Annotated in this window: 44 protein-coding genes and 2 pseudogenes; 28 read left to right on the top strand and 18 right to left on the bottom strand. The window is 64.5% G+C overall.

All coding sequences use genetic code 11. From position 1 onward, the window contains the following. Window positions 1–75: 75 nt before the first annotated feature. The 3 genes from RFM52_RS30630 to RFM52_RS30620 all read right to left on the bottom strand — a co-directional run bounded on the left by RFM52_RS30630 (window position 76) and on the right by RFM52_RS30620 (window position 4,435). Window positions 76–1,245 (bottom strand): trans-sulfuration enzyme family protein, encoded by a 1,170-nt coding sequence (locus tag RFM52_RS30630; protein ID WP_320298253.1) that lies wholly within the window; start codon window positions 1,243–1,245, stop codon window positions 76–78. Then, window positions 1,242–2,678, bottom strand: coding sequence for a pyridoxal-phosphate dependent enzyme (locus RFM52_RS30625; RefSeq protein ID WP_320298252.1), 1,437 nt, complete (start codon window positions 2,676–2,678; stop codon window positions 1,242–1,244). The genes RFM52_RS30630 and RFM52_RS30625 overlap by 4 nt, the downstream gene beginning before the upstream one ends. Window positions 2,679–3,094: 416 nt before the next feature. Then, window positions 3,095–4,435 (bottom strand): FAD/NAD(P)-binding protein, encoded by a 1,341-nt coding sequence (locus tag RFM52_RS30620; RefSeq protein ID WP_320298251.1) that lies wholly within the window; start codon window positions 4,433–4,435, stop codon window positions 3,095–3,097. An 888-nt stretch (window positions 4,436–5,323) separates the two neighbouring features. On the opposite strand from RFM52_RS30620, the gene tauA reads away from it, so the two are divergent. The 8 genes from tauA to RFM52_RS30580 all read left to right on the top strand — a co-directional run bounded on the left by tauA (window position 5,324) and on the right by RFM52_RS30580 (window position 12,613). Next, a complete protein-coding gene (gene tauA, locus RFM52_RS30615) occupies window positions 5,324–6,337 on the top strand; it encodes a taurine ABC transporter substrate-binding protein (protein WP_320298250.1) in 1,014 nt (337 codons plus the stop codon). 153 nt (window positions 6,338–6,490) lie between these two features. Beyond that, window positions 6,491–7,264, top strand: coding sequence for a taurine ABC transporter ATP-binding protein (locus RFM52_RS30610; RefSeq protein ID WP_320298249.1), 774 nt, complete (start codon window positions 6,491–6,493; stop codon window positions 7,262–7,264). Next, complete coding sequence (locus RFM52_RS30605) at window positions 7,261–8,124, top strand: ABC transporter permease subunit (protein WP_320298248.1); 864 nt, start codon at window positions 7,261–7,263, stop codon at window positions 8,122–8,124. Before RFM52_RS30610 ends, RFM52_RS30605 begins: the two co-directional genes overlap by 4 nt. Window positions 8,125–8,146: 22 nt before the next feature. Then, the gene (locus tag RFM52_RS30600; RefSeq protein ID WP_320298247.1) at window positions 8,147–8,332 is read left to right on the top strand and encodes a hypothetical protein; all 186 of its coding nucleotides are present in this window, start codon (window positions 8,147–8,149) and stop codon (window positions 8,330–8,332) included. A gap of 500 nt (window positions 8,333–8,832) precedes the next feature. Then, window positions 8,833–9,798 (top strand): sulfonate ABC transporter substrate-binding protein, encoded by a 966-nt coding sequence (locus RFM52_RS30595; protein WP_320298246.1) that lies wholly within the window; start codon window positions 8,833–8,835, stop codon window positions 9,796–9,798. 73 nt (window positions 9,799–9,871) lie between these two features. Continuing rightward, window positions 9,872–11,029 carry an FMNH2-dependent alkanesulfonate monooxygenase gene (ssuD, locus tag RFM52_RS30590; protein ID WP_320298245.1) on the top strand — a complete coding sequence of 386 codons (1,158 nt, stop codon included), beginning with the start codon at window positions 9,872–9,874 and terminating at the stop codon, window positions 11,027–11,029. Continuing rightward, complete coding sequence (locus RFM52_RS30585) at window positions 11,026–11,805, top strand: ABC transporter permease subunit (RefSeq protein WP_320298244.1); 780 nt, start codon at window positions 11,026–11,028, stop codon at window positions 11,803–11,805. The genes ssuD and RFM52_RS30585 overlap by 4 nt, the downstream gene beginning before the upstream one ends. 7 nt (window positions 11,806–11,812) lie before the next feature. After that, entirely contained in the window at window positions 11,813–12,613 is an 801-nt protein-coding gene (locus RFM52_RS30580) for an ABC transporter ATP-binding protein (RefSeq protein WP_320298243.1), read from the top strand. Window positions 12,614–12,652: 39 nt separating this feature from the next. On the opposite strand, the gene RFM52_RS30575 is transcribed toward RFM52_RS30580, so the two are convergent. After that, entirely contained in the window at window positions 12,653–12,838 is a 186-nt protein-coding gene (locus RFM52_RS30575) for a hypothetical protein (protein WP_320298242.1), read from the bottom strand. A 310-nt stretch (window positions 12,839–13,148) separates the two neighbouring features. Between RFM52_RS30575 and RFM52_RS30570 the strand changes: the two genes are divergently transcribed. From RFM52_RS30570 to RFM52_RS30555, 4 genes are all read left to right on the top strand, one after another. Beyond that, a complete protein-coding gene (locus tag RFM52_RS30570) occupies window positions 13,149–13,511 on the top strand; it encodes a septal ring lytic transglycosylase RlpA family protein (protein ID WP_320298241.1) in 363 nt (120 codons plus the stop codon). 555 nt (window positions 13,512–14,066) lie between these two features. After that, the gene (locus tag RFM52_RS30565; RefSeq protein ID WP_320298240.1) at window positions 14,067–15,344 is read left to right on the top strand and encodes a polyhydroxyalkanoate depolymerase; all 1,278 of its coding nucleotides are present in this window, start codon (window positions 14,067–14,069) and stop codon (window positions 15,342–15,344) included. Between the two features lie 194 nt (window positions 15,345–15,538). After that, on the top strand, window positions 15,539–16,156 hold the full coding sequence (locus tag RFM52_RS30560) for a transglutaminase-like cysteine peptidase (protein ID WP_320298239.1): 618 nt from the start codon (window positions 15,539–15,541) through the stop codon (window positions 16,154–16,156). Between the two features lie 484 nt (window positions 16,157–16,640). Beyond that, entirely contained in the window at window positions 16,641–16,871 is a 231-nt protein-coding gene (locus RFM52_RS30555; RefSeq protein WP_320298238.1) for a hypothetical protein, read from the top strand. A gap of 299 nt (window positions 16,872–17,170) precedes the next feature. Here RFM52_RS30555 and RFM52_RS30550 read toward each other — a convergent pair whose 3' ends face one another. The 4 genes from RFM52_RS30550 to RFM52_RS30535 all read right to left on the bottom strand — a co-directional run bounded on the left by RFM52_RS30550 (window position 17,171) and on the right by RFM52_RS30535 (window position 20,014). Beyond that, window positions 17,171–17,533, bottom strand: a complete 363-nt coding sequence (locus RFM52_RS30550; protein ID WP_320298237.1) for a helix-turn-helix domain-containing protein — start codon at window positions 17,531–17,533, stop codon at window positions 17,171–17,173. Window positions 17,534–17,543: 10 nt separating this feature from the next. Continuing rightward, a complete protein-coding gene (locus RFM52_RS30545) occupies window positions 17,544–18,068 on the bottom strand; it encodes a Smr/MutS family protein (protein WP_320298236.1) in 525 nt (174 codons plus the stop codon). After that, on the bottom strand, window positions 18,065–19,171 hold the full coding sequence (gene mltA / locus RFM52_RS30540; protein WP_320298235.1) for a murein transglycosylase A: 1,107 nt from the start codon (window positions 19,169–19,171) through the stop codon (window positions 18,065–18,067). The genes RFM52_RS30545 and mltA overlap by 4 nt, the downstream gene beginning before the upstream one ends. Window positions 19,172–19,306: 135 nt before the next feature. Beyond that, on the bottom strand, window positions 19,307–20,014 hold the full coding sequence (locus tag RFM52_RS30535) for a Tim44/TimA family putative adaptor protein (protein ID WP_320298234.1): 708 nt from the start codon (window positions 20,012–20,014) through the stop codon (window positions 19,307–19,309). A 202-nt stretch (window positions 20,015–20,216) separates the two neighbouring features. On the opposite strand from RFM52_RS30535, the gene RFM52_RS30530 reads away from it, so the two are divergent. After that, window positions 20,217–20,711 (top strand): FxsA family protein, encoded by a 495-nt coding sequence (locus RFM52_RS30530; RefSeq protein ID WP_320298233.1) that lies wholly within the window; start codon window positions 20,217–20,219, stop codon window positions 20,709–20,711. A gap of 118 nt (window positions 20,712–20,829) precedes the next feature. Continuing rightward, window positions 20,830–21,333: a protein-export chaperone SecB gene (gene secB / locus RFM52_RS30525; protein WP_320298232.1), complete on the top strand. Its 504-nt coding sequence runs from the start codon at window positions 20,830–20,832 to the stop codon at window positions 21,331–21,333. A gap of 296 nt (window positions 21,334–21,629) precedes the next feature. Here the strand turns inward: secB and dnaQ are convergent, their stop codons facing one another. The 5 genes from dnaQ to RFM52_RS30500 form a co-directional block, all read right to left on the bottom strand. Beyond that, entirely contained in the window at window positions 21,630–22,337 is a 708-nt protein-coding gene (dnaQ, locus tag RFM52_RS30520; RefSeq protein ID WP_320298231.1) for a DNA polymerase III subunit epsilon, read from the bottom strand. A gap of 542 nt (window positions 22,338–22,879) precedes the next feature. Beyond that, a complete protein-coding gene (coaE, locus tag RFM52_RS30515) occupies window positions 22,880–23,464 on the bottom strand; it encodes a dephospho-CoA kinase (protein ID WP_320298230.1) in 585 nt (194 codons plus the stop codon). After that, window positions 23,464–24,291, bottom strand: coding sequence for a shikimate dehydrogenase (locus RFM52_RS30510; RefSeq protein ID WP_320298229.1), 828 nt, complete (start codon window positions 24,289–24,291; stop codon window positions 23,464–23,466). The genes coaE and RFM52_RS30510 overlap by 1 nt, the downstream gene beginning before the upstream one ends. Further along, on the bottom strand, window positions 24,284–24,883 hold the full coding sequence (locus tag RFM52_RS30505; RefSeq protein WP_320298228.1) for a Maf-like protein: 600 nt from the start codon (window positions 24,881–24,883) through the stop codon (window positions 24,284–24,286). The genes RFM52_RS30510 and RFM52_RS30505 overlap by 8 nt, the downstream gene beginning before the upstream one ends. Before the next feature lie 248 nt (window positions 24,884–25,131). Further along, on the bottom strand, window positions 25,132–25,953 hold the full coding sequence (locus RFM52_RS30500; protein WP_320298227.1) for a pyruvate, water dikinase regulatory protein: 822 nt from the start codon (window positions 25,951–25,953) through the stop codon (window positions 25,132–25,134). 401 nt (window positions 25,954–26,354) lie between these two features. Between RFM52_RS30500 and hemE the strand changes: the two genes are divergently transcribed. From hemE to rho, 3 genes are all read left to right on the top strand, one after another. Beyond that, window positions 26,355–27,383 (top strand): uroporphyrinogen decarboxylase, encoded by a 1,029-nt coding sequence (gene hemE / locus RFM52_RS30495; RefSeq protein WP_320298226.1) that lies wholly within the window; start codon window positions 26,355–26,357, stop codon window positions 27,381–27,383. Then, the gene (hemJ, locus tag RFM52_RS30490; RefSeq protein ID WP_320298225.1) at window positions 27,380–27,916 is read left to right on the top strand and encodes a protoporphyrinogen oxidase HemJ; all 537 of its coding nucleotides are present in this window, start codon (window positions 27,380–27,382) and stop codon (window positions 27,914–27,916) included. Before hemE ends, hemJ begins: the two co-directional genes overlap by 4 nt. 231 nt (window positions 27,917–28,147) lie before the next feature. After that, window positions 28,148–29,413 carry a transcription termination factor Rho gene (rho, locus tag RFM52_RS30485; protein WP_320298224.1) on the top strand — a complete coding sequence of 422 codons (1,266 nt, stop codon included), beginning with the start codon at window positions 28,148–28,150 and terminating at the stop codon, window positions 29,411–29,413. 203 nt (window positions 29,414–29,616) lie between these two features. Here the strand turns inward: rho and RFM52_RS30480 are convergent, their stop codons facing one another. Continuing rightward, entirely contained in the window at window positions 29,617–31,632 is a 2,016-nt protein-coding gene (locus tag RFM52_RS30480) for a thioredoxin domain-containing protein (RefSeq protein WP_320298223.1), read from the bottom strand. A 65-nt stretch (window positions 31,633–31,697) separates the two neighbouring features. On the opposite strand from RFM52_RS30480, the gene mnmE reads away from it, so the two are divergent. The 5 genes from mnmE (at window position 31,698) to RFM52_RS30455 (ending at window position 37,444) form a co-directional block, all read left to right on the top strand. Then, window positions 31,698–33,005: a tRNA uridine-5-carboxymethylaminomethyl(34) synthesis GTPase MnmE gene (gene mnmE / locus RFM52_RS30475; RefSeq protein ID WP_320298222.1), complete on the top strand. Its 1,308-nt coding sequence runs from the start codon at window positions 31,698–31,700 to the stop codon at window positions 33,003–33,005. A 158-nt stretch (window positions 33,006–33,163) separates the two neighbouring features. Continuing rightward, complete coding sequence (gene mnmG / locus RFM52_RS30470) at window positions 33,164–35,038, top strand: tRNA uridine-5-carboxymethylaminomethyl(34) synthesis enzyme MnmG (RefSeq protein WP_320298221.1); 1,875 nt, start codon at window positions 33,164–33,166, stop codon at window positions 35,036–35,038. After that, window positions 35,035–35,670, top strand: coding sequence for a 16S rRNA (guanine(527)-N(7))-methyltransferase RsmG (gene rsmG / locus RFM52_RS30465; RefSeq protein WP_320298220.1), 636 nt, complete (start codon window positions 35,035–35,037; stop codon window positions 35,668–35,670). The genes mnmG and rsmG overlap by 4 nt, the downstream gene beginning before the upstream one ends. Window positions 35,671–35,687: 17 nt before the next feature. After that, entirely contained in the window at window positions 35,688–36,485 is a 798-nt protein-coding gene (locus RFM52_RS30460) for a ParA family protein (RefSeq protein WP_320298219.1), read from the top strand. Window positions 36,486–36,550: 65 nt separating this feature from the next. Beyond that, window positions 36,551–37,444 carry a ParB/RepB/Spo0J family partition protein gene (locus RFM52_RS30455; RefSeq protein WP_320298218.1) on the top strand — a complete coding sequence of 298 codons (894 nt, stop codon included), beginning with the start codon at window positions 36,551–36,553 and terminating at the stop codon, window positions 37,442–37,444. A gap of 288 nt (window positions 37,445–37,732) precedes the next feature. Here the strand turns inward: RFM52_RS30455 and RFM52_RS30450 are convergent. Beyond that, window positions 37,733–38,013: pseudogene (locus RFM52_RS30450) on the bottom strand (GIY-YIG nuclease family protein). 299 nt (window positions 38,014–38,312) lie between these two features. Here RFM52_RS30450 and RFM52_RS30445 point away from each other — a divergent pair. Further along, window positions 38,313–38,972, top strand: a complete 660-nt coding sequence (locus RFM52_RS30445) for a DUF1326 domain-containing protein (RefSeq protein ID WP_430699296.1) — start codon at window positions 38,313–38,315, stop codon at window positions 38,970–38,972. A gap of 31 nt (window positions 38,973–39,003) precedes the next feature. Then, the gene (locus tag RFM52_RS30440) at window positions 39,004–39,786 is read left to right on the top strand and encodes a DUF2182 domain-containing protein (protein ID WP_320298217.1); all 783 of its coding nucleotides are present in this window, start codon (window positions 39,004–39,006) and stop codon (window positions 39,784–39,786) included. Window positions 39,787–39,911: 125 nt separating this feature from the next. On the opposite strand, the pseudogene RFM52_RS30435 reads toward RFM52_RS30440, so the two are convergent. From RFM52_RS30435 to RFM52_RS30425, 3 genes and pseudogenes are all read right to left on the bottom strand, one after another. Next, a pseudogene (locus tag RFM52_RS30435) lies at window positions 39,912–40,191 on the bottom strand (GIY-YIG nuclease family protein). 183 nt (window positions 40,192–40,374) lie between these two features. Next, complete coding sequence (gene holA / locus RFM52_RS30430) at window positions 40,375–41,421, bottom strand: DNA polymerase III subunit delta (protein ID WP_320298216.1); 1,047 nt, start codon at window positions 41,419–41,421, stop codon at window positions 40,375–40,377. 96 nt (window positions 41,422–41,517) lie between these two features. Continuing rightward, complete coding sequence (locus tag RFM52_RS30425; protein ID WP_320298215.1) at window positions 41,518–41,781, bottom strand: hypothetical protein; 264 nt, start codon at window positions 41,779–41,781, stop codon at window positions 41,518–41,520. Here RFM52_RS30425 and RFM52_RS30420 point away from each other — a divergent pair. The 4 genes from RFM52_RS30420 (at window position 41,752) to lpdA (ending at window position 47,021) form a co-directional block, all read left to right on the top strand. Next, on the top strand, window positions 41,752–42,984 hold the full coding sequence (locus RFM52_RS30420; RefSeq protein ID WP_320298214.1) for a 3-methyl-2-oxobutanoate dehydrogenase (2-methylpropanoyl-transferring) subunit alpha: 1,233 nt from the start codon (window positions 41,752–41,754) through the stop codon (window positions 42,982–42,984). The genes RFM52_RS30425 and RFM52_RS30420 overlap by 30 nt on opposite strands. A 2-nt stretch (window positions 42,985–42,986) precedes the next feature. Beyond that, complete coding sequence (locus tag RFM52_RS30415) at window positions 42,987–44,000, top strand: alpha-ketoacid dehydrogenase subunit beta (protein WP_320298213.1); 1,014 nt, start codon at window positions 42,987–42,989, stop codon at window positions 43,998–44,000. Between the two features lie 15 nt (window positions 44,001–44,015). Further along, window positions 44,016–45,317, top strand: a complete 1,302-nt coding sequence (locus RFM52_RS30410; RefSeq protein ID WP_320298212.1) for a dihydrolipoamide acetyltransferase family protein — start codon at window positions 44,016–44,018, stop codon at window positions 45,315–45,317. 306 nt (window positions 45,318–45,623) lie between these two features. After that, on the top strand, window positions 45,624–47,021 hold the full coding sequence (lpdA, locus tag RFM52_RS30405) for a dihydrolipoyl dehydrogenase (RefSeq protein WP_320298211.1): 1,398 nt from the start codon (window positions 45,624–45,626) through the stop codon (window positions 47,019–47,021). Window positions 47,022–47,101 lie beyond the last annotated feature (80 nt).

Below are 47,101 nucleotides of genomic sequence, written 5' to 3'. Positions count from 1 at the left end.
CCGCTCCAGACTTAAGCCGTCGCCGCTATTTTGCCTCTTGCCCAAGAGGGGCCGTCCATACATGACGAAGCCCTTTCACCCGCCCAGCGCCTGCTCCAGATCCGCGATCAGATCATCGCCGTCCTCGATCCCGCAGGACAGCCGCACCAGCGAATCCGTAATGCCGATCGCCCCGCGCTTTTCCGCCGGGATCGAGCCATGCGTCATCAGCGCCGGGTGCTCGATCAGGCTTTCGACGCCGCCGAGGCTTTCGGCCAAGGTGAAGAGCTGCGTGCGTTCGAGGAAGCGTTTCGTCCCCGCCAGGTCGCGGTCGAGGTCGACGGAAATCATGCCGCCGAAGGCGTGCATCTGCTGGACGGCGATGGCGTGCTGCGGGTGGCTGGCGAGGCCGGGATAGATGACGCGGCGGACATCTTTTCGCGTTTCCAGCCATTGCGCGATTTTCAGCCCGTTGGCCGAGTGGCGCTCCATCCTGAGCGCCAGGGTCTTGATGCCGCGCAGCGCGAGAAAGCTGTCGAACGGGCCGGAGATGCCGCCGATGGCGTTCTGCAGGAATTTCAGTTGCGCGGCGAGGTCCTTGTTGTCGCCGACGACCGCCACGCCGCCGACCATGTCGGAATGGCCGTTCAAATATTTCGTCGTCGAATGAACGACGATGTCGATGCCGAGCTCCAGCGGCCGCTGGATGTAAGGGCTGGCAAAGGTGTTGTCGGCGACGGTGAGCAGGCCCTTGCGCTTCGCCAGCGCGGCAAGGCCTTCGAGATCGACGACGCGCAGCAGCGGGTTGGTCGGCGTCTCGACCCAGAGCAGCTTTGTTTCGGGACGGATCGCCGCCTCGACCGCGGCAAGGTCGGTGAAATCGGCAAAGCTGACCTGCAGGCCGGCGGAGCGCTTGCGCACCCGTTCCATCAGCCGGAACGAACCGCCATAGATGTCGTCGGTGGCGACGATGTGGGCGCCGGCGTCGAGCAGCTCCAGCACCGTGCCGATCGCCGCCAGGCCGGAGGCGAAGGCGAAGGCGGCCGAGCCGCTTTCGAGATCGGCCACGGCACGCTCGAAGGCGAAGCGCGTCGGGTTCTGGCTGCGGGCATATTCAAAGCCCTTGTGCACGCCGGGCGACTGCTGGCCGTAGGTAGAGGTGGCGTAGATCGGCACCATCACCGCGCCGGTCAGCGGGTCGTGGCTCTGGCCGCCATGGATGGCGCGGGTGGAAAAGGCCAGGCGGTTCTTGCCGTTCGAAGTCATTTTGCGCGGCGCCTCAGATGGTTGATCAGGTCGATACGGGTTATCAGGCCGACGAACTCGTCGCCATCGAAGACGATGGCGACCTCGTTGCGGTCGAAGACAGGCAAAAGCGCGTCGAGCGTCTGGCTGGCCTGCAGCGTATGCAGGTTCGAGGTCATGGCCGAGCGCACCGGGCCGTTGAAGCGGTCCCAGCGGCCGTCATAGGGGCCGTCGACCTTGGCCAGTATATCGCTTTCGTCGACGATGCCGATCAGCTTGCCATCGTCCAGCACCGGCAGTTGCGAGACGTCGGAGCGGCGCATGCGGCCATAGGCGTTGAGCAGGCTTTCGTCCGGGCCGACGGTGACGATGTCGCCGGTACGCGGCGAGCGCATGACGAGGTCGCGCAGATCGCCATGCTGCTCCTGGTCGGCAAGGCCCTGCTCGGCCAGCCAGATATCGTCGAAGACCTTCGACAGATATTTGTTGCCGCTGTCGCAGACGAAGGTGACGACCCGCTTGGGCGCCGTCTGCTCGCGGCAATAGCGCAGCGCTGCCGACAACAGCGTGCCCGAGGACGAGCCGGCGAGAATGCCTTCGCGCGACAAGAGATCGCGCACCGCCAGCATGCTCTGCTTGTCGGTGATGGAATAGGCCTTTTTCACCTGCGAGAGGTCGGCATTGGGCGGCACGAAATCCTCGCCGATGCCTTCGACGGTCCATGAGCCGGCCTCTTCCATCTTGCCGGTCTTGATCAGCGGCGCCAGCACCGAGCCGACCGGGTCGGCCAGCACCATCTCGGTCTTGGGCGAGTGCTTCGCGAAGTAGCGGCCGAGACCGGTGAGCGTGCCGCCGGAGCCGACGCCGACCACCACCGCGTCGACCTCGCCCCCGAGCTGCGAGAAGATTTCCGGGCCGGTGGTGGTCTCATGCGCCAGCGGATTGGCCGGGTTGGCGAACTGGTTGGCATAGAAGGCGCCGGGCAGCTCGGCGGCGATCTTCTCGGCCATGTCCTGGTAATATTCGGGATGGCCCTTGCCGACATCGGAGCGGGTCATGCGCACCTCGGCGCCCAAAGCGCGCAGGTGCTGGATCTTTTCGCGCGACATCTTGTCGGGCACGACGAGGATGATGCGGTAGCCTTTCGGGATGCCGACCTGGGCAAGGCCGAGGCCGGTGTTGCCGGCGGTGGCCTCGACGATCGTGCCGCCGCGCTTCAGCGCGCCGGATTTCTCCGCCGCCGCGATCATCGACAGCGCGATGCGGTCCTTGATCGAGCCGCCGGGATTCTGGCTTTCGAGCTTGATGAACAGCCGGCACTTGCCGGTGTCGAACTTGGTCAGCTCGACGACCGGCGTCTGGCCGATCAGGTCGAGCACCGAGGCGTAAGGCGGACGCAGCCGGGAGAGGGCGCCTTCCGCGCCGTCGGGCGCTGCTTTCTTCTGCTCGCTCATCTCAAATGCTCCGTGGAAGCAGTTCGATGCGGGTAGCCGCAATCTCGCGCACCGAACCGCCGGAATCCATTCCGGTTTCGCGGATGGCGCGAGGTGTCTTTTCCAGCCCTTTTCATCTGGAAAGAAGATAGATCGTGCCAATCCGGCGGGGAGAGGGGGAATGGAATTTCGCGGAGGGCTGCGCACCCGGTTCTCAATGTTGAAGCCGGCGCGAGGCGCCCCCCCTCTGTCCTGCCGGACATCTCCCCCTCTTGGGGGGAGATTGGATAGACACCTCGGCTTTCGCCTATCACCAACGCCGCAGAAATAGCGCCGTCAGCGGAACTGCTGATCTCCCCCCAAGAGGGGGAGATGGCCGGCAGGCCAGAGGGGGGCGCCGTAGAGTGCCAGGTTCGGCAACTACAAGAACGAACGCCTCACCCCAGCAGCAGCTTGCCGAGCTTGGCGCATTGCACGCGGATATCCGGAATAGCGTCGATCTCGAAGAAGGTGCCGCGCGTCAGCGGGCCGACGGCGAGCAGCTTCGACGACACCGCGCCGTCGGCCGCGATCAGCTCGCATTTGCCGGTGACGTCGAGGCCGAGGCGCAGCGGATCGGGACGCGCCACGCCGCGCTCGAGCAGCGAGCGCACGACGCCGTTCGACGTCCGCGAAATGTCGCGGGCGATGCCCATGCAATCATAGAGGCGGGCGACGTCCAGGGTCTCGACAGCCTGCGTGCCGCGCGGCTGGATTTTCACGACGAAGCCGCCGTTCGCCTCGACGTTCACGACCCTACCTGCGACGAGGCGGATGCGGCCAGACCTGACCGCCTCGGTGACACGCGCGTAGACTTCCGGCGCCATGCGGTGGCGGTGGATGTCCCACCAGGCCTTGGTGTGCTCGACGAAGCGGCGCTTGGCCGAGGACGGCCAGTTCTGCCAGATCGTCTGGTTGAAGGGCCTGAGCCCATCAACCACGTCGCGCCAGTCGCCGCCGGCCTTCTGGGTCTCGCGGATCAGGTTGCGGAACCAGCCGACGAAATAGGAAAGCTGGGTGCCGAGCGGAATGTCGGCGATATCGAGCTTGATCGGGTTGCCCTTGCGGTGCGGCGACGGCAGCAGCCCGCGCCGCGACACCGCGACGATGGCGCCGCGATGGCCGCGCTGTTCCAGCGAGAGAAACGCGTCGACCATGCTCAGCCCCGTGCCGAGCAGCAGCACTTGGGCCTGCGGATCGAGCGTGGTGTCGGCCTCCGCTCCCATGCGGACGGCGTGGCCCTGGAAGGAGCCGGGTTGCTCGTCGTGACCGGTGGCCAGGACGGCAAGATGCGCGACGACGCTGGTGCCGTTGGCGAGTACCACCTCGACGCCCGCCGGCGTCGGCGCGATCGACAGGCTCTCCTCGCGGATCAGCCGCAGACGACCGGTCTCGCGCTCGCGCTCCATCAGGCCGTCGAGCAGTTCCTGCAGGTAGCGGGCATAGAGGCTGCGCGGCGCATAGAACGGTCCCTGGTCCGGCTTGGCCAGGCCGCGCTCCAGCACCCAGCGCGCGAAATGCGTCGGGTCGTCGGCATAGGCGCTCATGCCGGAGGCGTTGACGTTGAGCACATGCGCCGAAAGCAGCGTCGAATAGGCCATGCCCTGGCCGAAATGCGGCCGCTTCTCGATCAGCGTGACGCGCAGGTCCGGATTGGGCGATTTGAGCAGATGCGCGGCGAGCACGACGCCGCTGGCGCCGCCGCCGACAATGATGATGGAGTTGCCGCGTCCAACCATGGTTGCGAGCCGGGAACTTGACGCGGCGATCAGCGCGCGGCCGCCGCCGCGGACGGCTTCGGCCGCAAGCCACGAACGATCGCCGGAACGGTTTTCAGAAGGTCGCGCATCGTTCTCTCACTCCCAATGTTGATAAGATTACTATACTAACCACGCCGGGCACGAAACCCCGGTTCCAATTCGACCGCCTTTTGAAGCATGGATTTGCCGAGATAGGACGACAGGAGGATTTTCGTTCGGCCGGAGGTGCTGGAGAGAGGGCCGCACCCGCGCGGTCGTCATTCCAGGGCGGAGCGACGCGAAGCGTTGCGTAGACCCTGGAATCCATGCCGTGACCTTCGCGAGAGATGCAGCGGTAAAGAATGGAACCTTGTCCAACCTCACTGGAAGATAGGTCTGCACCGCAGCATCGCTTCTATGTCACAGCATGGAAACTCCTTCAGCTGAGAGCGGCTGCCTACCTACCTTCGTCATTCCAGGGCGGAGCGACGCGAAGCGGCGCATAGACCCTGGAATCCATGCCGTGACCTTCGCGAGAGATGCGACGGACGAGAATCGAACCTTGTCCAACCCCACTGAAAGATAGGTCTGCACCGCAGCATCGCTTCTATGTCACGGCATGGATTCCAGGGTCTGCGCGCGTCGCTTCGCTCCTTGCTCCGCCCTGGAATGACGAACGGACGGACGGCTCCGCTAGTGGCCGAGGGCAACCCGAAGGCTCACCCACCAACCCCAACGCGACTGTCCTTTTGCGCCCTTTCCGCCGGTACCCGGCGACACTTTTCCAACAAAGCGGCCTTCGTTGGAAGGATTTAACTCTACAAACCCGATAGAATTAACGGACGATAGAAAGGCAATCCAGTTTGTCGGGGTTTATGGAGCCTTTCAATGTCAATCCTTTCACGACGCATCCTGCTTTTCTCATCGGCGGCGCTTACGGCCGCCGCCTTGCTCGGCCCGGCCAGCGCCGAGGACCTCAAGATCACCATCGGCTACCAGACGGTGGTCGAGCCATCGAAGGTGCCGCAGGCCGACGGCGCCTATGAAAAGGCGACCAAGGCAACGATCGACTGGCGCAAGTTCGATTCCGGTGCCGACGTCATCGCCGCGATCGCCTCCGGCTCGGTCGATATCGGCTATGTCGGCTCGAGCCCGCTGGCCGCGGCCGCCAGCCGCGAATTGCCGATTGAGACCATCTTCGTCGTCGGCCTGATCGGTCCGTCGGAAGCGCTGGTCGCCCGCAACGGCGCCGGCATCGAGAAGGTCGCCGACCTCGCCGGCAAGAAGGTCGCCGTGCCGTTCGTCTCGACCACGCATTACAGCCTGCTTGCGGCGCTGAAGCATGAAGGCGTCGACCCGAAGTCGGTCGAGGTCCTCAATCTCAGGCCCCCGGAGATCGCCGCCGCCTTCGCGCGCGGCGACATCGACGCGGCCTATGTCTGGGATCCGGCGCTCGGCCAGGTCAAGACCACCGGCAAGGTGGTGCTGGACTCCTCGCAGGTGGCCGCTTGGGGCGCGCCGACCTTCGACGCCTGGATCGTGCGCACCGATTTTGCCGACAAGCACCCCGAGGCGGTGCGCGACTTCGTCAAGGTGACCGGCGAGGCCTATGCGCGGTTCCTCGCCAAGCCCGACGCCTGGTCGGTGTCCTCGCCCGAGGCCGGCAAGATCGCCAAGCTCACCGGCGCCAAGCTGGAAGGGGTGCCGGAGCTGCTCAAGGGCTATGTCTTCCCCTCGCTCGAGGAGCAGGCTTCGGACAAGTTCCTTGGCGGCGCGACCGTGCAGGCCGTCGCCGCGACGTCCGCCTTCCTCAAGGAGCAGGGCAAGGTCGACGCGGTGCTGCCCGACTATTCGAAATATGTGACGGCGAAATATGCCAGCGAGGCGCTCGCCTCGAACTGAGCTTTTCTCCATGCAATACCCGGAAGGATGACCGCCTTTCCGGGATTGCTCGGAAGCGCGGCGCCTTCCCTGGTTTTGCGCTTGCCTGTCCCGAAGCCGCTTACGAGGCGCGACTTCGGGGCAGGCCCTAATCCAACAGAGGCCAAAACGCCGATGTCGCATCTCATCCTCGACAAAGTCAGCGTTCTTTATGGCGGCCAGAAAGCGCCCGCGGTCGAGCGCGTTTCGCTCGACGTCGGTAAGGGCGATTTCGTCGTGCTGGTCGGCCGTTCCGGCTGCGGCAAGACCTCGCTGCTCAACGTCGCCGCCGGCCTGGTCGAGCCCGCGGGCGGCCTGGCCACGGTCGGCGGACGGCCGATCACAGGGCCTGGGCCGAACCGCGCCGTGGTCTTCCAGAACGATGCGCTTTTTCCTTGGCTGACCGCGCGCGAGAACGTCGCCTTCGCGCTTCGGCTGCGTGGCGTGTCCGCTGACAAAAGGACGCGCCGTGCCGACGAATTGCTGGCGCTGGTCAAGCTCGGCGGCGCCGGCGACAAGCGCATCTGGGAGCTTTCCGGCGGCATGCGCCAGCGCGTCGGCCTTGCCCGGGCGCTCGCCGCCGAACCCGAATTCCTTCTGCTGGACGAGCCGCTCGGCGCGCTCGACGCGCTGACGCGCGAGCGCATGCAGACGACGCTGCTCGATCTGTGGGCCGCCGCCCAGGTCGGCGTGCTGATGGTGACGCATGGCATCGAGGAAGCGCTGGTGCTGGCGACCCGCATCGTCGTGCTGGCGCCGGGGCCCGGCCATGTGGTGCGGACATTCGAGACTGATTTCGGCCGCCGCTATGCGGCCGGCGAGCCTATCCGCGCAATCAAGGCGGATCCCGCCTTCGCCGCTTCCCGCGCGGAGCTGACCGATGCGATCTTCGAAGGAGAGGCGGCATGAGCGTCGGCGCCTATAGCGAACGCGCGAGAGCGAAGGCCGGCGAGAATGACGGCTTCTCGGTGCCATGGTCGCGGCCCCGGCCGAAGCCGAGACGGGCGGTTTCGGCCCGGCTGGTCAGTGCGATCACCATCCTCGTGTTGCTGGCCGCCTGGACGGCGGCAGCCTCGCTGCAGCTGGTATCGCCGGTCTTCCTGCCCTCGCCGGCCGCGGTCTGGGCCAAGTTCGTCGTCGTCGCCCGCGACGGGTTCGTCGATGCGACGCTGCTCCAGCATATCCTGGCGTCGCTTTGGCGCGTCTTCGCGGCGCTGATCGCCGCGATCGTCGTCGGCGTCCCGGTCGGCCTCGCCATCGGCATCAGCCGGATCGGACGCGGCGTGTTCGATCCGCTGCTCGAGTTCCTGCGGCCGATCCCGCCGCTCGCCTATCTGCCGCTGATCATCATCTGGTTCGGCATCGGCGAGCCGTCGAAGATCCTGGTGATCGCCATCGCCATGCTGGCGCCGGTGGCGCTGTCGACCGCCGCCGGCGTGCGCGGCGTCTCGCGCGAGCGCGTCGACGCGGCGCGATCGCTCGGCGCCACCCGCGCCCAGCTCATCCGCCACGTGATCCTGCCGAGCGCCCTGCCCTCGATCCTCACCGGCCTGCGCATCGCGCTCGGCGCCGGCTGGTCGACGCTGGTGGCGGCCGAGCTGGTCGCGGCGACGCGCGGGCTCGGCTTCATGATCCAGTCGGCGGCGCAGTTCCTGGTCACCGACGTGGTGGTGATGGGCATCCTGGTGATCGCGATCATCGCCTTTGCCCTGGAATTCATCATCCGCCGGATCGAGCGGGTGCTGGTGCCATGGGCGGGTCGGGAATGAAAGGAAGCGAAGGAGAAGGACGATGACCCATTCCACCGCGGTGCTGTTCGCCCATGTCGGGACATGGCTGTTGCGTCTGCCGCCGGGCGACACGCGGCCCGGGGAGGAGCCGAAATCGCCGACGCCGGTGCTGCTTGCCGGCGAACGCGACCGCCTGCCGCCGCGCGACGAGAGCTTCTACTGGGCCTGGCAGTACTGGTCGCAATGATCGGGTCGCAATTTTGCGCCAGCCCTCGAGTCTTCGTCATCCTAGGGTCTGCGCCGCGTCGATTGGTGGCAGCCGCCCGAACCTCGTCATTCTATGGCGGAGCAAGGAGCGAAGCGACGCGCGCAGACCATAGAATCCATGCCATGACTTGGAAGCACCGCCACGGTGCTGAATTTTTCCGTTGCACTTCTTGGCGAAGGTAACGGCATGGATTCTAGGGTCTACGCGACGCCGCTTCGCGGCTGCTCCGCCCTAGAATGACGATCGCGATGGGCGTTTCGGCCAATCTCCAAGGCATGCCACCTGCCAATGCAAACAGAGCCGACCGGTCAAAATCCCTGTGCGGCGTCAACTAGGATGACGACACCGGGTTACACGCAGAAAATAATTCCATCCATTCGGTCGAACTCGCAAGATCGTTCCTCTACTAATTTTATAGATTTACCTAGCCTGACCCCATTCCAAACCCCGGCAGCCCCGGGCCATCGAAGGAGAGGGTCATGTTCAATCTGACGAGACGCGTTTTCGGTACCGGCCTGCTGGCAGCGGCGGCCTTTGCCATTGCGACGACATCCTTCGGCGCCGCGGCGCAAGAGCTCAAGGCGTTCAACATCGGCTACCAGAAGACCGGCCTGCCGGTGATCGCCAGGCAGCGGCAGATCATCGAAAAGGCGCTGGCCGGCAAGGGCGTCACGGTGAAATGGGTCGAGTTCACCGCCGGCCCGCCGCTGGTGGAAGCCTTGAATGTCGGCGCCATCGACGTCGGCTGGACGGGCGACGCGCCGCCGATCTTCGGCCAGTCGGCCGGGGCCAACATCGTCTATGCGGCGGCGCTGCCGTCGAATGGCGACGGCGAGGCGATCTTCGTCAAGCCGGCCTCGCCGATCCAGTCGCTGGCCGATCTCAAAGGCAAGCGCATCGGCGTCGGCAAGGGCACCAGCGCGCATAATCTCCTGGTCGCGGCGCTGGAGAAAGCCGGCATCGCCTTCGATCAGGTCACGCCGGTCTATCTCAGTCCGGCCGACGCGGCCGCCGCCTTCGCCAGCGACCAGATCGACGCCTGGGCGGTGTGGGATCCGTTCTTCGCCATCGCCGAGACCCGTTACCAGCCGCGCGTGCTCGTCCGTTCCAGCGACGTGCTGAAGGTCAACACCTATTTCCTCGCCAACAAGGATTTCGCCAAGGCGCATCCGGATGTCGTCTCAACGACGATCGCCGCGCTCGGCGACGCGGCGAAATGGGCCGACCAGAACCGCGACAAGGTGGCCGAGGCGCTGCATGAGGTGACCGGCGTGCCGCTCGATGCGCAGACGATCGCCGCCAACCGGACCAAGTTCGGCATCTTCCCGATCACCGACGAGATCGTCGCCGGCCAGCAGGCGACGGCCGACCGCTTCTTCAAGCTCGGCCTGATCCCGAAAGCGGTCCGGATTTCCGACGCCATCTGGACCGCGCCGGGCAACTGATTTTCCTTGACGCGCCTGGTGGCGAACGCCCGGCGCCGCCGCGTTTTCTCCTGCCTTCTCCAGGGTATCAGCCATGACCGCATCAGCCAGCCCGCTCGATTTCTTCTGGTTCATCCCGACGCATGGCGACGGCTCCTATCTCGGCACCGAGAAGCAGCAGCGTCCGCCCGAGTTCGGCTACTTCAAGGAGATCGCGCAGGCGGTCGACAGGCTTGGTTTCCCCGGCGTGCTCTTGCCTACGGGGCAGAACTGCGAGGATTCCTGGGTCACCGCCACCGGCCTTGCGACGCTTACCGAAAGGCTGAAATTCCTGGTCGCGCTGAGACCCGGCGTGACGCTGCCGACCTTCGCGGCGCGCCAGACCGCGGCGCTCGACCGGCTGAGCAACGGCCGGCTGCTGCTCAATGTCGTGGTCGGCGGCAACCCGACCGAGCTTGCCGGCGACGGCGTGTTCCTGCCGCATGACGAACGCTATGCGCAGGCGCAGGAGTTCCTCAGCATCTGGCGCGGGCTGGTCTCTGGCGAGCGGGTGAATTTCGAAGGCAAATATTACCGCGTCGAGAACGGCCGCCTCGACCTGTTGCCGCTGCAGGAGCGGCCGCCGCTTTATTTCGGCGGCTCTTCCGATGCCGGCCAGGAGCTCGCGGCCGACCTCGTCGACATGTACCTGACCTGGGGCGAGCCGCCGGCGCAGGTTGCCGCAAAGATCGCATCGGCGCGCGAGAAGGCGGCGCGGCGCGGCCGCAAGCTGCGTTTCGGCATCAGGCTGCATTTCATCGTGCGCGAAACCGAGGACGAGGCCTGGCGCGCCGCCGAGCGGCTGATCAGCCATGTCACCGACGCGCAGATCGAAAATGCCCAGGCCCGTTTCCTCAAGGAGATGGATTCGGTCGGGCAGCGGCGCATGGCCGAACTGCATGGCGGCCGGCGCGACAGGCTCGTCGTCTCGCCAAACCTTTGGGCCGGCGTCGGGCTGGTGCGCGGCGGCGCCGGCACGGCGCTGGTCGGCACACCCGAGCAGATCGTCGAACGCATCCGCGAATACCAGGCAATCGGCATCGACACCATCATCGGCTCGGGCTACCCGCATCTCGAGGAGGCCTACCGCGTGGCCGAATTGCTATTCCCGCGTCTTGGCCTCGGCACGCAGCGGCAGCGGGCGCACAAGGATATCGCCAACGAGTTCTCCGTCGGATTCCACGGCGCCGGCCGCCTGCAGGCGGCGTCATGAGCCTGGCCGCCCGCGTCGCCCGCAACGGCGCGGCCGGCTGGCTGCTGCCGGCGGCAATCATCGCCGGCTGGGAAGCCGCCTCGCGCGCGGGCTTGATCCCGGCCAATGTGCTGCCGGCGCCGAGCGCGGTGGCCGAGGCCTTCTGGCGGCTGACATTGTCGGGCGAGCTGATCCGCAACATCGGCGTCTCCACCCTGCGCGCGCTGTCCGGCTTCGCCATCGGCGGCGCGATCGGGTTCGCGCTCGGCCTCGCCAACGGATTGTCGGCGCTGAGCCGGGGCCTGACCGACACGACGCTGCAGATGATCCGCAACATCCCGCATCTGGCGCTGATCCCGCTGGTCATATTGTGGTTCGGCATCGACGAGGAGGCGAAGCTGTTCCTGGTGGCGCTCGGCGTCTTCTTCCCGATCTACGTCAACACGCTGCTCGGCATCCAGAGCGTCGATCCGCAGTTGGTCGAGATGGGCCGCGTCTACGGCCTCGACCGGCGCGCGCTGTTCTTCCGGGTGATCCTGCCCGGCGCGCTGCCGTCGATCTTCGTCGGCCTGCGCTACGCGCTGGGCATCATGTGGCTGACGCTGATCGTCGCCGAGACGATCTCGGCGAGTTCCGGCCTCGGCTACATGGCCATGCAGGCGCGCGAGTTCCTGCTGATCGACGTCGTGGTGCTGTCGATCCTGATCTACGCGCTGCTCGGCAAGCTCGCCGACAGCCTGGCCCGCCTGCTCGAGCGCCTGTCGCTCGGCTGGCATCCCGCCTTCCAGAAAGGGTGAGAACAAGATGCCGGCCGCCACCTTAACCGCCGCACGTTCCCTCGTCTCCACGCCGGCGCAAGCCCGCACGATCGGCTCGGTCGAAGGCCGGCGGGCCTTCGCGTTCAAGGAGGTGGGAAAACGCTTCGGCGACAAGACCGTGCTGGACGGCATCAGCCTCGACGTGCGGGCCGGACAATTCGTGGCCATCATCGGCAAGAGCGGCTGCGGCAAGAGCACGCTGCTTCGGCTGCTGGCCGGGCTCGACCGCCCGAGCAGCGGCTCGCTGACCTTCTCAGGCGAGGAAGGCCACAACCGCACGCGCTTCATGTTCCAGGAACCGCGCCTGCTGCCGTGGATGAGCGTGGTGAAAAATGTCGAGATCGGGCTGACCGGCATTGCCGGCGGCATCGAGGCCAGGCAGCGGGCGCTTGCCATGCTTGACGAGGTCGGGCTGGCCGATCGCGCCGACGAGTGGCCTTCGGTGCTGTCGGGCGGTCAGAAGCAGCGCGTGGCGCTTGCCCGCGCCCTGGTCGGCCAGCCGCAGATCCTGGCGCTCGACGAGCCGCTTGGCGCGCTCGACGCATTGACCCGCATCGAGATGCAGCAGCTCCTGGAACGGATATGGCTCGACCAGAAGTTCACCGCCGTGCTGGTGACGCACGATGTCGGCGAGGCTGTGGCTCTGGCCGACCGCGTCGTGGTGATCGGCGCCGGCAGGATCGCCCTGGATCTCGACGTGCCGGTGGCGCGGCCCCGCCGGCACGGCTCGGCGGAGCTCGCCCGTATCGAAGGGACCATCCTGGACCATCTGTTCGGCCGGGCTTGATCGTACGGCACGCACGCCACTGCTTGCCATCAATGCCGGTCAGACGCGGGTGCGGCTTGCCCAGCGCAGCCCGACCACGCCGACCAGCATGGTGACGAGCCCGATATAGAGCCATTGCGTCTGGCCGGTCATGAAGCTGCCCTTGACGAAGCCGAGGCCTTGCAGCGACCACAACGCACCCAGCCCCAGCACAATCAGCGCCAGCACAAACCTGATCAATCGCATCGGCTTGACCCTCTCCGGAAGTCGATCCTGAACGGCAATGGGGACGCAACAAAAGATGCGGAGGAATCGAAACAGTTCGGCTCCTCCGTACTTCAAATCTTGAGGGCCGATGTTGCCCGGAATGTCCCCGGAGCCGACCCGATATTCATTGAGAATACGCCTTCCTGGCGCCGGAAATATCATGACAAACTGTTTCGCGGCGACTCCAAACGTGTGCCGTCGCCATGGAACCGCCAGATCAATGCCGCATTTCGTGCCTCATTCGGCACATATCGGCGGGGCCTACCTTTAACGGAGCCACCCCCAAAGCATGAAGAAATCCAACCAGACCGCGCTTGTCGCGGCAACGATCGCGGCTGGCCTGATGGCCGGCGCCTCGTCCGCTTCCTCCGCCGCCGCCCAGTGCGGCCGCGCTTCCTGGTATGCGCTGCATTCCAGAACCGCCTCAGGGGAACGCATGAACCCCTCGGCACTGACTGCCGCCCATCGCACCTTGCCCTTCGGCACCAAGCTCCGGGTCACCAACAAGAACAACGGCCGCAGCGTCGTCGTGCGCATCAACGATCGCGGCCCGTTCGTGAAGGGACGCATGCTCGATCTGTCGCGCGGCGCAGCCGGCGAGCTCGGCTTCATCGGCTCTGGCCATACCGCCGTCTGCATGGCGCGCGTCTGATACACTGCACAGGGATTTGACCGATCGGCTCTGTTTGCATTGGCAGGCGGCATGCCTTGGAGATCGGCCGAAACGCCTATCGCGATCGTCGTTCTAGGGCGGAGCAGGAGCGAAGCTCCGTCGCGAAGACCCTAGAATCCATGCCGCTACCTTCGCCAGGAGTGCAACGGAGCAAAATTCCGCACCGTGGCGGCGCTTCCAAGTCACGGCATGGATTCTATGGTCTGCGCCGCGTCGCTTCGCTCCTTGCTCCGCCATAGAATGACGAGGTTGGGCGGCCGTCGCACCACGATCCGATGCGAGCCCTCAAGGGTTCCGGATCATGGTCCGTGGCCGGACGACGGGGCCGGACACATATCTTTCACATTTCCGCAGTGCACATTGAGCCGGCTCGTCCGCGCAAGGCTGATTTTCAACAGGTTGAACGAAAGATGCATTCGTCAGACAAAATGACGTATTGCATCGCAACAATATCTTGTTAACCTCCGCGCGAGACATTCAAGGCTCGGCGCTGTCCGTCGTCCCTTTGGTCGTCGGACGGCAGCGGGGTTCTCGATGTTCTACCAGCTCTACGAAATGAACCATGCGGCGCTGCAGCCTGCCCGCCTCTATGTCGACGCGGTGCGGCTGTTCTACTCCAACCCGCTCAATCCGATTTCCCACACCCCCTTCGGCCGCTCGGTCGCGGCGACCGCGGAGCTCTTCGAGCGGACCACGCGCCGCTACGGCAAGCCGCTATTCGGCCTGGACAAGGCCGTCGTCGACTGGAAAAGCGTCGACGTCACGGAAAGGACGGTCTGGTCGAAGCCGTTCTGCAACCTCGTCCGTTTCGAGCGTGCGCTGCCCGCCGGCCGCAAGCCCGACCCCAAGCTGCTCATCGTGGCGCCGATGTCGGGCCATTACGCGACGCTGCTGCGCGGCACGGTCGAGGCGATGCTGCCCCATGCCGACGTGCACATCACCGACTGGGTCGATGCCCGCATGGTGCCTGTGGCGCAAGGCAGCTTCGATCTGGACGACTATATCGACTATGTCATCGACATGTTCCATGCGCTCGGTCCCGACACCCATGTGATGGCCGTGTGCCAGCCTTCGGTGCCGGTGCTGGCGGCGGTGGCGCTGATGGAAAAGCGCGGCGATCCCTTCGTGCCCTCCACCATGACGCTGATGGGTGGCCCGATCGACACGCGCCGCAATCCGACCGCGGTCAATCTTCTGGCCAAGGAAAAGGGCATCGACTGGTTCCGCGACAATGTCATCATGCAGGCGCCCTGGCCAGTGCCGGGCTTCGGCCGCGTGGTCTATCCCGGCTTCCTGCAGCTTTCGGGTTTCATGAGCATGAATCTCGACCGCCACATCATCGCCCACAAGGACTTCTTCATGCACCTTGTGAAGAACGACGGCGACAATGCCGAGAAGCACCGCGACTTCTATGACGAGTACCTGGCGGTGATGGACCTGACGGCGGAGTTCTACCTGCAGACGGTCGACACCGTGTTCGTGCGCCACGCCCTGCCGAAGGGCGAGATGAAGCATCGCGGCGAGCCGGTCGATCCGAAGGCGATCCGCAATGTCGCGCTGCTGACCATCGAAGGCGAGAACGACGATATTTCCGGCCTCGGCCAGACCCAGGCCGCGCACGATTTGTGCGTCAACATCCCGGCCGACAGACAGGCGCATTACATGCAACCGGCCGTCGGCCATTACGGCGTCTTCAACGGCTCGCGCTTCCGCTCCGAAATCGTGCCGCGCATCGCCGACTTCATTTCCAGCTATGGCCGCCAGCACCGCGTGGCGACGAAGCCGAAGCTGGTCCGTTCCGCCAAGAGCTGAACGTCGTAAAACCGCTTCGGAGCGGACTGCCGCCATCCGGCGGCCGGCGGTGTTGCGCCCATGCCTCTGTTGCGAAAGTGCCGCTATGGGATCGTCCAGGTAACCATGCCGTCAAACTGGCCGTCGTCTCTAATTGACACGGACTGTAAATCGCCTTTAACGTTTCGTTAATAAAGAACAGGGCGGCGGGGACAATGACTTCCTCAGCGATGGCGCGGATTCTGCGTTTGTGTTCGGTCGCAGGGCTGGCGATTTCGGCTCACTGGGCGGCGCCCGCCTGGGCGGCGGGCGCGATGGCCACGAGCGGCCTGACCTCGCAGCCGATCGGCCATTACGATTTCTGCAAAGCGCGCCCGAACGAATGCAACATCCACCCTGCCGATCTCGAGCCTGCAAAGATGACGGACAGCCTGTGGCGCAGGCTGGTCAGCGTGAGCGCCAAGGTGAATGCCGCCGTCAAGCCGTTGAGCGATCTCGATCACTACGGCAAGGACGAGGTCTGGGCCTATCCGGACGATGGCTATGGCGACTGCGAGGACTATGTGCTGGAAAAGCGTCGCCAGCTCTATCGCATGGGCATGTCGCTGGCCGACCTCTTGATCACCGTCGTGCGCAAGCCGGACGGCGAAGGCCATTCGGTGCTGACGGTGCGCACCGACAGGGGCGATTACGTGCTCGACAACCTGACCGACAAGGTCAAGGCCTGGGACGCGACCGGCTATCGTTTCCTCAAGCGGCAGGCAATCGACAACACCGGCCGCTGGGTCTCGATCCGCGACGGCCAGCCGGTGCTTGTCGGCTCGGTGCAGTAGAAACCGGGCGCCTGCTTTTCTTCGCGAGGCGCTCTACCTCCCTGCGCGGTGGGTGAACCGCGCGGCGCATGCCGGGCCGGTTTCGACGCTGGGCGAAAAGCTCCCCGTGGCTGAAGGTGGAGGTGTGTTGAGCTTCTGGCGCCAACCTTGGAGATTGGCCGAATCCCTACGTGACGTCGTCATACTCGGGCTTGACCCGAGTATCCATGCCGTGACGCTTACCGTGGGGTGCAACGGTGCAGAATTCTGTAACCGTTGCAAAGCGTTGGCGTAACGGCATGGATTCTAGGGTCTGCGCGCGTCGCTTCGCTCCTTGCTCCGCCCTAGAATGACGACCGAGCTGTCGTAGCCGCACATTGCAAAGGCCGATGACAACAAAAAACCCGTAACCACCTCCGAAAATTTTCAGGCGACTCCATGAACCGTTTCCGTTCGGCCGGCGACACACAGCCGTAGACGACAAACCCAACCGTGGAGAATTTCAATGACTGCCTTTTTGCGAAACACCTTGCTTGCCGCCATTGCCGTGTCGGCCCTGACCGGTTCGGCCCTGGCCGACGACACCGTCAAAAGCTGCGCCAAGACCAATCTCAACGACCTCTGGAGCGGCCGCTGCTGCGGCGTCAGCAGCGTCAATTGCCTGGGCGGCGGAAACGGCGGCCGCGACCATCACGGCAACAATGGCGGCCGCGGCAGCACCAACGGCAAGTACTGATCTCAAAGTGAGATCGAGAAGGCTGCCTGCGGCGTGGTAGGCAAGAGCCTCGGCCCTCGCGGCTTCGCCATTCTAGGGCGAAGCGAGGAGCGCAGCGACGCAGTGCAGACCCTAGAATCCATTCCGTTACCTTTAGGCGTCGCCGCGGTGCAGAACGAACTCTGTTCTGCACCGCCTTTGCCCTTCGCGCGAGATCACGGAATGGATCCTCGGGTCTGCGCGTCCGCTTCGCGCCCGCTCCGCCCGTGGATGACGAAGCTCGGGCGCTTCGGCTAACCCACCCGTTGTCATAAGGGCAACTATCCCCTCAGCGCAGCCCGGACCGACGCGGTGATTTTCCGCAATTCCGTCTCATCGAGCCTCTCGATGCTTTCAGCCAAAAGATTGGCCAGCTCGGTGGCCGCCGGCGACAGGCCAGACGTGTCGATCCTGACTCTGGGGTGCGAGCTTTCGGCGAGACGGACAAGATCCTCGGCATCGTCCCAGATGATGTTGAAATAGCCGATGATCTTCTGGATCAGCGTCCAGGTCGGGGCGCCGCGGCGGCCGTGCTCGAGCGCCGACAGATAGGCGGCGCTAACGCCGATGGCCTCGGCCATCGCCTTCTGGCTGACGCCGCGCTCGGCGCGCAGCGCCCTGAGCTTTTCGCCGAACGGGGTCATGCCGGCCGGCTCATGAGCGTATCCGACGCAGCCGCACATAGAGCGCGCCCGAGCCGCCATGGTTGCGGGCCGCGTGATCGTGGCTGGACACAAGATGGCGGAAAGCCGGTGTCGACAGCCAGGCCGGCACGGCGCGGCGCAGGATGCCGTCGCCGCCGGAGGACGAGCCCTTGCCGGTGATGATCAGCACGTAACGGATGCCGCCGGCATGCGCCCGGTTGAGGAAGGTGAGCAGCAGCGAATAGGCCTCGTCCTGCGTCATGCCGTGCAGGTCGACACGGCCTTCGATCGGCAGCCGGCCTTTTTTCAGTTTTTGCAATGTCTGGTCGTCAAGCGCATGCGAGACATGCGGCGTCTTCGGCTTTGCCGCCACGGCCGCAACGCCATTGGCGGCAGGGCGCGGCGGCTCGGGCTTGGGCTCGACGATGTCGGGGGTCTCGACGGCGGCCTTGCCTTTCAGCGGCCGGGCCGAACGCGCCACCAGGTTCCACAGGATGCGGTCGTCATCGCTGAGATGATCGTCGCGGCGGCTCACCGGCGCGCTCCGCCGAACAGGCCGCGGGGGACCAGGGCATAAAAATCCGCCGCGTTGCGGACCACGCCGGCGATCTCGCCGGCGGCGTCGCCCGAGCCGGCGAAGAGATCGCCGCGCGCGGGCCCGGTGATGGCCGAGCCGGTGTCCTGCGCGATCATCAGCCGCCGGAACGGTTTTTGGTCGAAGGCGGTGAGCGTCGGCGCGTCGATATAGAAGGGCGTGCCGAATGTATGCAGCAGGCGGTCGACCGCGACGGAGCGTCCCGGCGTCAGCGGCACCTTGGCGGCGGCGATCGGACCGAGCCTGACATCGTCGACCGCGGCCTCGCGGAAGAAGATGTAGGAGCGGTTTTGCAACAGGATCTCGTCGACGCGGTCGGGATGCGCCTTGAACCAGGCACGGATCGACTGCATCGTCACCTTTTCGAGCGGTATCTCGCCGAGCTCGCTCAAGGTCTTGCCCGGGCCGGTGAAGCGTTGGCCGGACTTGGCGGCGTAAGTGACGCGGGCGAGCCTGCCATCGGTCATCTTCAGCCGCGCCGCACCCTGCACGTGGATGAAGAAGGCATCGACCTTTTCGGCGAGCCAGGCGATTTCCAGGTTCCGGCCGGCAAGCGCGCCGCGCTCGATTTCGCCGCGGTCGAAATATTCGACGGGACCACCATCCGTCCGGCGGGCGAAGGCCAGATAGGGGTCCATTCCGGTGGGGCGGTTGCCGTCGTCGATGTCGATCAGGTCGGCGGGGCGGGACAGCAGCGGCACGGTGAACCGCTCCGTCCTGACCGGCGAGGCCTCGACCTCCGGCTCGTAAAAACCGGTAACGAGACCGGCGCTGCCACCTTCACCTTTCACCAGCATCGGAACGAAATGCCGTTCGAAGAAGGAGCGCGCTTCCAACCGATTCGGCTCCGAAATGGCACGCGCCTCGGCATAGGCCTCGGCAAAAGCGTTGAAATCGACGCCGAGCGATCCTGTGCGGTAAGGCTTTATCGGGGCGTGAAAGGCCGAGCGGCGGAACGCCGCAAAAGCCGCGCGGTGGTCATCCCCGGCCCATCCGGGCAGGTCACTGAACGACTTTTGGCTGAATGTGGGAGAGAGCGGCACGACCGAGCCCCGCCGCTTAGAGCCGGATGATTTCAGGTCGAACCGACCTGAAATCTGAATCCGCCTCTAATTCAAAGAGATGGAGCATGATGTGATCCGAAAACCGCCCCACACTTTTCGGCATCATGCTCTAGATCAATCTTCTTCTTCGGTGGCGACGAGCTTCCAGTTCGGGTCGCGCGAGCGGGTGTCGCGGGCGAAGGTCCAGACATCCTTGACCTCGGCCACCGTCTCCGGGTCGCCGTCGATGACGGCGCCGGCCTTGTCGCGGGTCGCCGAGATCAGCTCGGAGACGACGCGCAGCGTGATGTGCGCTTCCGAGCCCTTCATTTCGGCGGCGACGATGTCGGCCTTGTCGATGCCGACGAAGGACGACTGGATCTTCTCCGATTTGGCCTCGCGTTCGCCGATCGCGGCGACGAAACCGTCATAGACTTCGCGCGACAACAGGTTCTTCAGCGTCTTACGGTCGCCGTCGGCATAGGCCATGACGATCATCTCATAGGCCATCTTGGCGCCGTCGACGAAGCCCTTCGGCTCGAAGGATGCGTCATTGTCCTTGATGGTGCGCAGGCCCTTGTTGAGATCGGTGTCGGGCTTGGCGAAGGCGTCGATGTCGGCATAGGTCTCGGGCGCGGTTTCGCCCGGCGCCCGCTTGCGCGGCAGCGACACGACATTTTCAGGCTTCTGCGCCGCATCGGCCTCGCGGGTACGGCTCGCCGAATAGGGATCGAAGGGCGGACGCTCGTTTCCGGTGCGACGACCAAGCACGTTGCGCAGCTGGAAAAAGATCACAACCGCCGCAATCAGGAAGAAAATCGTGCCGAAGTCGAAGAAACCCATATTTTCCGCCAACCCGATCCTGTCCTTGCCGGACCAGCATAGCCCCTCGGGGGACCGCGGTCGCATAGCGTTCAACACTCAAAGCATATAGAACGGCAGGCGCAATCATTCAAATCAAAGGCAGCCATACCTATCTAAGGGCGCCAAGGCCAGCGGCGATTGCCGCGAGCGCCGCAAAAGAAGAAAGCGATCGGTCAAAGACTTGCGCATTTCGTTCATCCCGTTGTTCCTGCTCCTGCTGCCGCTGCTGGAGATCGCCGGCTTCGTCGTCGTCGGCCGCGAAATCGGCGCTTTGGCGACGGTCGGGCTGGTGATCCTGTCCAGCGTCGCGGGCAGCCTGCTGCTCCGGCATCAGGGTTTTGGCGTCATGACGCGGGTGCGCACGGAAATGGATGCCGGGCGCGACCCCAGCCGACAGCTCGCGCATGGCGCCATGATCGTGCTCGCGGCGATCCTTTTGATCATCCCGGGCTTCATCACCGACATCTTCGCCATTCTTCTGTTGCTGCCGCCGGTGCGCGACCTCGCCTGGCGCCTGCTCAAGAATCGCATCGTCATGGCGACAAGCTTCTCGAGCGGCTTTTCGGCCCGCCGGCGCGACAACGTCATCGACCTCGACGACACAGACTATTCGCGCGACGACTATCCGAACCGGCCGGACCACAATTCACCCTGGCGGCGGCTGAAGAACGACTAATCGCAGCCCACTGTCCCGCACAGGCGGCAAAACTTGTTTTGTCCGGCCGACCATGGTAGCGAACCCGCGATTTCAATCCGGTCAGCAATGCTGCCCAGGCAAAAGGACTTTAAGGCTCATGGCCAGCAACGACGACGCGGCGACCGGCGCCGCCAACGGCAACGGCACCCAGAACCAGCCCTCGCTCAATGTGCTTGCCCAGTATGTGAAGGACCTGTCCTTCGAGAGCCCCGGCGCGCCGAATTCGCTGCGCGGCCGCGACAAGGCGCCGGGCATCGCCATCAACGTCAACGTCAACGCCAATCCGCTCTCGGACAAGCAGTTCGACGTCAATCTGACGCTGAACGCCAAAGCCTCCTTCGACCAGGAAGTGCTGTTCAATGTCGAGCTGGTCTATGGCGGCGTCTTCGCCATCTCGGGCTTCCCGCAGGAGCACATGCTGCCGCTGCTCTTCATCGAATGCCCGCGGCTCCTGTTCCCCTTCGCCCGCCAGATCATCGCCGACGCCACCCGCAATGGCGGCTTCCCGCCGCTGATGCTCGACCCGATCGATTTCGCGCAGATGTTCCAGCAGCGCATCGCCGAGGACCAGGCGGCGGCTGGCAAGGTCCAGGTGAGCTGAGAGGGCGCACCGCTACGCATCGAGAGCCCGGCTTCGTGCCGGGCTTTTTGTTGGCGACGTCTGAGATTAGCGAAGGCCTCCGTGCCGTCGTCATTCTAGGGCGGAGCAAGGAGCGAAGCGACGCGCGCAGACCCTGGAATCCATGCCGTGACGCTAAGGCGTTGCAACGGTTACAGAATTCTGTACCGCTGCGCTCTATGGCAGAGGTCGCGGCATGGATACTCGGGTCAAGCCCGAGTATGACGACGTCACGAGGGGTTCTGCCATTCTCCAACGTCGGCGCTTCAGCACCCCGCTCAGCCCGCGGTCGCCACCTTCAGCCACAGCGCCTTTTCGCCGAGCGTCGTAACCAGCCCGGCATGCGCCGCGCGGTCCGTTTCGCTCAACCGTGGCGGCAGGGCGATCGGCCTTGCGCCGATCGAGATGTCGATATCGGCCACCTCGCCGTTGCCGTTCATTTGCACCGCCACGGCCTCCAGCACCAGCGCCGCCTGCTTGCCGCCGATGAGCTCGATATAGACCTCGGCCAGCAGTTCGGAGTCGAGCAGCGCGCCGTGCTTGGTGCGGCGGGTGTTGTCGATGCCGTAGCGCCGGCAGAGCGCGTCCAGCGAATTCGGCCCCATCGGATGCTTGCGGCGCGCCAGCGCCAGCGTGTCGACCACGCGGCCGGGATCGATGGCGGCCTGCTCGAGCCGGCTGAATTCGAGGTTGAGGAAGCCGATATCGAAAGTGGCGTTGTGGGCGATCAGCTTGGCGCCGTCGGTGAAGTCCAGCCATTCCTGGGCGATTTCGGCGAAGGTCGGCTTGCCGACAAGGTCGGCGGCGCTGATGCCGTGCACGGCCTGCGCCTCGGCGTGGATGGCGCGCCCCTGCGGATTGATGAATTTGTGGAAGGTGCGGCCGGTCGGGAAGCGGTTGACCAGTTCGACGCCGCCGAGCTCGATGATGCGGTCGTCGCGCAAATCAAGGCCGGTGGTTTCCGTATCGAAGATGATCTCACGCATTCGAATCAGCAGGTCTTGGCGAATCAGTTGTTTTTGGCACGGGTAGCATCGTGCTTCGGCGAAAAATGGCAATGCCGGCTGCTGACAGCAAGAGTCAGGAGGACGGTGTGTCCGCCTTATCCCCAGAGCATGATGCCGAAAAGTGTGAAGCGGTTTTCGGACAACATCATGCTTCCTCAACACAGTGATTTTGAAAGATTGCAGACTTGTCGGGTTAGGCCATCAACGTCGGTTTGGGGTAGTCAGCGCAAACGCTGGCGATGAGCTGAAGGCTCTGAACCTCGTCATTCCAGGGCGGAGCAAGGAGCGAAGCGACGCGCGCAGACCCTGGAATCCATGCCGTGACCTGGACCGAAGTGTGCAACGGCACAGAATTCTGGACCGCCGCGGCGCTTCCAAGTCACGGCATGGATCCTCGGGTCTACGCGTGTCGCTTCGCTCCTTGCTCCGCCCGTGGATGACGACCGCGATAGGCGTCTCGGCCAATCGCCAAGCCATGGTATCTACCAACGCACACGAACCAACCGGTCAGAACTTCTGTGTTAGCGTACTAACAACTCGCCAATGACGGCCTCGACCGACTTCCGCGCCGCCTCGAAGCCATTTCCGGTGTCGATGATGAAATCGGCCTGGCGGCGCTTTTCAGCGTCGGGTACCTGCTTGGCGAGGATCGACAAAAACTTCTCCTCACTCATGCCCGGCCTGGCGAGCACGCGCTCCCGCTGGATGTCGGGCGACGCGGTGACGACCACGACCTTGTCGACGCGGCTGCGCCCTCCCGTTTCGAACAGCAGCGGGATGTCGAGCACGGCGAGCCGCGCGCCGGCGGCGCGGTGCTTGGCCAGGAACGCATCGGCATCGGCGCGTACCAACGGGTGAATGATGGCCTCGAGCTTTCTCAGCGCTGCGGGATCGCCGAGCACTTTTCCGGCGAGCTTGACGCGATCGACCACGCCCGCCTGCGCCGTGCCCGGAAAAGCCGCCTCGACCAGGGGGGCTGCCTTGCCCGAATAAAGCCGATGCACGGTCTCGTCGGAATCATGCACCGGCACGCCGGCCTCGGCGAACATCTTGGCCGTCGTCGACTTGCCCATGCCGATCGATCCGGTGAGGCCGAGCACGATCATCAATGGCCCTCGATGTCGGCGACGATCATGCTTCGCAGCTCGGGCGTGACGTCGGGCTTCCTGCCGAACCAGCGCTCGAAGCCAGGCACAGCCTGATGCAGCAGCATGCCGAGCCCGTCGACGGTTTTCAGGCCCCGCGCCCTGGCGGCGGCGAGCAAAGGCGTCTCCAGCGGCACATAGACAATGTCGGTGACGATGGCGTGGTCCGGCAACGCGCCCGGATCGGCGGCCAAGGTCTCGTTGCCATGCATGCCGAGCGAGGTGGTGTTGATGAGCAGGCCGGCATCGCCGAGCAGCTCACCGAGCGCATCGGCGCCATGCACCGAGGCGCCAAAATGGCGCCCGAGTTCCTCCGCGCGGGCCAGCGTCCGGTTGACGATGCGGATGTCCCTCACCGCGCGCTCCTTCAGCGCATGGATGACCGCGCGGGAAGCGCCGCCGGCGCCGAGCACCACGGCCGGACCGTTGGCCGCCCAGCCCGGCGCATACTGGTCGAGGTTGGCGGCAAAGCCGTAACCGTCGGTGTTGCCGCCCCACAGGACGCCTTCCTCGAACCACAATGTGTTGACCGCGCCGATCGCGTCGGCCGCGTGATCGCGGCGGGCGACGCCGGCGAAGGCCGCCTCCTTGTGCGGGATGGTGACATTGCCGCCGCGAAAACCATTGTCGCCAAGCGCTTTCAGGAAGGACGCGAAATCATCCGGCGCGACGTCGATCGCTTCATAGCTGCCGTCGATGCCGTATTGCGCCAACCAGTAGCCGTGGATCTTCGGCGAGCGCGAATGGGCGATCGGATGTCCGGTAACGAAGGCCTTTTTCTCAGCCATCGATGGCCCCCAGTTCGCGCAGCTCCTTAAGCACCGCCAGGAGCGGCAGGCCGACGATGGTGAAGTAGTCGCCCTCGATCTTCTCGAACAGCTGGATACCTTCGCCCTCGATCTGGTAGGCGCCGACGCTGGTCAGCGCCTTGGCGCCGACCAGCGCCAGATGCCGGCCGATGAAAGCGGGATCGAGCTTGCGCATGGTGAGGCTCACGACGCCGACATGGCGCCACAGCACCGCGCTGTCGCGGCAAAGCACGGCGGCGCTGTTCAGCTGATGCGTCTTGCCCGAAAGCGCGAGCAGATGGCGACGCGCGCCTTCCATGTCGGCGGGCTTATGGAAGATCTCGTCGCCCAACGACAGCGTCTGGTCGCAGCCGAGCACCAGCGCGCCCGGCCTGCGCTCGCTGACCTCGGTCGCCTTGGCCTCCGCCAGGATCGACGCGACGTCCTCCGGCGAGACGCCGCTGTCCTTCAGCGGAGCCTCGAGCGCGCGCTCATCGACATCGGCCGGCACCGCCTCGATGTCGAGGCCGGCATTGACGAGCATCGCCTTGCGGTAGGGACTGCCCGAAGCGAGGATGATTTTTTCAGCCATGATGGTTCACCCAACGGTTGCGATCCGTCCAGCACCCCTCATCCGTCTCGGCGCTATCGCGCCGATCCACCTTCTCCCACAAGGGGAGAAGGAAAGTCCTGCGCTGACGCCGCTACAAATCGCCACCTGGTGGTATTTGCGGGACGCCGGCGCCGCGTTCTTCCTTCTCCCCTTGTGGGAGAAGGTGGCCGAGCGAAGCTCGGTCGGATGAGGGGTGCTGGACGGAGTGCCCACTTATATCGCTTGCCCTACCGTGTCTTTCCCCGCAGGGCAACGATCGCGGCCGCCGTTTCCTCGATGGAGCGGCGGCTGACGTCGATCATCGGCCAGCCATGTCTCGTGCAGAGTTGGCGCGCATAGGCGAGCTCCTCGTTGATCGCGGCACGATCGACATAGTCGGTCGACACATAGGGGGCGGTGTTGCCGAGGATGCGGTTTTGCCTCACATGAGAGATGCGCTCGGCCGTGGCGATCAGGCCGACGACCAAGGGCGTCTTGGCGGCGATCAGGCTTTCGGGCAGCGGCACGCCGAGCACGATCGGGATGTTGGCGGTCTTGATGCCGCGATTGGCGAGATAGATTGAGGTCGGCGTCTTCGAGGTGCGCGAAATGCCGATCAGCACGATGTCGGCATCGTCCATATTGGCCGGCAGTTGGCCGTCATCATGCTCCATGGTGAAGTTCAACGCATCGATGCGGCGGAAATATTCGGCGTCGAGCACGTGCTGGGCGCCGACGCGGCGGCCGGCGGGCGTGCCGAGATAGGACTGGAAGACGGTAAGCACCGGTTCCAGCACCGAGACGCAAGGCAGGCCCATCGCCGCGCAGCGCTCGTCGATCGAGCGCGCCAGCTTCTGGTCGACCACCGTATAGAGAATGATGCCGGGCTCCTCCTCGATGTCCTCGAAGACCTTGGCGATCTGCTTTTCCGTGCGGATCAGCGGATAGATGTGCTCGATGGCACGGGCATCCTTGTACTGGGCGGATGCAGCGCGGCCGGCCGCCAGCAGCGTCTCGCCGGTGGCGTCGGAGATCAGATGCAGATGGAAGAAGCTCTGAGGTTTGTTCACAGGGGATGGGTCCAGGCTGTGGGCAATTGTGGACAAGGCTGGGTGAGCAGGCCTTGGGTCGGGAGGCGACTGTATCAGATGGCCGCTTGTCCACAATTCGACCCGCTGTAGGCTTTGTCGCGGCGCTGGGGACAAAACTGGGGATCAACTTTTCCTGGCCGGTTTCATCCACAGCACGGAGTTTGGAACGAAAAGCTCAAGCTTTTGACTCCAAAGCTAGAATCCGCTTCGTCCCCAGATCCCTCCAAATTGCGAAAGCGAGTACGCGACAATATGCTGACTGGCCTTTTCGGCCCGCAGGCTGGACAGGTCGCAATCATCACAACCAACAGACTCTTAGAATCAGAAGACTCTTTTAAAATAGATATTTGATTTAGAGGGACTGGAGAGGGCAGCGCTGGATGGCTGGGAAACGGATCATGCTGGACGTCCTCAAGGGCGAAGCGGTTTCACCGCCGCCGCTCTGGATGATGCGCCAGGCGGGCCGCTATCTTCCGGAATATCGTGAGACAAGGAAGCGAGCGGGATCCTTCCTCGATCTCTGCTACGATCCGGACCTCGCGGTCGAGGTGACGCTGCAGCCGATCGAGCGCTTCGGCTTCGACGCCTCGATCCTGTTTTCCGATATCCTTGTCGTGCCCAATGCCTTGGGGCGGGATGTTCGCTTCGAAGAGGGCCGCGGACCGATCCTGAAGCCGATCTCGGCATCGGAGATTCCGGCGCTGAACGGCGACATGTTTCACGTGAATCTCCAACCGGTCTACGAGACCGTGCGCCGGCTGCGCGCCAAACTGCCCGACGAGACCACGCTGCTCGGCTTCTGCGGCGCGCCCTGGACGGTGGCGACTTATATGATTGCCGGGCACGGCACGCCCGACCAGGGCCCTGCCCGGCTTTTCGCCTATCGCGAGCCCGAGGCCTTCGGACAGCTTCTGAAGATTCTGGCCGACCATTCGGCTGCCTATCTCATCCGCCAGATCGAAGCCGGCGCCGATGCGGTGCAGATTTTCGATTCCTGGTCGGGCGTGCTGGACGAGCCGTCCTTCGAGGCCTTCTGCGTCGAGCCGGTGGCCGAGATCGTGCGGCAGGTGAAGGCGGTTCACCCCGGCGTGCCGGTGATCGGTTTTCCGAAGGGCGCCGGTGAGCGTTATCGCGACTATAGGGCAAAGACCGACATCACCGGCCTCGGCCTCGACTGGACCGTGCCGCTGTCGATGGCGAAGGAACTGCAGCGCGACGGAGCGGTGCAAGGCAATCTCGATCCGCTGCGCCTGGTTGCCGGCGGCAAGGCGCTGGCCGACGGCGTCGATGCGATCTTGAGGACTTTGGGTGGTGGGCCGCTGATCTTCAACCTCGGCCACGGCATCACGCCGGAAACGCCGGTGGCGCATGTCGAGGCGATGGTGAAAATGGTGAGGAGCCGGCGATGAGCAATGTGGGCAACGAGAATAGCACCGGCCAGGCGATGATGCGCATGGTGGTCGGCATTGTCGTGCTCGTCGTGCTGACGGCGCTGCTCTATTTCGTGGCGGGCGACGGCTTCTATCCCTGGGCCAAGGCGATCCATGTGATTGCCGTCATCGCCTGGATGGCCGGCATGCTCTATCTGCCGCGGCTCTTCGTCTATCACGTCGATGCCGTGAAAAGCTCGGTGCAATCCGAGACCTTCAAGGTGATGGAGCGCCGGCTGCTCAGGGGCATCATCAATCCGGCGATGATCGTGACCTGGGTGTTCGGCCTGTGGATGGCCTGGAAGATCTTCCATTTCGAAGGCGGCTGGCTGCACGCCAAGATCGCGCTGGTGCTCGTCTTGTCGGGCCTGCACGGCTATCTCGCCGCCGCGGTCAGGAAATTTGCCGAGGACAAGAATGAAAAACCGGCGCGGCACTGGCGGATCGTCAACGAGATCCCCACATTGCTGATGATCGCCATCGTCATCCTGGTCGTCGTGAAGCCGTTCTAGATCGTGAGCATGATCTTTTCCGAAAACCGGTTCCCACTTTTCGGGATCATGCTTTAGGCTTCCCCGTCAGGCTGGGACCCCGCAAAAGGCGGCTTGCTCTTTCAGGCGACCGACGATAAAAGACGGGTCTTCCTTCCCGTCATGCGCCGCCCCTTTACTCGCTTTCGGCCGCGCCCGGCATTTGTCGTATTCAGCCGATTTTCTCCCCAAAGCCTACCCAGAGTCTATCTAATGCAAGAAATGAAACTCGCAGAGTTCAAGAACAAGAAGCCGCCAGAGCTGATCGCTTATGCCGAGACGCTCGAGGTGGAGAACGCCAGCGTCATGCGCAAGCAGGAGCTGATGTTCGCGATCCTGAAGAAGCTCGCCGCCCAGGACATCGAAATCATCGGCGACGGTGTGGTCGAGGTGCTGCAGGACGGCTTCGGCTTCCTGCGCTCGGCCAACGCCAACTACCTGCCGGGTCCCGACGACATCTATATCTCGCCGTCGCAGATCAGGCGCTTTTCGCTCAAGACCGGCGATACGGTCGAAGGACCGATCCGCAGCCCGAAAGAGGGCGAGCGCTATTTTGCGCTGCTCAAGGTCAACACCATCAATTTCGACGATCCCGAAAAGATCCGTCACAAGATCCACTTCGACAATCTGACGCCGCTCTACCCGACCAAGCGGCTGAAGATGGAGATCGACAATTCGACCTCCAAGGACATCTCGCCGCGCGTGATCGATCTGGTCGCGCCGATCGGCAAGGGACAGCGCGCGCTGATCAACGCGCAGCCACGCACCGGCAAGACGGTGCTGATGCAGAACATTGCCCATTCGATCACCGCCAACCATCCGGAATGCTACCTGATCGTGCTCCTGATCGATGAGCGTCCGGAGGAAGTGACCGACATGCAGCGCTCGGTGAAGGGCGAGGTGATCTCCTCGACCTTCGACGAGCCGGCGGCGCGCCACGTGCAGGTCGCCGAAATGGTGATCGAGAAAGCCAAGCGCCTGGTCGAGCACGGCCGCGACGTCGTCATCCTGCTCGATTCGATCACGCGCCTCGGCCGCGCCTACAACACCGTGGTGCCGTCATCCGGCAAGGTGCTGACCGGCGGTGTCGACGCCAACGCGCTGCAGCGCCCGAAGCGTTTCTTCGGCGCCGCCCGCAACATCGAGGAAGGCGGTTCGCTGACCATCATCGCGACCGCGCTGATCGATACCGGCAGCCGCATGGACGAAGTCATCTTCGAAGAGTTCAAGGGCACCGGCAACTGCGAAATCCAGCTCGACCGCAAGGTGGCCGACAAGCGCATCTATCCGGCGATGGACATCCTCAAGTCGGGCACCCGCAAAGAAGACCTGCTGGTGCCGCGCGCGGACCTGCAGAAGATCTTCGTGCTGCGCCGCATCCTGGCGCCGATGGGCACGACTGACGCGATCGAGTTCCTCATCGACAAGCTCAAGCAGACCAAGACCAACGCGGATTTCTTCGAATCGATGAATACGTGATCGGGGCTACCCTCCCCGTTGTGGGAGGGCGCGGTTCGCGAAGCGCTCCCCTTCTCCCCTTGTGGGAGAAGGGGATCGGCGCGCAGCGCCGAGACGGATGAGGGGTGTTCCAGCGGAGTGAGACGCTGGCTTTCCCTGGAGCACCCCTCATCCGTCGCCTTCGGCGACACCTTCTCCCACAAGGGGAGAAGGAAAAAAAGGCGCTATCGCCGCAACAGCTTCTCCAACGCACCCGCATCCGTCACCACCGGCAGGCATACCTGCCCGCTGCAGAACCAGGCGCCTGGCTTGTCCGTCGGCGGCAGCACCCCGCCCGGCAGCAGTGGTCGATTCGCTTCCGTACCGATCGCCACCACGATATCGACCCGGCGCGGGTCCGGATTCCGATTCGTAACCGGAACGAGGCTTGAAGACTCAGGCTTGTCTATAATGACGAGCTTCAATGGCCCGAGCGCCAGCGCGCAGGCATTGACGATACCGGCCTGGCCATAGGCCTGTTGAGACGCGCGGCCCATGGCGTGTTCGGCGGTGGTCCAGGCCTTTTCCCAGAGATCGAGGTCGCCGGTGAGGGACGACAGCCGCACCAGCGCCTCGACGATCTGGCTGGTCGCCGAGGGAATTGCCTCATCGACATCGCCGCGGATGCGGATCGGAACGTCGCCGCTGTCCGACGCCGTCAGCCAGTAGCCGGTCTTGTCGCCGTCCTGGTGCCAGCGGTCGAGTTCGCCGATGAACTCCAGGGCGCGATCGGAATAGGCCGGATCGCCGGTCGCCTCGAACAGCGCGATCGCCGCGTTGGTCATGGCGGCGTAATCGCTCGACAGCGCCGGAAAGAGTTTCTTGGCGCCAAGCATGGAATGCGGCAAGCGGCCGCCCTGGCTCGCGCCAACAATATAGGCGAAGGCTCTTGCGGCGGCATCGATCCAGTCGCGCCTGCCAAGCGCGCGGCCCGCCTCGGCAAGTGCGGCGATCATCAGCCCGTTCCAGTCGGTGAGCGCCTTGCCGTCGCGGCCTGGCCTGACGCGTTGTTCGCGGACGGCCAGTAGCTTGGCCTTCAGCGGCACGAGCTGGCCATAGTCGGCGATGCCTTGGCTTTGCTGCGCCGCGCTCTGGCGAATGATCGGCTTGCCTTCCCAGCCATGCGGCGCGGCGAGCTCGAAATAGCGGAAGAAGGTCGGGGCATCGTCGCCGAGCGCGGTTTCGATCTCCTCGCGGCTCCAGGTGTAAAAAAGCCCCTCCTCGCCGTCGCTGTCGGCGTCGAGGCTGGCCGCGAAGGCGCCGTCTTCGACCAGCATCTCGCGCAGCAGCCAGCCGACGGTCTCTTCGATTCGCACCCGGAACAAGTCGTTGCCCGTGGCGGCATAGGCCCAGTTGCACAGGCGGATGAGCTGGGCGTTGTCGTAAAGCATTTTCTCGAAATGCGGAACCAGCCATTCGGCGTCGGTCGAATAGCGGCTGAGGCCGCCGCCGACATGATCGTAGATGCCGCCGGCGAGCATCTTTTCGAGGCTGAGGAGCACCGCGTCGCGATGTCTCGCCTGGCCGTCGCGCAGCCAGGACAGCCAAAGCGTGTGCATGAACGGCGCGTTGGGAAACTTTGGCGCGCCCTTCAAGCCGCCGAGATCGCGGTCGATCATGCCGTCGATCCGGCCGGCAAGATCGGCGAGCCCGTCGCGGTCGAGAACAGCCTTGCCCTTCGTGCCGGCCAGCCGCTGCTCGACATGGGCGGTCAGCCCGTCGGCGCTTTCGGCGAGGCTCTGCTGCTTTTCGCGCCAGGCCTTGTCGATCGCCTCAAGCACCTGGATGAAGCCAGGCCTCCCGTAACGCGCCTCGCGCGGGAAATAGGTCCCGCCCCAGAAAGGCTTGCCGTCGGGCGTCAGGAACATGGTCAATGGCCAGCCGCCCTGCTCGCCCATGGCGTGCAGCGCGGCCATATAGATCTGGTCGATGTCCGGCCGCTCCTCGCGATCGACCTTGATATTCACGTAGAGCCGGTTCATGACGGCCGCCACGGCGTCGTTCTCGAAGCTTTCATGCGCCATGACATGGCACCAATGGCAAGCGGCGTAGCCGATAGAGAGCAGGATCGGCCGCTGGAGCTCCTTCGCTTCGGCAAGGGCCGCGGGCGACCAGCCGCGCCAATGCACGGGATTGTCGCTGTGCTGCTGCAGATAGGGGCTGGCCTCTTCGGCAAGCAGGTTTCGCGCGGGCAGGGTCAAGATGGGCGGGCTCGGCTCTCGGGTTTGGCAAGTTAAAGGCTAGGGCGGTTCGGTAGGTCCGGCAAATGATTTCCAGGGATTCAATTGTTGCGCTGTCAAGCGGCCGGCTGCCCGCCGGCCTTGCCGTCATCCGTATTTCCGGCTCGAAGACTCGATTCGTGGTCGAAACGATTGCGGGTGCCGTTAAGGATCGGTTTACCACGTTGCGGAGGCTCAGGGCGGCCGACGGTTCGACGATCGACCATGGCCTTGTCCTGTTCTTTCCAGGGCCCGGCAGCTTCACCGGCGAGGATGTTGCCGAATTCCATGTTCACGGCAGCCGGGCCGTCGCGGCAAGGATGCTGGAGACAATCACCCGTTTTGAGGGCGTCAGGCATGCCGAGCCCGGCGAGTTCACGCGTCGTGCCTTTCTCAACGGCAAGCTCGACCTCGTGGAGACGGAGGCATTGGCCGATCTGGTCAATGCCGAGACGGAAGCGCAGCGCCGCTTTGCCTTGCGCAACGCGGAAGGCGCGCAGAGCAAGCTTTATTCAAGCTGGCGCCGCCGGCTGATCCATGCGCGCGCCATGATCGAGGCGGAGATCGACTTCGCCGACGAAGAGGATGTGCCAGGCTCCGTTTCGGATGCGGTCTGGTCGGACGTGGCGGTGATGATCGGCGAGATCGAGCGGCATGTCGAAGGGTTCAAGGCGGCGGAGATCATTCGCGACGGCTTTGAGGTCGTCATCCTCGGTGCACCGAATGCCGGCAAGTCCAGCCTGTTCAACGCGCTGGCGAAGCGCGAAGCGGCGATCGTCACCGACGAACCGGGCACGACGCGCGATCTGCTCGAGGTCGTCATGGACCTCAACGGGCTGAAGGTTCAGATCGTCGATACGGCCGGGTTGCGGGAGGCCGCGGGCAAGGTCGAGTCGATCGGTATCGAACGGGCCAGGGCCAAGGCCGGTGAGACGGACCTGATCCTGCTTTTGGAGGACATGGCCGACCCGGTTCCCGTCGGCGAGGTTTCGAGGGGGGCTCCGTTGCTCAGGGTCGGGACGAAGTCGGATATCGCCGGAGCCGGTGCTGGCGGATATGACCTGGTGATTTCTTCGAGGGATGGCACCGGGCTCGGCGCACTTCTCGACGAGATCGGCCAGCGCGCCGCCGCGGCAGCCGGCGATGCAAGTGAAGTCCTTCCGTCAAGGCTCCGCCACGTCGAGCTTCTCAAGGAGGCGTCGGGCTTCTTGCGAGCGGCGCTGGCCGGGCATAGCCAGGAATTGCGGGCCGAGGAGTTGCGGCTGGCCGCGGACCGGCTCGGCCGGATCATTGGCGCGGTCGACGTCGAGGATCTGCTTGACGTCATCTTTTCGCAGTTCTGCATCGGTAAATGATTCACGTGAAACACAGCTGTCCCTGCCCGGAGTGACTCACGTGAAACACCCACGGATGCGCGATTTATGTTTCACGTGAAACGAGCCGGGTCTTCGTCCTTGACAGAGAGATGTCGTGGGGACATGTGTCGGCATCTCTGAAAGCGGATTCTTGGAAAATGACCAATCACTATGACGTGGTGGTGGTGGGCGGCGGCCATGCCGGCTGCGAGGCGGCGAGCGCTGCCGCGCGGGCCGGCGCCAGGACCGCGCTGGTCACGCTGCGCTTCGATACGATCGGCGTCATGTCCTGCAATCCGGCGATCGGCGGTCTCGGCAAGGGACATCTCGTGCGCGAGATCGACGCCATGGACGGGCTGATGGGCCGCATCGCCGATGCCGCCGGCATCCAGTTCCGGCTGCTCAACCGCCGCAAGGGCCCGGCCGTGCGCGGTCCCCGCACCCAAGCCGATCGCAAGCTTTATCGCTTGGCCATGCAGGAAGCGATTCGGCAGCAGAACAATCTCGACGTGGTCGAGGGTGAGGTTCTCGATCTCGAGATCGAAGACGGCCGCGTGGGCGCGGTGCTGGTTTCCGGCGATCGGCGGCTGGCCTGCGGCGCGGTGGTGCTGACCACCGGCACCTTCCTGCGCGGTCTCATCCATATCGGCGAGAGGAAGATCGTCGCCGGCCGCATGAACGAGCAGGCAAGCATGGGGTTGTCGGCGACTATGAGCCGCGCGGGTTTCAAGCTCGGACGCCTGAAAACCGGAACCCCCCCTCGCCTCGACGGCCGGACCATCGACTGGGCCTCCCTGGAAAGCCAGGCGGCCGACGAGAATCCGGTGCCGTTCTCGCTGATGACGGACGCCATCGTCAATCCGCAGATCCATTGCGGCATCACCCGCACCATGCCGGCGACGCATGAGTTGATCCGGACCAATCTCGGCCGCTCGGCCATGTATTCGGGCTCGATCGAAGGTGTCGGGCCACGCTATTGCCCGTCGATCGAGGACAAGATCGTCAAGTTTGGCGATCGCGAGGGCCATCAGATCTTCCTCGAGCCGGAAGGCCTCGACGACGACACCGTCTATCCGAACGGCATCTCGACCTCGCTGCCGGAAGACGTGCAGCTCGACATTCTGAAGACCATTCCCGGGCTGGAAAAATCGACCATGCTGCAGCCCGGTTACGCCATCGAATATGACCATGTCGACCCGCGCGAATTGAAGACGACACTGGAGACGAAGCGCGTCGCCGGCCTGTTCCTGGCCGGGCAGATCAACGGCACCACCGGTTATGAAGAGGCCGGCGCGCAAGGCCTGCTCGCCGGCATCAACGCGGCGCGGAAGGCCTCAGCCGGTGAAGAAGTCGTGCTCAGCCGCACGGAAGCCTATATCGGTGTGATGGTCGACGACCTGACCAGTCGGGGCATCGCCGAGCCGTACCGGATGTTCACCTCGCGTGCCGAGTTCCGGCTGTCGCTACGCGCCGACAATGCCGATGAGCGGCTGACGCCGCTGGCCGACAAGCTCGGCATCGTGGCCTCACCGCGGATGCAGCGGTTCGGCGAGATCGCACTGAAACTCGATCAGGCCCGCGCGCTGGCAAAATCGGTGACGCTGACGCCGAACGAAGCGGGGCGGCATGGGCTGGAGATCAACAAGGACGGCGTGCGCCGCTCGGCTTACGAGCTGCTCGCGCACCCGGGCGTCGACATGGCTTGGCTGGCACGTGTCGAGCCGCGTTTTGCTGAGCTCGACGCCAAAACGGCGGAGCGGCTCGAAACGGAAGCGAAATATTCGGTTTACCTCGATCGCCAGCAAGCCGACGTCGCGCAGATCAGGCACGAGGAGTCGCGGCTCATCCCCGAGACCATCGACTTTTCGGATGTCCCGGGACTTTCGAACGAGTTGAAGCAGAAGATGAAGACGCGCCAGCCGCGTTCGATCGCCGATGCGCAGCGCATGGAAGGCATGACGCCCGCGGCGCTTGCGATCATCGTGGCGCATGTCCGCAATGCCGAGCTCGCCGCGCGAAGGGACGTGGCGTGAGCGCCTGGGAAGATCTGCAAAAGGCGGCGGGTCCGGTTTCACGTGAAACATTCGAGCGGCTGCAGGCCTTCGAACAGCTGTTCCTGAAATGGAATCGCAGCATCAATCTGGCGGCGCCGTCGACACTGGACGACGTCTGGCGCCGCCATATCCTGGACAGCGCCCAGCTTGCGCGAATCGCGCCTGCGGCAACACGCTGGGTCGACCTCGGCTCGGGCGGCGGTTTTCCCGGATTGGTGCTGGCTTTCCTGCTGGCGGAGCGTCCGGGCGCGTCGATTGCCCTGGTTGAAAGCAACCGCAAGAAGGCTTCGTTCCTGCAATCCATCATAGGCCAGTTCGATTTGCCGGCGCGTGTCGTGGCCAAGCGCATCGATGACAGCTATGGGCTTGTTTCCACACCGGAAATCGTCACGGCGAGGGCGCTGGCGGCGCTGCCGGACCTGCTCGATCTATCGGCGCCCTGGCTGACCGAGGGGGCGCGCGCGCTGTTCCACAAAGGCCGGGATTACCGTGCCGAAGTGGAAGAAAGCACTCACCGCTGGGGTTTCGATCTGGTAGAACATTCGAGCGTGACCGACGCCGAAGGCGTCATCCTCGAAATCACCGAATTGCGCCCGGCGACCCGCAAATGAATTACTGGCATAGGCCCATGAGCACAGCACCGCGTATCATCACTGTTGCCAACCAGAAAGGCGGTGTCGGCAAGACGACGACGGCCATCAACCTGGCTACGGCATTGGCGGCCATTGGCGAGCGCGTGCTGATCGTCGACCTCGACCCGCAAGGCAATGCCAGCACCGGGCTGGGCATCGATCGCAAGGACCGCACCGTCTCGTCCTATGACGTGCTGACCGGCGAGCTCGAGTTGGAGCAGGCCGCGGTGCCGACGGCGGTGCCCGGCTTGTCCATCATACCCTCGACGCTGGACCTGCTCGGCATCGAGATGGAAATCGCCTCGGCGCCCGACCGGGTGCTCAAGTTGCGCAACGCGCTGCGCGCCGCCGCCGAGCGCTCTGCGCCGTTCGGCTATGTGCTGATCGACTGCCCGCCCTCGCTCAACCTTTTGACTTTGAATTCAATGGCGGCGGCCGATTCCGTTCTCGTGCCGCTGCAATGCGAGTTCTTCGCGCTCGAAGGCCTCAGCCAGTTGCTCGAGACCGTCGAGCAGGTGCGCAATACGATCAATCCGGATCTCACCATCCAGGGCATCGTGCTCACCATGTATGACGGACGCAACAACCTCGCCAACCAGGTGGTGCAGGATGTGCGCACCCATATGGGCGACAAGGTGTACGAGACGATCATCCCGCGCAATGTGCGGGTTTCCGAGGCGCCATCCTACGGCAAGCCAGCGATCCTCTATGACCTGAAGTGCTCGGGCAGCCAGGCCTATCTGCAGCTCGCCTCCGAGGTGATCCGCCGCGAGCGCAAGCTGCGCGCCGCCTGAGCCACGCCCTTTGCGGCAGCCTGGTTAACTAGCCGATTCGATTCCGAAACGATCTGGACAATATAATGAGCGAAGACCAATCAAGAAAAAGACTGGGCCGCGGCCTCGCAGCGCTGATCGGGGAAATCGATCGTCCGGCGGCGCCGGAAAAGCCGAGCGCCGTGGTAGCGGCGGACGGCAAGGTGCCGATCGAGTTCGTCAGCCCGAACCCGAAGAACCCGCGCCGGCATTTCGGCGATGCCGAGCTCACCGATCTCGCGCAGTCGATCCGCGAGCATGGCGTGGTGCAGCCGGTGGTGGCGCGCCCCTCGCCGTCGCAACCCGGCCGCTACGAAATCATCGCCGGCGAGCGGCGCTGGCGGGCGGCGCAGCGCGCCGGCCTGACCGAGATCCCGCTGATCGTGCGCGACGTCAACGACCGCACCGCGCTGGAACTGGCGATCATCGAAAACGTGCAGCGCGCCGATCTCAATCCGGTCGAGGAAGCGCAAGGCTATCAGCAGCTGATCGACGAGCATGGCTACACGCAGGCCGATCTCGGCCAGGTGATCGGCAAGAGCCGCAGCCATGTCGCCAACACGCTGCGGCTGTTGAAGCTGCCCAATGTCATCCACGACATGCTGGTCGACGGCGATCTGTCGGCCGGTCATGCCCGCACGCTGGTGACGGCGCAAGACCCGGCCGGGCTAGCCAAGCGTATCGTCAAAGAAGGGCTTTCGGTGCGCCAGGCGGAGGCGCTGGCGCAGATGCCCGCCGGCCCGACGCCGGCCAAGACCAAGACCGCGGCAGGCGCGCCGGACAAGGACCCCGACACGCTGGCGCTCGAGAAGCTGATGACCGACACGCTCGGCATGATCGTCAGCATCGAGCATAAGGCCAAGGGCGGCTCGCTGAAGGTTAGCTATCGCTCGCTCGACCAGCTCGATGAGCTCTGCCGGCGGCTGAAGGACGAGCGGTAGGCGGTTGGGGTGTAACGGTATTTGGTTGAAATATCAGGTTTCGGCTTAAGGTTGGATACGCCTGATATATTAGTGATAGACAGAAAGGGCTGGCGATGCGCCGGCCTTTTTTTGTTTGGCGATGGTGAAGGTGGCGACTTCTCTCTCGGGAAAGATGCCGGCAAGGCATAGTGGGTGCGAAGGCCAACATTTCCTTTGTCATTCTAGGGCGGAGCAAGGAGCGAATCGACGCGCGCAGACCCTAGAATCCATGCCGTGACGCCCGAGCGCTGCGACGGTTCAGAACGTTCACCAGCCAATTCCGCGAAACAGCTCGAACACTCCGGATTGCTCTTCTCGATGAGTTCGATCTTCCATTTCCGCGGCCAGCGCCTCAATGACGTCGCACGCTGGATGGCGTCGGTGATGTCGAAATCATACCAGACCAGACGCTGCACACCGTAACGGCTGGTGAAGCTGGAGCCTTGGCCTGTCTTGTGCACGGGCATCCGACGAGCGAGGTCGTTGGTGACGCCGATATAGATCGTGCCGCCTTTCTGGCTTGTGGTCATGTAGACGTAGCCTGTCATGCTGCGATCTTAGTTGGCACCGTCGTCAACGGCTATTCTGGACGGTTGCATTCTACGGCCAATGTCACGGCATGGATTCTAGGGTCTGCGCGCGTCGCTTCGCTCCTTGCTCCGCCCTAGAATGACGAAGAATAGGTCGGCATTCCTTCACGCGATGCCTGCAACTTGACAGTGCCGGGCATCGGCGTAACCTGCATTAGATACAGCTAAACTATATATGCCCTGGCGTGCCGAGCAGTCGCAATGTCGGGCTATATGCCGTTTGTATGATGCGAACGGCGCTACCTCGCCAAAGCGACATGCCGACGCGTCCGACACAATGGGAGGCGCAAATGGCAGTCCGTTGGCAGTTATCCGGCAGTTACTTCGAGAATTGCAGCTGCGATGTCGTATGTCCCTGTCTGCTGTCCACCAATCCGCAGCTGACATCGAAGCCGACGAAAGGCATTTGCGACGTCGCTTTGGTTTTTCATATCGATAAGGGCAATTTCGGCGACGTTCGCCTGGATGGCCTAAGCGTCGCGATGGTCGCTCAGACGCCAGGTCCGATGGCGGAAGGCAATTGGACGGCGGCCGCCTATATCGACGACCGTGCGGATGACCCGCAAACGGAAGCGCTAGGCGCCATCTTCACCGGCGCCGCGGGTGGCCCGATGGCTGCCTTCGCGCCGATGATCAGCACCAATCTCGGGGCCAAGAAGGTACCGATCAGATACCAGGTCAACGACAAGAAGCGGTCGGCGGAGGTTGCCGGCGTGATGAAGCTGGCGGTCGAACCGTTGCCGACCATGCGCGAGGACGGCGAGATGTGGGCGGCCACCGGCCATCCCGTCAATCCCGACTGGCTCGGCCTGGCGGTGGGCGTGGAAGGTAACACTTTCAGCGACCATGGCATGAGTTGGGATAATTCCCGTCGAAACGCGCACTACGCTCCGATCAATTGGTCCGGGCAGCAATAGTCCCTGCCCGTAAGGCCGGACGGGCTCGTCCATGACACTGACACTGCAGCGAAACATCATTCTCGCGCTGCTGTTTGCGAGCGCCGCGGTGTCGTGGACCGTGCTCATCCGGCAGCAGGTCGGCATGGACCCGGGCATGGAAATGCACTCACCCACCATGGGCATGACGGCGCCGCTCTTTCTTGCCGTCTGGATAATCATGATGATTGCCATGATGTTTCCGACGGCCGCGCCGATGATCCTGACGTTTCACCAGGTTCAGGCGGCCAAGCGAGGGCGTGGCGGGACCTTCGTCTCCACCTGGGTGTTCGTGGCCGGCTACATGCTGGTCTGGAGCGCGATCGGCGTTCTCGCCTTTGCCGGCGCGGCAGGCGCGGAGATGCTCGGCGAGCGGATGGGCATGTCCAACGCGACCGCCGCGCGTATCGGCGGCGCGCTGCTGATCGTTGCGGGCGCTTACCAGCTCTCCCCGTTGAAGGATCTTTGCCTGGGCAAATGCCGCACGCCGATTGGTTTCATCATGACCTCATGGCACGACGGTCGCTGGGGCGCGGCACGCATGGGCATCGAGCATGGAGCCTTTTGTCTCGGCTGCTGCTGGCTGCTGTTTCTTGCCCTTTTTCCTCTCGGGATGATGAATGTCGCCGCGATGGCCGTGGTCACCCTGCTGATCTTTGCGGAAAAGACCCTCCCGGCGGGGGATCGGATAGCCAAGGTGTCGGGAGTGGCTCTGCTGCTTTACGGCGCGGCGGTGCTGGTCTTTCCACAGGCGCTGCCGACCTTCCAAGCGAGGGGTGGAATGATGATGAATTGAGCGACGAAGGCATCCGGACGCGCTCCTATTCTTCGTCATTCTAGGGCGGAGCAAGGAGCGAAGCGACGCGCGCAGACCCTGGAATCCATGCCGCGAGGCCTGAGCGCCGCCACGGTCCAGAACGCTCACCAGCCGATGCCGCGAAACAGTTCGAACCATTCCGGATTGGTCTTCTCGATAAGTTCGATCTTCCATTGGCGTGGCCAGCGCTTCAATGACGTCTCACGCTGGATGGCGTCGGTGATGTCGAAATACTCTTCGTACCAGACCAGACGCTGCACGCCGTAGCGGCTGGTGAAGCTGGAGCCTTGGCCGGTCTTGTGCTCGGCGAGCAAGGTCGTTGGTGACGCCGATATAGATCGTGCCGCCTTTCTGGCTCGCGGTCATGTAAACACAGCCTGTCATGTGGCGATCTCAGTTGGCACCATTGCCGACGACTATTCTCGACCGTTGCATTCTACGGCCAATGTCACGGCATGGATTCTAGGGTCCGCGCGCGTCGCTTCGCTCCTTGCTCCGCCCTAGAATGACGAAGCCGCCACTTCGCGCGCGAGGCCCCTTTGTCGCGACATCCCCCTCGAGGGGAGATCAGCCGCGCTGCCCCAGCCGCGCGCTCTCGATCGCGATGCCGAGCAGCGCCTGCCTGGCTAGGGCCTCCGACAGGTCAGGCCGCTTGCGCGTCTGCAGCACCGCCGTCTGCAGCCGGCCGAGGGCACGTCCAAGCGCCTCGACGTTCCAGCGCTCCAGCGTCTTTTCCACCAGCTTGCGGCGTGAGAAAAAGACGGGCGGGCGGGCGCCGGCGACGACCGAGGCGGCGTTTCGGCCGCCGCTCTCCATCTGGCCGCGCATCACCTGGATCGCCTGCAACTGACGCATCGCCGAGGACAGCACCAGGAAGGGATGGCCGCCGGACTGGCAGTGGCGGTTGAAGGCGATGTCGAAGTCGCCGACCTTGCCGTCCAGCATGGCGTCGACCGCGGCGTCGAACGACGCGCCGGAGACATCGCCCGACAGGGCGTTGACGTCGTCGACGTCGATCTCGTTGCGGCCATGCGCGTAAAGCACCAGCTTCTCGATCTCGCCGCGCGAGGCGAGGCGGTCGCCGCCGAGATTGCGGCGCAATGCCTGCCTGGCGTCCAAGGTCATCGACATGCCGGCCTTGCGCAGCTCGTCGTCGATCACCGTATCCAGGTCGCGCGCCTCGTCGGCATAGCAGGGCAGGGCGATGGCGTTGCCGGCGGCCTCGACGATGGCCCTGAGGCCCGTGCCTTTCTTCAGGTCGCCCGCCTCGATGAGGATGATCGCATCGCGCGCGGGCTCGGCAGTCAGCGCCTTGATGTCGTCGGCCAGCGCTTTCTGGCCGCTGGCATTGCGCACCCAAAGCAGCCGCCGGTCGGAAAACATCGGCACGGTGCGGGCTTCGTCAAGCAGCCGGCCCTCGTCACGGTCGACGTCCGCGCCGTCGAGCTTCACCACGGAGAAGGGGTCGTCGAGCGGCAGGCCGGTTTTCGCCGCGAAGGCTTTTGCACGCTCGGCGACAAGGCCGCGGTCGGGGCCGTAAAGCAGGACGATTGCCATGGCCGGGTCCGGCCTCGCCAGCCACGAATCGACCTCGTATCCTTTCTTCTGTGCCATGCGGGGTGAGTTAGCATGAGGCGGGGTAAGGGAACCAGCGTCTCTTCCTTCTCCCCTTGTGGGAGAAGGGAAGGCCGCGCCGACCTCGCGGCCTCCCTATTGCATTTTCTGGCGGCAATCGCCGCGCAAACTTCCGCCAAATTGCGCGCGAGCCAAAAACATCGACAAGAAATTTCGTCGCCATATCTGCATCTTGGCGCCTACGTGCCGCATCGGCTTCCAAGGCTGGCGGCCGGAGAGGACGGCCGCGCCGAGACCCGGCGAAATGGCACTGGTCTGGCGGCGCGGATGTGCAAAGATCGCACCGGCAACATTGGAGGATGTGAGCTCATGGCCGATGCTGGAATGTTGCGCTTTCATGTGCCCGAGCCGGAGGTGCGGCCCGGAGGCACGCCCGACTTCTCGAATGTGACCATTCCCAAGGCGGGCTCGGTGCCGCGCCCGGAGATCGACGTCGATCCGCGCACCATCCGCGACATGGCCTTTTCCATCATCCGGGTGCTGAACCGGGCCGGCGAAGCCGTCGGGCCATGGGCCGGGCTACTGACCGACGAAGAGCTGCTCGAAGGCCTGCGTAACATGATGACGCTGAGAACTTTCGACGCGCGCATGCAGATGGCGCAGCGCCAGGGCAAGACCTCCTTCTACATGCAGCATCTGGGCGAAGAGGCGGTGAGCTGCGCTTTTCGCAAGGCGCTCAAGCCGGGCGACATGAACTTCCCGACCTATCGACAGGCCGGTCTTCTGATCGCCGACGGCTATCCGATGGTCACGATGATGAACCAGATCTATTCCAACGAGGCCGACCCGCTGAAGGGCCGGCAACTGCCGGTGATGTACTCCTCGAAGGAGCACGGCTTCTTCTCGATCTCGGGCAATCTGGCGACGCAATATATCCAGGCCGTCGGCTGGGCGATGGCCTCGGCGATCTCCAACGATTCGCGCATCGCCGCCGCCTGGATCGGCGACGGCTCGACGGCGGAGTCCGATTTCCATTCCGCGCTGGTCTTCGCCTCGACCTACAAGGCGCCGGTCATCCTCAACGTCGTCAACAACCAGTGGGCGATCTCGACCTTCCAGGGCATTGCGCGCGGCGGTTCCGGCACGTTCGCGGCGCGCGGCCTGGGCTTCGGCATCCCGGCGCTGCGCGTCGACGGCAATGATTACCTCGCCGTGCATGCGGTGGCCAAATGGGCGGCCGAGCGGGCGCGCGCCAATCTCGGGCCGACGCTGGTCGAATATGTCACCTACCGTGCCGGCGCGCATTCGAGTTCGGACGACCCGTCCGCTTACCGACCCAAGGCCGAGTCGGACGCCTGGCCGCTTGGCGATCCTGTCATCCGGCTGAAGAACCATCTCATCCAGAAAGGCATCTGGTCCGAGGATCGGCAAACCCAGGTGGAAGCCGAGATCCTGGAGACGGTGATCGCGGCGCAGAAGGAAGCCGAAGGCCACGGCACGCTGCATGCAGGCGGCAAGCCGTCGACCCGCGACATGTTTGAGGGGCTCTATGAAGAAATGCCGCCGCATCTGAGGCGCCAGCGCCAGCAGGCGGGAGTCTGACCATGCCCAGGAAGACCATGATCGAGGCGATCCGCGATGCGCTCGACGTCTCGATGGGGCGCGACGAGCGCGTCATCGTCTATGGCGAGGATGTCGGTTTCTTCGGCGGCGTCTTCCGCGCCACGCAAGGCCTGCAGGCCAAATACGGCAGGAGCCGCTGCTTCGACGCGCCGATCAACGAATCCGGCATCGTCGGCTCGGCCATCGGCATGGCCGCTTACGGGCTGAAACCCTGCGTCGAGATCCAGTTTGCCGACTACATGTATCCGGCCTACGACCAGCTGACGCAGGAAGCGTCGCGGCTGCGCTACCGTTCGAACGGCGATTTCACCTGCCCGATCGTGGTGCGCATGCCGACCGGTGGCGGCATCTTCGGCGGCCAGACGCACAGCCAGAGCCCGGAAGCCCTGTTCACCCATGTCTCCGGCCTGAAGACGGTGGTGCCGTCCAATCCGCATGACGCCAAGGGCCTGCTGATCGCGGCGATCGAGGATCCCGATCCGGTGATCTTCCTGGAGCCGAAGCGGCTCTACAACGGCCCGTTCGACGGCCATCACGACCGTCCGGTGACGCCCTGGTCGAAGCATGCGCTGGGCGAAGTCGCCGACGGCCACTACACGATCCCGCTCGGCAAGGCGGCGATCCGCCGGCCGGGCGCAGCGGTCACGGTGCTTGCCTATGGCACGATGGTCTATGTCGCGCAGGCCGCGGCCGAGGAGACCGGCATCGACGCCGAGGTGATCGATCTCAGGACGCTGCTGCCGCTCGACCTCGACACGATCGTCGCCTCGGTGAAGAAGACCGGGCGCTGCGTCGTCGTGCATGAGGCGACGCTCACCTCCGGCTTCGGCGCCGAGCTGGTCTCGCTGGTGCAGGAGAACTGCTTCTACCACCTGGAAGCACCGGTGGCGCGGGTGGCCGGCTGGGACACGCCCTACCCGCACGCGCAGGAATGGGACTATTTCCCCGGCCCGGCGCGCGTCGGGCGCGCGCTTATTGAGACATTGGAAGCATAATGGGGGAGGCCTGAGATGGGTGAGCACGTCATCAAGCTGCCCGATGTCGGCGAAGGCGTCGCCGAGGCCGAGCTCGTCGAATGGCACGTCAAGGTCGGCGACCTCGTGCGCGAGGATACGGTTCTCGCTGCCGTTATGACCGACAAGGCAACCGTCGAGATCCCCTCGCCGGTCGACGGCGAGATTCTTTGGCTCGGCGCCGAGATCGGCGACACGGTGGCGATCGGCTCGCCGATCGTGCGGCTGAAGGTGGCCGGCGAAGGCAATGTGAAGGCCGCTGCCGCTGCAGCGCCCGAGGTGAAAGCACCGGCTGCGCCGGCCGAGGCAAAACCGGCGCCGGCCGCTGCCCCGAAAGCCTCGCCAAAGACGACCGAGACGCCGAAGACGATTGCCGCCGCGCCGAAGGCCGCGCGTCCTGCCTCCGTTTCCGGCGCGCCGCGCGCGGAAGGCGAAAAGCCGCTGGCCTCGCCCGCCGTGCGGCTGCGCGCCAGGGAGGCCGGCATCGATCTCCGTCAGGTCGTGGGCAGCGGGCCGGCCGGGCGCATCAGTCATGAGGACATCGATGCGTTCGTCGCGCGCGGTCCGCAACTGGCCCGCGCCACCGGGCTTGCCCCGAAGGACGGCGTCGAGGACATCAAGGTCGTTGGCCTGCGGCGCAAGATCGCCGAAAAGATGTCGCTCGCCAAATCGCGCATCCCGCACATCACCTATGTCGAGGAGATCGACGTCACCGCGCTGGAGGAATTGCGCGCGACGCTGAACAAGGAGAAGCGGACCGATCGCCCGAAGCTGACGCTGCTGCCTTTCCTGATGCGGGCGATGGTCAAGGCGATCGGCGAGCAGCCCAATCTCAATGCGCTGTTCGACGACGATGCCGGCATCATCCACCAGCATGAAGGCATCCATATCGGCATCGCCGCCCAGACGCCGAACGGGCTGGTCGTGCCGGTGGTCAAGCATGCCGAGGCGCGCGACCTGTGGGACTGCGCGGTCGAAGTCAACCGGCTGGCCGATGCGGCGAAGGCCGGCACGGCGAGCCGCGAGGAGCTGTCCGGCTCGACCATCACCATTACCTCGCTCGGCGCCATGGGCGGCGTGGCGACCACGCCGGTCATCAACTACCCGGAAGTGGCGATCGTCGGCGTCAACAAGATCATGGTGCGGCCGGTGTGGGACGGCACGCAGTTTATCCCGCGCAAGATGATGAACCTGTCGTCCAGCTTCGACCACCGCGTCATCGACGGCTGGGATGCCGCGGTGTTCGTCCAGCGGATCAAGGCGCTGCTCGAGACGCCGGCGCTGATCTTTGTGGATTGAGGGGATGGGGGTGGTCTCGAACGTCGCGGAGTTCCCCCTTCTCCCCTTGTGGGGTGAGAAGTGGTCCGCGCAGCGGACGAAAAGCCAATTGCTTGGCTTTTCGAGCTTCGAACGCCCTGAGCTTGCGAAGGGCCGGGTGGTGTCGCCGAAGGCGACGGATGAGGGGTGCTCCAGGGAACGCCGACGTCTCACTCCGCTGGAACACCCCTCATCCGTCTCGGCGCTATCGCGCCGATCCACCTTCTCCCACAAGGGGAGAAGGAGAAGGCGCGCCGCGACCTTCGCTATCAAGAAGAGCGTAAGCCCATGAAAGAAATCTCCTGCAAGCTGCTCGTCATCGGCGCCGGTCCGGGCGGTTATGTCTGCGCCATCCGTGCCGGCCAGCTCGGCGTCGACACGGTCATCGTCGAGGCGAGCAAGCCGGGCGGCACCTGCCTCAATGTCGGCTGTATCCCCTCCAAGGCGCTGATCCATGCGGCGGAGGAGTTTGAAAAGGTCGCGCATATGGCCGGAGGCAAGAGCCCGCTCGGCATCAACATCGCCGCTCCGACGCTCGACCTGGCGAAAACCGTCGCCTGGAAGGACGGTATCGTTAGCCGGCTCAACAGCGGTGTCGCCGGATTGCTGAAGAAGGCCAAGGTCAAGACGGTGCAGGGCTGGGCGACGTTCCGGGACGGCAAGACCGTCGAGGTCGAAACCGAGACCGGCACGCAGGTGATCCGTGCCGAGACGATCGTGATCGCCACCGGCTCGGCGCCGGTCGAATTGCCGTTCCTTCCCTTCGGAGGGCCGGTGATCTCGTCGACGGAAGCGCTGGCGCTCAGCGACGTGCCGAAGAAATTGGCGGTTGTCGGCGGCGGCTATATCGGGCTCGAGCTCGGCATGGCCTTCGCCAGGATGGGCTCTCATGTCACCGTGGTCGAAGCGTTGCCGCGCGTGCTCTCGCAATATGATGCGGAGCTGACCCGGCCGGTTCTGAAACGGCTTGGCGAGCTCGGCGTTGAGGTCATGACGGGCGCGAAAGCCAAGGGACTGTCGACCAAGGGCGACGCGCTGCTGGTCGAGACATCAGACGGCAAGAACGCCAAGATCGCCACCGACAAGATCCTGGTGACAGTCGGACGCAAGCCGCTGACCGAAGGCTGGGGCCTGGAGCAGATCGACCTCGACAGGGCCGGAAAATTCATCCGCATCGACGACCAGTGCCGCAGCTCGATGCGTGGCATCTTTGCCATCGGCGACGTCACCGGCGAGCCGATGCTGGCGCATCGCGCCATGGCGCAAGGCGAGATGGTGGCCGAGATCGCCGCCGGCCACAAAAGAAGCTGGGACAAGCGCGCCATTCCGGCGATCTGCTTCACCGATCCGGAGCTGGTCACCGCGGGTCTCACGCCGGACGAAGCGAAGGCGCTCGCCGGCGAGATCAAGATCGGCCAGTTCCCGTTCGCCGCCAATGGCCGCGCCATGACCAAGCAGGGCGAGGATGGGTTCGTGCGGATCGTCGCCCGCGCGGACAATCACCTGGTGCTGGGCATCCAGGCGGTCGGTCAGGGCGTGTCGGAACTGGCGACCGCGTTCGGCCTGGCGCTGGAAATGGGGGCGCGGCTGGAGGATATCGCCGGCACGATCCATGCGCATCCGACGCAGGGCGAAGGGTTCCAGGAAGCGGCGCTGAAGGCGCTGGGGCACGCGCTGCATATATGAGGGACTCTCCCTTCTCCCCCTGTGGGAGAAGGTGGATCGGCGCGCAGCGCCGAGACGGATGAGGGGTGTTCCAGCGGAGT

Source organism: Mesorhizobium humile, from assembly GCF_033977215.1.
Taxonomy (GTDB): domain Bacteria; phylum Pseudomonadota; class Alphaproteobacteria; order Rhizobiales; family Rhizobiaceae; genus Mesorhizobium; species Mesorhizobium humile.
Note: the sequence above shows the minus strand (reverse complement) of the source record. Positions and strands in the feature narration are given on the sequence as shown.

Bases quoted from the DNA above. Each gene is read 5' to 3' on its own strand.
- RFM52_RS30565 (WP_320298240.1), top strand. From the start codon at position 14,067: ATGTTCTACCAGCTCTACGAAATGAACCATGCGGCGCTGCAGCCTGCC.
- mnmE (WP_320298222.1), top strand. From the start codon at position 31,698: ATGATTTCCAGGGATTCAATTGTTGCGCTGTCAAGCGGCCGGCTGCCC.
- RFM52_RS30505 (WP_320298228.1), bottom strand. From the start codon at position 24,883: ATGGCTGAAAAAATCATCCTCGCTTCGGGCAGTCCCTACCGCAAGGCG.
- RFM52_RS30595 (WP_320298246.1), top strand. From the start codon at position 8,833: ATGTTCAATCTGACGAGACGCGTTTTCGGTACCGGCCTGCTGGCAGCG.
- RFM52_RS30585 (WP_320298244.1), top strand. From the start codon at position 11,026: ATGAGCCTGGCCGCCCGCGTCGCCCGCAACGGCGCGGCCGGCTGGCTG.
- ssuD (WP_320298245.1), top strand. From the start codon at position 9,872: ATGACCGCATCAGCCAGCCCGCTCGATTTCTTCTGGTTCATCCCGACG.
- RFM52_RS30550 (WP_320298237.1), bottom strand. From the start codon at position 17,533: ATGACCCCGTTCGGCGAAAAGCTCAGGGCGCTGCGCGCCGAGCGCGGC.
- rho (WP_320298224.1), top strand. From the start codon at position 28,148: ATGCAAGAAATGAAACTCGCAGAGTTCAAGAACAAGAAGCCGCCAGAG.
- holA (WP_320298216.1), bottom strand. From the start codon at position 41,421: ATGGCACAGAAGAAAGGATACGAGGTCGATTCGTGGCTGGCGAGGCCG.
- RFM52_RS30600 (WP_320298247.1), top strand. From the start codon at position 8,147: ATGACCCATTCCACCGCGGTGCTGTTCGCCCATGTCGGGACATGGCTG.
- RFM52_RS30455 (WP_320298218.1), top strand. From the start codon at position 36,551: ATGAGCGAAGACCAATCAAGAAAAAGACTGGGCCGCGGCCTCGCAGCG.
- RFM52_RS30555 (WP_320298238.1), top strand. From the start codon at position 16,641: ATGACTGCCTTTTTGCGAAACACCTTGCTTGCCGCCATTGCCGTGTCG.
- secB (WP_320298232.1), top strand. From the start codon at position 20,830: ATGGCCAGCAACGACGACGCGGCGACCGGCGCCGCCAACGGCAACGGC.
- RFM52_RS30580 (WP_320298243.1), top strand. From the start codon at position 11,813: ATGCCGGCCGCCACCTTAACCGCCGCACGTTCCCTCGTCTCCACGCCG.
- lpdA (WP_320298211.1), top strand. From the start codon at position 45,624: ATGAAAGAAATCTCCTGCAAGCTGCTCGTCATCGGCGCCGGTCCGGGC.
- RFM52_RS30535 (WP_320298234.1), bottom strand. From the start codon at position 20,014: ATGGGTTTCTTCGACTTCGGCACGATTTTCTTCCTGATTGCGGCGGTT.
- RFM52_RS30420 (WP_320298214.1), top strand. From the start codon at position 41,752: ATGGCCGATGCTGGAATGTTGCGCTTTCATGTGCCCGAGCCGGAGGTG.
- dnaQ (WP_320298231.1), bottom strand. From the start codon at position 22,337: ATGCGTGAGATCATCTTCGATACGGAAACCACCGGCCTTGATTTGCGC.
- tauA (WP_320298250.1), top strand. From the start codon at position 5,324: ATGTCAATCCTTTCACGACGCATCCTGCTTTTCTCATCGGCGGCGCTT.
- RFM52_RS30460 (WP_320298219.1), top strand. From the start codon at position 35,688: ATGAGCACAGCACCGCGTATCATCACTGTTGCCAACCAGAAAGGCGGT.
- RFM52_RS30620 (WP_320298251.1), bottom strand. From the start codon at position 4,435: ATGGTTGGACGCGGCAACTCCATCATCATTGTCGGCGGCGGCGCCAGC.
- hemJ (WP_320298225.1), top strand. From the start codon at position 27,380: ATGAGCAATGTGGGCAACGAGAATAGCACCGGCCAGGCGATGATGCGC.
- RFM52_RS30445 (WP_430699296.1), top strand. From the start codon at position 38,313: ATGCCGACGCGTCCGACACAATGGGAGGCGCAAATGGCAGTCCGTTGG.
- RFM52_RS30570 (WP_320298241.1), top strand. From the start codon at position 13,149: ATGAAGAAATCCAACCAGACCGCGCTTGTCGCGGCAACGATCGCGGCT.
- RFM52_RS30625 (WP_320298252.1), bottom strand. From the start codon at position 2,678: ATGAGCGAGCAGAAGAAAGCAGCGCCCGACGGCGCGGAAGGCGCCCTC.
- RFM52_RS30610 (WP_320298249.1), top strand. From the start codon at position 6,491: ATGTCGCATCTCATCCTCGACAAAGTCAGCGTTCTTTATGGCGGCCAG.
- RFM52_RS30410 (WP_320298212.1), top strand. From the start codon at position 44,016: ATGGGTGAGCACGTCATCAAGCTGCCCGATGTCGGCGAAGGCGTCGCC.
- RFM52_RS30415 (WP_320298213.1), top strand. From the start codon at position 42,987: ATGCCCAGGAAGACCATGATCGAGGCGATCCGCGATGCGCTCGACGTC.
- RFM52_RS30560 (WP_320298239.1), top strand. From the start codon at position 15,539: ATGACTTCCTCAGCGATGGCGCGGATTCTGCGTTTGTGTTCGGTCGCA.
- RFM52_RS30440 (WP_320298217.1), top strand. From the start codon at position 39,004: ATGACACTGACACTGCAGCGAAACATCATTCTCGCGCTGCTGTTTGCG.
- mnmG (WP_320298221.1), top strand. From the start codon at position 33,164: ATGACCAATCACTATGACGTGGTGGTGGTGGGCGGCGGCCATGCCGGC.
- hemE (WP_320298226.1), top strand. From the start codon at position 26,355: ATGGCTGGGAAACGGATCATGCTGGACGTCCTCAAGGGCGAAGCGGTT.
- coaE (WP_320298230.1), bottom strand. From the start codon at position 23,464: ATGATCGTGCTCGGCCTCACCGGATCGATCGGCATGGGCAAGTCGACG.
- RFM52_RS30605 (WP_320298248.1), top strand. From the start codon at position 7,261: ATGAGCGTCGGCGCCTATAGCGAACGCGCGAGAGCGAAGGCCGGCGAG.
- RFM52_RS30630 (WP_320298253.1), bottom strand. From the start codon at position 1,245: ATGACTTCGAACGGCAAGAACCGCCTGGCCTTTTCCACCCGCGCCATC.
- RFM52_RS30425 (WP_320298215.1), bottom strand. From the start codon at position 41,781: ATGAAAGCGCAACATTCCAGCATCGGCCATGAGCTCACATCCTCCAAT.
- RFM52_RS30575 (WP_320298242.1), bottom strand. From the start codon at position 12,838: ATGCGATTGATCAGGTTTGTGCTGGCGCTGATTGTGCTGGGGCTGGGT.
- RFM52_RS30510 (WP_320298229.1), bottom strand. From the start codon at position 24,291: ATGGCTGAGAAAAAGGCCTTCGTTACCGGACATCCGATCGCCCATTCG.